This is a genomic window from Streptomyces sp. NPDC045021 (assembly GCF_056432645.1).
Genome location: NZ_JBWKIQ010000020.1, coordinates 52,683 through 107,972, shown reverse-complemented (window position 1 = coordinate 107,972; position 55,290 = coordinate 52,683). Strand labels below are relative to the sequence as shown.

Sequence of the window (55,290 nt, the reverse complement as noted above, 5' to 3'; positions counted from 1 at the left end):
AGGCCATCGACCTGCGCGAACTCACCACCGTCGACAACCGTGAACGACGTCCTGATCTGGCGACTATGTCGCCTCGCCCAACTCCCCGCACACTCCGGCGACGCTGGCCGAAGCCCCCAGACCGGCACCCGCCGCACCCAGAATGCGACCACCGCCCTGACGCCAGGACTACTCCGCTCCCGACCATTCCTCCTGCCGCGCCCGAACCGCGCAACCGCCCTGCGCGTCGTTGATGAGCAGGTTGGCAGCCCCAGACGATCCGCCCGGTCGCCTTGCCGGACTTGAAATCGGAGCAGTGGCTCGGGATCTTCATTTCTGCTGCGCGCCTGATGGCCAGTCAGCAGGTGGGGCCCGACGATGGGCTTCAGACGGGAGATACAGGCGCTGTGAGACGGAGAGCGGATGGCTGACCGGACGACTCATGGGGATGCAGGGATGGAGCCGGGTGCCGATCGGCGGCGCTTCCTTGGACTGGCCGCCGGCGCGTTGGCGGTGGCGGGGTTGGGCAGCGCTGACGTTCCCACGGAAGCCCGGGTCGTTGCAGGTTCCGGGGCAGTGTCCAAAGTGGCCGGGCCGGCGGCAATCGAGTCCAGTGCCGATCCATTGAATACGACGGTCGAGAACAGCAGACGGGGAAACGCGGACTGGGCCATCACCCGAGCCGGGGCCCAGGATGCGGTGGAGGGCTTCGCCGATCGAGTCAGTGTGTTGGCGGGTGAGCGGTTCGGACTGCACGTTTCGACCGTCGCGGCCGGATTCACCGTCTCGGCATACCGGATGGGTTGGTACGGCGGCGCCGGTGCTCGGTTGCTCTGGCGCTCGGCCCTCCTGCCTGGCCATCAACAGTCCGCCGCCACCGTCGACACCGGAAACCGCATGGTGCGCACCGCTTGGGCGCGCACCACCACCGTCGACACCACGGGCTGGCCCGAGGGCAGCTATCTGTTGCGCCTGGATGCGCAGGGCGGGATCGGGCAGCGCTATGTCCCGATCACGCTGCGCTCACGCTCCACCGCCGGAAGGACCGTGCTGGTCAATGCGGTGGCGACCTGGCAGGCGTACAACCTGTGGGGTGGCCATAACCTCTACAACGGCCCGACCGGCGGCCGGGCCACCCGGTCGCTGGAAGTCACGTTCGACCGTCCGTACCAGTACGACGACGGCGCCGGACTGTTCCTGGTGTACGAGGCCCCGCTGATCGCCCTCGCCGAGCGCCTCGGCATCCCGCTGGCCTACGCCACCGGCGTCGATGTTGCCCGTGAACCTCACCTGTTGCGCGGCGCCACCGCCATGGTCTCGCCTGGCCACGACGAATACTGGTCCGACGAGCAGCGCAAGCACGTGACGGCAGCGCGGGACTCGGGGGTGAACCTTGCCATTCTGGGGGCGAACTGCTGTTTCCGCCGCGTCCGGTTCGGCTCGTCCAGCCTGGGCATCGACCGGGTTGTCGCCTGCTACAAGCAGGACTACCCGCTGGACCCCGGGTACCGTGCGGGCGGTTCAGCGACCACCGACTTCCGTGCCGGGCCGGGCGCCGACCCGGAGAGCTCACTGCTCGGCGTGATCTACGACGGCTATCCGGTGGACGCCCCCTACGTCGTGACCAACCCCGGCCATTGGCTCCTCGCCGGCACCGGAGCCAAGCACGGTGACAGCTTCCCCCATCTTGTCGGCGTCGAATTCGACCGGGTGAACACCAGCTGGCCCACGCCTCGCCCCCTGGAGATCCTCGCCCACTCCCCAGTGGTCTGCGAAGGCCGGCCCAGTTTCTCCGATACCGCGTACTACTCCGTGCCCGGCGGCGCTGGGGTCTTCGCGTCCGGCACGATGCGCTGGGTCGAGGCATTGAACGCCGCGGGACCGGGTGGCAAGGGCAACCACGGCCTGAACGCCGCCGCAGGCGCATACACGCGCACCGTCACGCAGAACGTGCTGCGGGCGTTCGCGACCGGCCCGGCGGGCAGGGCCACGCCTGCGCTCGACAACGTCGCCGCCGTCTACAACACCGGCTGACGCCCCAGCGGCCGTGCCCCGTGTGCGGGAGGTTCAGCAGGCGGGCCGGGCCACGGCGCGCCGGACGCTTTCCCGCGCGCCTGGGACAGCGGTCACACGTAGTCCTCCAGCCGGGCGACGGCGAACCCTTGATTGGAGATCTGGCGCAGCATGTTGGCGGTCATGGTGGTCATCGAGGTGCCTTTGAGCTCCTTCGGGCCGCGGAAGTGAGCCAGGATGATGTCGCCGGGGTGCAGTTTGTGGTCGCTGTGCTGGTAGCGCATTCCGTTGATCTGCATGGTCTCGCGCCACAGGATCATGGCCTGGATCCCGCAGGAGGAGGCCGCGGTACGGGTGGGCTCGTCCCAGCTGCCGTAGGGCGGCCGCAACAGGCGCGGCGCGCGGCGGTACCGGGAGGCGAGCCGGACCTGCTGGCCACAGATCTCGTGCCGTTGGGCGGCCAGGGCAAGGGTGGGCAGGTGGGGGTGACTGAGCGTGTGGTTCTCGATCGGATTGCCAAGATCGCGCAGCCTGGCGAAGTACGCGTAGTTGCTGCGGATGATGTCGTCGGTGAGGAACATCGTGAAGGGCACTTTGAGGTCCCTCATCATGGCGACGAACTTCGGATCCTTTTCGGCGCCGTCGTCGAAGGTGACGAAGACGATCTTTTGGGTGGTGGGTACTTCGCTGATCACCGGGATCGGGCTCCCGCCGGCGCGGACCGGTTTGACCGCCGGTGCGGGCGGGGCAGCCGGTAGCGCCGGGATGCCCCAGCGGCGGAAGGCCGCCGGGGTGCTGCCATCGGGGCCGTGGCGCCCGGGTGTGGTGTCCGCGCCTTGATCGGCTGGCGGAGTGGTGGACGGGGCGGCCACCACCGCACGGTCCTTGCCCTCGACCGTTGCGTACAGACCGGCCACCACGCACATGAGCAGGGTGGCTGCTCCAAGGGCTTCGCCGGTCCTTCGGAGTGTGCGATCACCGATTCTCAAGGGCTTCCTCAATTCCTGGGAACAGGGAAGTAGCATCAGCCGAAACACCTGGATAAGGAACTTGATTGATGGCGTGTCGGTTCCTGGTCTTCCTAGCCGCTCCCGAGTCTTAGTGACGCGTGGGCATAGGCGCAGGGATGGCCCGTCGTATTCCTCACCCTGATGGACCTCACCCTGATGGACCAAGTCCTGATGGATATGAGGTAACCGCCACTTCGGGCTGGCTGGTGTGTCGAGACGCCGCGCAGCGGGGGCGCGCGGCATTCTGGGCTGCCTGCCGTCCCTCAGGGCCCGTTCCGTTTCCGTTCGACAAAGGAGGACCGGTCCATGGCATGGGATTCCGACCATTCTTCTGCCCGCGCTGGGCGGCGAGGATTTCTGGCCGGTATCGCTGCGCTCGGCGCGACGGCCGTCGGCGCACTGTGGCCCGTCTCGGCCATCCGGTCTCGTGGGGGTGCCCCAGGCATCGGATCAGCAGCATCGATGGGCGTGGATTTCCCGAAGCGTGAGCTTCGCGGCGTCTGGATCACCTCGGTGAACAACACTGACTGGCCGCCGTCGCGAGGGCTGTCCGCGGACCGCCTGCGCGCGGCTTTCCTCAGCCATCTGGACCGCGCCAGGGCCCTGAACTTGAACGCGGTCTTCGTGCAGGTCCGCCCCGCAGCCGACGCGTTCTGGCCGTCACCCTATGAACCGTGGTCGCAATGGCTGACGGGAACCCAGGGCAAGGATCCGGGCTGGGATCCGCTGGCCTTCATGGTCCGCGCCTCCCACGAGCAGGGCCTGGCCTTCCACGCCTGGTTCAACCCCTACCGGGTGGCAATGCAGCCCGACGTCAGCAAGCTGGCGGCCGGGCACCCGGCCCGAATTCACCCGGACTGGACATTTGCTTACCGGGGATTGCGCTACTACGACCCCGGGATTCCGGCGGTCCGCCAGTTTGTCCAACAAGCCATGATGGACGCCGTAACGCGCTACGACATCGACGGCGTCCACTTCGACGACTATTTCTACCCTTACCCGGACGACGATCAGAAGCTCCCGGATGACGCGACATTTGCCGTATACGGGGCCGGCTTCACCGACCGGGGAACCTGGCGCCGGCACAACATCGATCTACTGATCCAGGAGATGCGCGACTTGGTGCGTGCGGCCCGCCCCGAAGCGGCCTTCGGGGTCAGCCCGTTCGGTGTGTGGCGCAACGTCGGCCGAGATCCGGCCGGGTCCGCCACCAACGCCCTGGCCTCCTACGATGCGCTGTTCATGGACTCCCGCGCTTGGGTCCGCAACGGATGGGTCGACTACATCGCCCCGCAGCTGTACTGGCCCATCGGCTTCGAAATCGCCGACTACCGCACGCTGGCAACGTGGTGGGCCGCCCAGGCCGAAGGCACCTCGACCCAACTATGGATCGGCCAGGCGGTGTCCAGAGCGGGGGCACCGGAACGGCCAGGCCCATGGCAGGACCCCGAGGAGTTGTCCCGACACCTGACACTGAACGCCACGCTCCCGCAGATCGGCGGCAACATCCTCTTCAGCGTCCGGGACCTGAGCGTGGACCGGATCGGCGCCATCGCCCGGATGGCAGCCGAACACTGGAAGCGGCCGGCCCTCGTGCCCCTACTGCCACGACTGGCCACCGCACCAGCCCCCGCCCGCCCGGTCGCCCGCCTGGTCCACGACGCACGGAACGGACCCCGGCTGATCTTCCACGGCCGGGAGGACCATCCAGCGTTCCAGCACGCCGTCTACCGTTACGACACCTACCCCGGACTCGAGCCATACCCCGACCAGGCTCACCTTGTCGCTCTCGTCCCGGGTCCCGAAGGCCATTACCCGGTCCCAGGCGAGGGCACGGCGTTCTACGCGGTGACCGCAGTGGACCGGGTAGGCCGGGAGAGCCCGCCGAGTCACGCGGTTCGGGCCCCCGGCTGATCACCAGGCCGCCGCTCAGAACGCCGACCCCGACACCACCGGCGGGGAGGTGACGGGGACCTCGGGCAGGCCCACATCACCGCGCTCGGTGAACTCATCGAAACCACCTCACAGACCGCGCCCAAGACCTGCTGGAGCACCTGAGCGATGCCCTGGACCGCATCGATGCCACCGCCTCCGGGAGGCTGGCCTTGGCGTGGTGGTGGACCGCGTTCGCCGTCGGCGGGAAGTCGGCCGTCTGCCTCGGCCCGGCGGAGTGGCACGGTGTTCGACGACCAGTTCGCCGGGATGTCGTCGTAGAACGTGTCCCTGGCGCGCTCGCCGCCACACCCGTCACAACAGCACCGGCCCTGGCCAAGGCCCGTGACGCAGTCCTGTCCCAGGGGATGGACGACATCCGGCCGGCGGCGGTCGTGTGGGTTCAGGACGCGTTGGTGAACACGGTGACGGAGTTGCCCGGGACGGTCACGTTGTGACCGCCCGTGAGGTCCGCGGTCAGTGTGCGGACCTTGGTGGGGAAGCCGTTGCCGTCGACGGTCGGTGCCGAAGCGCTGGTGTACACGTACTTGTCCAGCGTCGTGCTGCGCGAGGTGTTGCCGATCTCGGTGCCTCCGCCCGCCAGCTTCTGGAAACCGCTGCCGAACAGAGAACCCGTGAGGGCCGACAGTCACCTTCTGCCATTCTGCAGTGGAATGGCGGTGCGGCCGGCGGGCCGCCCCGACAGGCTCCTTTCGGTCTGGCCGGGCCTGATCAAGATCAGTTCACCCATGGCCGGGCACGACATCTGCGGACGCGATTTTCGCGCGCCTCCTCACCACATGAGATGACTTCTAAGCTGGAAGTGAACCTCGTAGATGGTGACGAAGGTGCACACCCCAGAGACGGGGAGGCGGCGCGGATGCGTGTGGGGATACCTGCGGTGATGCGGGCCTGGGTGGCGGAGGCCGGCCGCCCCGGGAGTGTGCGCTGCGTCGAGCTGCCCGTTCCGGAGCCCGCGCCGGACGAGCTGCTGGTGCGAGTTCACGCGTGCGGGGTGTGCCGCACGGATCTCCATGTCCGCGACGGTGATCTCCCTCCGCACCAGGAGCGGACCGTGCCGGGACACCAGGCCGTCGGCGAGGTGGTCGCGACCGGCGCCGGGGTGATCGCTCCTGCGGCTGGGACGCGTGTGGGGATTCCCTGGCTGCGCCGGACCTGCGGAATGTGCCGGTACTGCGCCCGTGGGCAGGAGAACCTCTGCCCGGACTCCGTCTACACCGGCTGGGACGCACACGGCGGCTATGCCCAGTACGCCACCGTGCCCGCGGCCTACGCCTACGACCTGCCCACCGGGTACTCCGACGAGGAAATCGCGCCGCTGCTGTGCGCCGGGATCATCGGCTACCGGGCCCTGTGCCGCGCCGACCTTCCTCCCGGCGGCCGTCTCGGCATCTATGGCTTCGGCGCGTCCGCCCATCTCACCGCGCAGCTCGCCATCGGCCTGGGTGCCGTCGTCCATGTGCTCACTCGGTCCCCGGCCGCTCAGGCGCTCGCCCTGGACCTCGGAGCCGCGTCGGCCGGCGCCGCCGCCGCCGGCCCGCCCGAGCCGCTGGACGCGGCCATCCTCTTCGCGCCGGCGGGCGACCTGGTCCCCGTGGCGCTGGAGGCACTGGACGCCGGTGGCACCCTCAGCATCGCCGGGATCCACCTCTCCGAGATCCCGCCGCTGCAATACCAGCGCCACCTCTTCCGCGAACGCACCATCCGCAGCGTCACCGCCAACACCCGCCAGGACGGCCGGGAGTTCCTCTCCCTCGCGGCCGACCGGCATCTCCACGCCACCCTGGCCGCGTACGACTTCGCGGACGCGGACCGAGCACTGGACGACCTTGCCGCGGACCGGATCAACGGAGTGGCCGTTCTCCGCATGCCCGACTGACGACGAGGCGTTGCCATCGAAGACGCGACGACCGGGTGGCGCCGCGCCGGTCACTTCCGTGCGGTCCTGGCGAGGCTACGGGCGGCCCGGAAGCCGGCGAATCCGGTTCCGACGGCAACGACACGGGATCGGCTCATGATCGCCTCGGGTGCGCATGGGCACGGCGGACATGTGCGTGGCGAACGGACTCCGCCTGCCCCTGCGGAACCGCGCCGAACTCCGGTGCCGCCTGGCGCGGCACGATCCGGCTGGGTGCGGTCCGGCGCGGCCCGGCGGGATCACCGGGTCGCGCTCATCAGACGCAACTGGACGTCTTTCTCCTGGTCGCCGGCGGCGGTGCTCTGCCGCTGGATGTCGAACTCGGCGGCCAGCGTCTCCAGCATCCGGTCCACCGCCCAGTAGCCGCCCTGCAGACCGGCCTCGACGGCAGCCGAGAGCTGCACGGGACCGACCGGAGCACGTTCGGGTGCCACCTCGAAGGTCGAGGTCCACACGGTGTGCGGGTAGGGGGTGTACTGCGGCGCCTCGTCGTCCGCGCGGTCGCAGTTGTACGACTGCCGCAGCGCTTGGAAGACGGCGTTGGCGTCCTCCTTCGAGCAGTTGGTGAGCGTCACCACGACCGGGGTCGTATGCCGCTGTGCGATGTTCACGGTGATCCTTTCCCTTCGCGGCAGAGGCGGAACGGATGGCCGGCGGGATCGGCGTAGACGCGGAAGCCTCGGAGGCCCCCGTTGTCGTCGAGATCGAGCGGGGTGGCGCCGATGGCGAGCACTCCGGCCTGCGCGGCATCCAGATCCGGGACTGTGAAGTCCAGGTGGAGCTGCTGGGATTTGTCCGCGGCCGGAGGCCGGCGCGGCGGCTTGAGGTCGGGCGCGCCCTGGAAGGTGATCAGGTGGCCGCCGGGGGCGTGGAGGTGACACCGGCCGTCGCCGCCCTGCTCGACCTCACCTCCGAGCACCCCGGCGTAGAACGCGGCGAGGGTGCGCGGGTCCGGGCAGTCCACGACGACGAGACAGTTGGTCGCGAGGCCCATGGCGGGCGGATGCGAGCGTTGGTGCTCGGACGGCGGGGGCGGCAGGGGCGGCTGTTCCCCCGAGCGGGAAACAACCGGGCGCGACCAGACGAGGGCGGAGAGCAGCGCCCACAGCAGCGTCAGGGCCCACGCCACGGCGAGGGCCCAGACGAGCACCGGTGCGGAGGTCCACACCGCCGCCACGAGCAGACCCGTGGAGACTCCCGTCAGGGCGCATCCGACCAGGAGCCGGAGCCGCTTGCGCGGACCCGCCCTGAGCAGGTGCAGGGGCTCGGGATGGGATCGCATCGTCCGGAGTTTGAGATCCAGGGCAGCGTCGTTCTGGCGTGCGACCTGCTCGATCTCGGTCAGGATCCGCCGTTCGTATTCCGAAAGCCCGGCTCCGTCCATGCCCACCGCCTCCTCACGGCTGCACGGCGTCGAATGGACGCACTCCAACGAGTGGCACCATCGCTAGTACCCGCTGATTACGGAGTCAGACAGCAGAATCGCGGCCGGTTCGCAGACGCGGCCGTCCGGGCGGAGGATGACGGTGGGGGAACGGCACGGTGTGCCCGGCGGTCGGTGACCTGGAACGCCCACCGCTGACCTCCGACCTTCGAGCGGGACGCTGGGTGAAATGACCGAGGAAACAGCATCGGCAGCGGTGAAAGGCATGGTCACAGGCGCGGTCACGGCCGTGACGTCGAGCCATGAGGTCGTCGGAGCCCCGTGCTGGATCACCCTGATGGCGCGTGACCTGTCGGACGCGCAAGCCTTCTACGGTGCGGTCCTGGGATGGCGGTTCCGGCCGACCGCCCTGGGAACCGGGTTCAGCCTCGCGCTCTCCGACGGTGTACCGGTGGCCGGTGTCGGCGTACTCGACTCCGACCTGCGGGCCCCGATCGGCTGGACGCCGTACTTCGCGGTGGCCGATGTGGACGAGACCGCGGCGCGCATCCGGGAGCGCAGCGCCACCGTCGCGGTGGGGCCGCTCAGCTTCTCCGTGGGTCGCGGCGCCGTGGCGGCGGACCGTGACGGCGCCGTCTTCGGCATCTGGGAGGGGGATCTCATCCCCGACTGGTTGACCTGGCGCAAGGACGCACCCGCCTGGCTGCGCCTGCGGACCCGCAATGCCTTCGACGCCGCGATCTTCTACGGCGAGGTCCTCGACTGGGCCTCCGAACGCCCGGGCTGCTGCCAGGTCGCCTACGAGGAGGACGACGTCGTACTGCGCCACGCGGGCCATGTCGTCGCCCGCCTCAGCTCAGGCCCGCCGGAGGCCGTGCCGGGGGCAGCGCACGAGACACTGCCGGAATCGATGCTCCAGCCCCGCTGGCACGTTCATTTCCCCGTCGACGACGTGGAATCCACTGTCGCGGTGGCGCTCCGTCACGGCGGCGCGGTGCTGGCGCTGCGCGGCACCACCCGTGACCCGGAGGCGACGCTGCGCGACGCCGAAGGCGCGATGTTCACCGTCAGCACCCGTGAAGACCGCGACTGACGCAACCGAGGCGGGAGAAAGGCTCGCGGCTATGCCTGCCGGGACAGAGAGCCGACGACCTCGTGCACATTCCGGTACGTCTCCTGCGGGGGCAGCTCGCTCACCATCTCGATCAGACGATCAGGGGCGTGCCGGCCGTTCAGGACACGCAGCAGGTCGCCGCGCGCTGCGGGGAAGGCCCTACGGCCCAGATGGCGGGCGAGTTCGAAGCCCAGCTGGTCCTCGGGTGCGAGCGATCCGGGCGAGGCGACCGGGCCCGACGCGAGGGCCGGATCGTCGTCCGCGACGGGTTCGGGGTCGTGCCATTCCTCGACCCGGGTGGGGTGTCCTGAACGGAGCAGGCCCCGCAGTTCGTGCTTCATCTCCTCGTCCTTGTGGACGCTGAGGCGGTCGCTGCCTCGCTGCATGGTTTCCTCCTAGACCTTCGACTAGACCTTCGAAAACGTTCTGGCCCTTGTACAACGCTCTGGCCCTTGTACAACGCTCTGGCCCTTGTACAACGCTCTGGACCTTGTACAACGTGGGGATGTGTGTACCCCGTCTGCCCGCCGTGACACGTGCCCGCGCAGCTCGGCGGGGGACGCGCAGCAGGTGCCGGCTCGGCGCACGATATAGCGTCAAACTAGCCCATTCAGGTAATCTGATCACCAGGAAAGGCGCCCGTAAACTTCATCTCCAGGAAGCTCGTACGACCTCCAGCAGCGTCGAAGGAGCGTCATGTCCGGCCGAGCCAGAACCCGTGATCCTGCTGCCTCGGCCGCGCTCGCCGCCTCGGCCGAGCGCGTCGCGCGCCCGCCGGTACCGTCAGGCCTCCCCGAGATCCCGGACCCACGGTCCCTCCGGACCTCGGACGCGCGAGCCCTCTCCGCGGCCCTGTTCCATCGGCTGTCGTCGCTGGAAGAGGGCACCCCGGAGTATGCGTACGTGCGTAACACCCTGGTCGAACTCAATCTCACGCTGGTGAAGTACGCCGCGTCCCGGTTCGCCCATCGGACGCAGTCGATGGAGGACATCCTCCAGGTGGGCACGATCGGCCTGATCAAGGCCATCAACCGCTTCGACGTCACGCGAGAGGTGGAGTTCTCGTCCTTCGCCCTCCCGACGATCTGCGGCGAGATCAAGCGTTTCTTCCGCGACTCGGGGTGGGCGGTGCGGGTGCCGCGCCGGCTTCAGGAACTGCGGATCGACATCGCCAGGGCGTCCGACGAGCTGGAGCAGCAGTTGGGACGAGCGCCGACGACGGCCGAGCTGGCCGACCACCTGGACGTGGACGAGGCGGAGCTGCTGGAAGGACGGCGGGCGGCGAACGGCTACAGCGCCCGTTCGCTCGACGCGACCTTCGACGACGACCCGGACCCGGACCCTGCCCCGGCGCAGCGGTGCCTGGGCGAGGAGGATCAGGCCTTTTACACGGTGGAGTGCCTGGTGTCGCTGAAGCCGCTGGTCGCGGCTCTTTCCGAACGTGACCGCATGATCCTTTCCCTGCGGTTCGTGGAGGAGCTGACGCAGATCGAGATCGGCGCGCGGCTGGGCGTCTCCCAGATGCATGTGTCGCGTCTGCTGACACGCATCACGACGGCGCTGCGCGAAGCCCTCCTCGCGGACAGCCCGCTCGCTGGTGCGGTGGAACCGGCTACCGCCCGGGTCGCCGCCGACCGCGCGGCAACGCCATCTCCACCCACACCGTCTTCCCGCGCTCCCGAGATACGGACCCCCACCTCCGGGCGAGCCACTTCAGAACGATCAGGCCGTAGCCGCCGGGTTCAGCCGCTCCGGTCGGCCGGGGCCCGGGGTGCACCGGGCTGTCATCTGTGACCTCGATCCGCAGCCGGTCGCCGGTACACGTCAGCACGATCTCCCGAGGTCCGTCAGCATGCAGGCAGGCATTGGTGACGATCTCGGACACCAGGAGCAGAGCATCGTCGACGACGGCCTGCTGCTCCCTGTCCCGGGCGTCCGCGGGGGGAATCCATTGCCAGTCCGCCAGGGCCTCCCGGCAGAAACCGCGGCAGCGGCGCACGACGCCGTCGGTTCCCTGCAGAACGAGCCGACGCGTCTGCCCCTGCGACGGTCGGGCGTCACCCACGACCTCCTCCAGCCCGGTGGACGATCTGCTGTCCTCATCACGATGAGGGGACGGCCCTTCTCGTCGGGGCGCATGCCCGGAATACGACGATTCACGCGTGGTGGGACGGCGTGGGACGGGCCCGCAGGACGAAACCTCCTCACGCGTGGGCGGCTCGCCCGGAATGCTCGCGCAGGAGGCCGCGGGCGCGGGGCTCCCACGTACGGGTCGAGTCAGGTGACGGGCTCCGGGGCAGGGATCGGCCCCGGTACCGGGCCCGGCTTGGGGTGCGGGTTCGGGGAGGGGCGCGGCGGCGGAGGATCCGGCTCGGGCCGGGGCGGAGCCGGCGGCACGGGATCCGGCCCTGGCCCGGGCAGGGGACCAGGCACGGGACCCGGCCGCGGGCCGCCCGGCGGCGGCGCGGGCGTCGGGTTGGGCGGGACCGGATCGTGCGGAGGGTTGCTCACTCGACGAGGTGCTCCGGCCATGACGGGCTCCTTCCGGAGGAGGCTTCCGGAGATGGTTCCACTACTCCAGGAGATCTCTCCTGCCGAGCGCCTGCTCAGGAACGCCGCCCGCAAACGGACAAACGCAAACAGACGGAGTACGCCTTGCCGACGTTCACCTCGTTGATCCAGACGCGGCGGAATGGGCTGTCACTGTGGTGGACGTCCTACATCATGATCGACGGCACGATGATCCGCTCTCCCGCTCTCCCGCTCCCAGCCGTCCAGGCTGCGCCACGCAGTGCGAAGCGCACGTCGGGCCGGTCGGCAGGCGTGTTTGTCAGCCGTGTTCGTCGAAGTCCACCGGCGGCAGGTCGTTGAGCTCCTTCTTGGTCAGCTCGACCCGGATGCCGCCGCCAACGTGCGTCACCGCGCGGATCGGTATGGCGACGACCTTCTTGCCCCAGAGGTGTCCTTCTTCGAGCAGGACGTGTGTCACGCCGTGATCCTGCGGGTCGATGACCAGCCCCTTGACCTTCCCGACATCACCGTCCGGCGCTTCGACCGGTTGCCCGCGGCGGATCTGTACCTCGCCTTTGGGGACCCTGTCGTAGGTCGTGGTGCGGGGCTTGGTGCCGGGCGCGGGGATGAAGCCGGGCGAGCCCATGCCGATCACGCCCATGCCCAGCCCGTAGTAGGGCCAGGCGATCATCTGCTCCGGCGTGTAGCCCAGCTGGTCCTTGTCGGCGGACAGAAACTCGGTCACTTCCGCCGGTTCGAACTCCTGGAAGTCGGCCTCGCCGCAGTGCAGACGGATGTCCTGCCCGTCGCTCGCGGCCTCGGCCAACTCGATCGGCACCAGCCGCTTGGAGTCGTACCCATCCGTGGGTTCGACCACGAGGTGAGTGAGGGTCCGCGCCACCGGATCGATCACCACCCGGTTCAGATGTCCGCACAGCCCCTCGCGGCAGTGGACCTCGGCACCGATGGCGTATTGCGTCGCGTCACTCATGGAAGCTCCCACCGCGCGCTCTGGAGTGGACACAGTGCGCATGCCCCGCTGGATCGATCTGACCCGCCCTGACCGTCTGCTGCTCGCTGCTCCTGCTACTCCGGGTTGCGGCAGTCCCCAGTGGCCTGGGCGCTCACCGTCGCCGTGGTGATCTGGTTCGCCGCCACTTGGCTGCTGATCCCGGCCCTGCTGCTGCGCCACGACGAGCGGCAGCGGCGGAAGTGAATCACCATGGAAACCGGGCTCCACAGTCGTTCAGTTGTTCTGGTACCTAACGGAAAGCCGTACGCCATGAGGTTCACACAGAAGAAGCTGGAGTCCCGTCACGGCCATGCGCCGGTACGCGAGGCCCTGGACCGGATCGAGGAGCAGCAGTACCTCGACGCTCTGACCGGGCCGCTCCAACGCGCCGTCCGCGCTCTCCCGCTGGGCCGGGCCCGCGATCTCCTGCGCGGTTCCTGGCTCGGACACCCCCTGCATCCTGCCCTGGTGCAGGTCCCGATCGGCTCGTGGACGAGCGCGGCCGTGCTCGACCTGATGCCCGGTGAGCAGCGCGCCGCGACAGGTCTGGTCGCCCTTGGCCTGCTGGGGGCCGCCCCGGCGGCGGTGGCGGGGTGGGTCGACTGGGCGGAGCAGCACCCGCGCCAGCTGCGTATCGGTGTGGTGCACGCCGCCGCCAACGCCACCGGCGTCATGCTCTACGCGGCGTCCCTGGTGGCCCGGCTGCGCGGCCGGACATGGGCCGGTCGGACGCTGGGCATGGCGGGCCTGACCGTGGTGAGCGCCGGCGGCCTCCTCGGCGGCCATCTCGCGTACCGGCAGGCGACGGGCGTCAACCGCGCGGAGGTCGCCTGAGCAGATGCAGAGCGTCCTGGTAGGCCGGGGTGGTTCGTCGGCTACGACTTCCTTCGCGCCGTCGCCGGCACCGGCTCTCAGTTCCTGGTCCGGCTGTGCGCACACCTGCGCCCCGCGGTGCTTGCAGTCCTTCCCGACGGCTCCTACCCCACCCGCTTCCGCGGCCTGTGTGTCCGCATCGTCGAAGCCGACATCACTCTCGCCACCAGCAACGGACAGCGCATCACGGGCCGCTACCGGCTCGCGACAACCCTCATGGACCCCCGCCACGACCCCGCCGAGGCCCTGATCCGCGTCTACCACGAACGCTGGGAGATCGCTTCTACTCTCTGCGGCACACTCTGCTGACCGGACGGGCCCTGCGGTCCCAAGATCAACGCGGTGTCGTCGGCCCCGGCGACGGCGAGCCATTCGATGGCGTGGACGAGCAAGGGGCGTTGTCGAACTGGCCGGAGACGAGGGGCCAAGTGGCGAGGGGAAACGCCGGACACCCAGCAGCCTGAGCAGTGATACCCGTGCCGCCCCGATCCACAAAACCTCTCAAGATCGTGGCTTCGTGCGCCTGGTCTCGACCCGGTCGAGCGCACCGTCCGTAAGGGTGTCGAGGATGTCGTTCCGGAGGGCCGCCTTGGGCAAGAACCGGCGAGATCCGCGAATGTGCGCCGCCCGGATGGCAGGGTGCTGTCACGGGACACCGTGCCCTGTGCCATCACGCTGCCCTATCACCTCGTTGTTGTAGGGGAGCGCGCATCCACGTGCGGGAGCGTCTCTTTCGGACAGTCTCCGCGATGGCGGTGACGGAGAAGCGGGAGCCCGGCGTGGCTCGACGGCCGAAGCCACCGAGTTCGCGGGTTGTGGCGCCAGCCGGAGTGCCCGGCTGGTTGCTCCGCGGACCTCGGCAGCTTCATGCGCTTTGATGGAATTGCAAAAAATGGCAATTCATTACATGCTGTGTGTGCTGTGTCTGCAGGTAGCCGCTGACGCAGCGCGAAGCCCAGTCCGGTGGAAGCCGGCGATGAGGAGGGCGTGCCGTGCCGGTTCCGCTGTATCAGGCCAAGGCCGAATTTTTCCGGATGCTCGCGCATCCGGTGCGGATTCGCGTGCTGGAGCTGTTGCAGGACGGCCCGATGCCGGTCCGGAGCTTGCTGACAGCAATCGAAGTGGAGCCGTCGAGTCTGTCGCAGCAGCTTGCTGTGTTGCGGCGCTCGGGGATCGTGACGTCCACCCGGGACGGCTCGACCGTGGTGTACGCGTTGGCCAGCGGAGACGTGGCGGAATTGATGTCCGTGGCCCGCGCCATCCTCGCGCAGGTCCTGACCGGTCAGAACGAGCTCCTTACCGAGCTGCGGCAGAACGAGGTCGTCTCGCGGTGAGTAGGGCGCTGCACAATCTGTGGGCTTCGGTCCGTTCGCTGCTCCCGATACGCGCCGACTTTTCCGGGATGCGGCGGCAGCCGCGCCGGGACCTGCTGGCCGGGCTGACGGTGGCGATCGTGGCGCTGCCACTGGCCCTGGGGTTCGGGGTCTCGTCCGGGCTCGGCGCGGAGGCAGGGCTGGCCACCGCTGTAGTGGCCGGCGCGATCGCGGCTATCTTCGGCGGATCGAATCTGCAGGTGTCCGGGCCGACCGGGGCGATGACCGTAGTGCTGGTCCCGATCGTGGCTCAATACGGCCCGGGCGGCGTGCTCACCGTCGGGCTGATGGCCGGCCTCATCCTGATCGCACTAGCTGTGGCGAAGGCCGGCCGGTACATGAAGTATGTTCCGGCGCCGGTCGTCGAGGGCTTCACGCTGGGCATCGCCTGCGTGATCGGACTGCAGCAGGTACCGGCCGCACTGGGCGTGGCCACGCCGAAGGGCGACAAAGTTGTCGTCGTGGCGTGGCGCGCGGTGGAGGAATTCGCGGCACGTCCCAACTGGACGGCCATCGGCCTGTCGGTCGGCGTCGCCGCACTCATGCTGGCCGGGGCCCGCTGGCGGCCGACCATACCGTTCTCCATCATCGCGGTCATCGCGGCGACCCTTGTAGCGCAGGCGGCGCACCTCGACGTGTCGCGAATCGGGCATCTGCCGGCCGGCCTTCCCGCGCCCTCCCTCGGATTCCTGGACCTGTCCACCGTGTCCTCGCTGTTGGCTCCCGCGATCGCGGTGGCCGCGCTCGCCGCGCTGGAGTCGCTGTTGTCGGCGACCGTGGCCGATGGCATGACGGTGGGGCAGAAACACAATCCGGACCGTGAACTGTTCGGGCAGGGCCTGGCCAACCTGGCCGCTCCGCTGTTCGGTGGAGTTCCCGCGACAGCTGCCATCGCGCGTACCGCGGTCAACGTGCGCTCCGGGGCGGGTTCCCGGCTCGCCGCACTCACTCACGCCCTGGTCCTGGCGGCGATCGTGTTCGCGGCGGCGCCGCTGGTGGCCCGGATCCCGTTGGCCGCGCTGGCGGGGGTGCTGCTGGCCACCGCGATCCGGATGATCGAGGTCGGTTCGCTGCGGGCGATGATCCGCGCCACACGGGGTGACGCGCTGGTCCTGGTCCTTACCGCGCTGGCGACGTTGGCGCTCGACCTCGTGTACGCGGTCGTCTTGGGGTTGGTGGTCGCGGCGGTGGTTGCCCTGCGGGCGGTCGCCCAGCACGCCCGGTTGGACCGGGTCCCGCTGGAGCACGACCCGGCGGGCGATCACAGCGTCGAGGAGCATGAACTGCTGGCCGAGCACATCGTCGCGTACCGGATCGAGGGACCGCTGTTCTTCGCCGCCGCGCACCGCTTCCTGCTGGAGCTGACCGATGTCGCCGATGTGCGGGTGGTGATCCTGCGCCTGTCACGGATCACCGCCCTGGACGCCACGGGGGCACTGGTCCTCAAGGACGCGGTGCACAAGCTGAGCCGCCGCGGGATCACCGTGATGGCATCGGGCATCCAGAGCGGCCAGCAGCAGGCTCTGGACGCGCTTGGTGTGCTGGATCCGTTGTACGCCGACGGCAGAGTCTTCAGCACCACGCCGGAGGCGATCCGGGCCGCCCGAACCCACCTGCAGTGCACCGGCGTTCTGCCGATCCCCGCACAAGCCACCAGAGTCCCTACCGAGGAGCCGGTCGGATGACTTCCACGTCTCGCACCATGACGGAGATGATGGGCCCCGAAGCCCTGTGGCTGCTCAGAGGCGCCGCCGGTGGCCGTCTGGTCTTGGTCCAGCGCGGCCTGACCCAGGTGCGGCCCGGGGTTCATGTCCTGGAACACGGTCGTCTCATCGTGCGTGTTCCGGCTCCCGAAGGTGCCCTCGCGGGACCGGCTGTCGCGACGTACAACTCCGAGGAGATCGATGCTGCACGGGGCAGCGGTTGGTCGGTCAGCATCACTGGACCGGTGGAACTGATCGTTGACGTCGATGAGGCCGCGCACTATCGCCGCACACTCCCCGGCTGGGTCTTCGGTCCGCATGACTCGCTCGCCCATATCCGCCCGCACACCGTCCGCGGATATCGGCTCACCGACGCTGCAGACGCCCGCGCGGGGATTGCCGGTTCAGGAAGGTCGAACAGTTCGTGACCCGGATCGCTGACTTGCATCACCGGCACGTGAAGACCCTTGCCCTGGCACCCGGCGCGGTGGCCCGGGCGCGCGAGACCGCCGAGGATGTCTACCGCGCCTGGGGCATCGACCGGGCCCACCCGGTCATGGGGCCGGCGCTGCTCATCCTGAGCGAACTGGTCACCAACAGTGTCCGGCACGCCGCCACGGCATCCCCGCAGGCCACCGTCACATACGCGGCCGGGGCGGATGTTCTCGCCTTCGCGGTCCACGACCGCCATCCCCATCAGCCGGACCTGGTCGAGTTCGCCGTCGCCGGTGGTGGCCTGGCGATGATCGCCGAGCTGACCGCCGAGTTCGGGGGCACCTGCACGGTGCGGCCCGACGCCGATGGAGGCGGGAAGAACATGTGGATCACCTTGCCGCTGTAGAAGGCCGGCCCGCAGTGGTCACGTCGCAGAAGAAAGCGCGAGAAACAGACATGACGATCCAATGGCACTACACCACCCTCGACGGTCTGGGGCTCCTGTCCGTCTCCGGCTTCCTGGGCGCTGACTCCGTCGCCCGCTTCAGCGGAGCGGTCGGCTGGGTGCAGGCGCGAGGCGCCGGCCCCGTCATTCTCGACCTCGCTCTCCTGCAGGGATGGTCAGCAGCAGGTCAGGAGGCCGTGACCGAAGCGGCCCGCCGCCTGACTGCCGTCGGCCGGCCGCTGGAACTCGCGGCGATCCCCGCGGACGGGCTGGTCGTCCCTGACGAATTGCATCCGCCGGTGACCATCCACTACGACCTGGCTGCGGCTCTGACCGCGCATCAGGTGTCTGCGGAGGACCCGAGCGGCCAGCAGGAGTGGAGGACCACCGGTTGGCCGAACAACGGAGTGTCGGCCACGGCCTGATCCACGGGTCGGCTCGTCAGGGCTGGCTGTATCCATCCGGGAACGTGCCGATGCGGGTCACCGTGTCAGCAAGATCGTCAGCACCCGGCAGCGTGACGAGCCGGAAGTGGTCGGGCTCGGACCAGTTGAAGCCCGTTCCCTGAACCACCAGGATGTGCTGGGCCTTGAGCAGGTCCAAGACCATCAGCGCATCGTCCTTGATCTTGTGAACCTTGTGGTCCAGGCGGGGGAAGGCGTACAGGGCGCCCCGGGGCTTGACGCAGGAGACGCCGGGGATGTCGTTGAGGATGATTTTCCATGCGTTGTCGCGCTGTTCCCGCAGCCGCCCGCCGCGCGGCAGAAGGCCGCCGATCGACTGGTGGCCGCCGAGGGCCGCGGCGATGGCGTGCTGGGCGGGCACATTGGCGCACAACCGCATGTTGGCAAGGATGTTGAGGCCCTCGACATAGTTGGCGGCGTGGGCTTTGGGGCCGCTGATCGCCATCCAGCCGGAGCGGAAGCCGGCCACCCGGTACGGGCCGGTGTTGAGTTTCACGATGGGGTGCCCCGCAGCCTCCAGCCGCATCGCCTCGTCGAGCACCGGTCCGCGAATGTCGTAACTGACATTCGCCGGTTTGGCTGACTGGGTCACCTGCATGCTCATCGCCTTACGGGTAGGGGTCGGGTCGGCCTGAGAGTGTGATCCCTGGGGTCAGACATCGGTGGGGTGCGAGGAGCCGGACACCAAGGCGAGGGTCAGGGCCTGGACCAGTCCGGCTTGCCCGACCGGTGGCAGCAGGCCCCCTGCCGGAGCCCGTGCGGCCAGCGCCCGCACCGCGCTCACCAGCCTGTGCGGGCCCAGGTGACAGCTGCGGGCAGCGACAGTGAGCAGAGCCGGCAGCGCGTGAAAGGGATGTGGCTGCTGGGTGCTCTCGTGCAGGGGCGGTAGCTCCTGCGGGCAGGCGCGCAGGACGGGAGTCCCGTCCCGGGGTGCGGGCCGACCGAACGGATCCACCACCAGATCGGCGGGAAGCGGCTCGGCGGATGAGCCGGACATGTCGATGGTCAGGTCACGGATGCGAGCGGACAACAGCAGACCGGACAGCTCACATCCGGCTTCGGGCCCGGCCAAGACCACCCGCGCCATGTCGAGCGGGATCCCTCTGCGGTCCAGGGCGTTGAGCGTCGCAGCCGCGGTGGCGACGGCATGGGCGCGGCAGAACGCATCGACGTCGGGGGTCGATGAGCCCTCCAACGCCGCCCGGACGGCATGGGCGTACATCGGATGCGTGTGGATCAGACACGCAGCCGCGAAGCCGGGCGCAAGAGCTGTGGCGATCGTGGCGAGGCCCCCGGGGGTGTCTGCAGCCACCGGCAAGGGATGGATGTCCAGGCCGGTGGCGGACCGTCGGTATCGACCGTCACACGCTGCGCACCGGTGTCCGGATGGACGTCCTCGGCAACCAGCGCCGCCCCTGCGGTCATGGCAAGGATCGCCGTCACGGTGGAAGACGCCGGGAACCGGACGGTCACCTCAAGGCCGAACTCAGGCCGGGGCCGGTCAGGGAGCCGGGTCATCGGACATTCCCCCACGGTTGGAGAACGGGGCCGACGCGACGGGTGCTCCCGCCAAGTCAAGGTCGGGTGCTCCGCCGATAGACCGGTGCGGCGCCCGGTGTGTGCCCGTCACCAGGCATCACAGGTGAGCCGGTAGCCCTCGATGCTCTGCGGGTGGATGAGCAGGAAGTGCTCGGCGTGCCCCGTTGCCGTAGCACCCAGCCGCGCCCGGTAGTGCATCAGGCGGGCGCCGGTGAGCTGGTCGGCGAACCCGGTGACGATGACGGTCCATCCGGTGTGGTGTCGCATATCGATCTGGTCGACCTGGTATGTCAGCCGCCGGGGGAAAGCGAACCGTGATGCGGGAGCGGGCCGCTGCGCGCGCAGGATGTGCGGTGTGTGACAGCAGGAGTCCGGGCCTCGACACGACATCAAGATCACCTCTGCACCGCTGCGGCAGGCCGCTCCGGGACCGGCAGTTCGACACCGTGCGCCCGCCCCAGCCGCTGTAGTTCCTCCAGGTCGACCGAGTACACGGCGACCATCCAGACGTCTCCCGCCTCGGCGGCATCGGCCAGCGACTGGCACAGCGCGGCCGCCTGCCGCTGTAGAGCGGCCCCGAATCCCTCGCCCATCAGCAGCTCTCCTTGTTTTCCGCGCAATCCCGGTAGCAGGGACGGATGGACCGGTTACCGCCGCTGGCGCACGCGCCCGGTCGGTGAGGTGGCCGCTCCGGATGTCAGGGCCTCGGAGCGGCCATTAGCTGATGACCTTAGCACTTGCTAAGATTGGCAACTATGAACAATGGAATGAAGAGGCGGATGAGGATCACACCCATTCGCGGCGACGAAGCGCCAGTCCTGCTCTGCCCCGCCTGCACCCTGCGCTGCCGGCCGGCCGCCCTCGACGGGACCAGCCGCTGTCCGCGGTGCGGGAACGCACGGAGGGTGCACCCGTTCTCCGCCACCGCATCCCGCGCGAGCCGGACCGCTCACGCGATGCCGCCCCGCGAGAGCGACGAAGCCGGTGGCGACGGCCATGAGCACCACCCCGGGCCGGGATGGCCCCCGTCGCCATGGCCGGGTCGGTTTCACAGCGGGCACCGGGCAGTGGGGCGACCGGGGAGCGATGCTGCTCCCGCGGGTGTGGTCCCCGGTCAAGGGCGGGGGCGGAAGTAGCCATGGAGTGGTACTTCGAAGACTGCTACGGCACCGGTGTGCTGCATCTGTCCGGTCACCTGGGCCGACGGGTCGCCGACCGGTTCGCCGGAGCGGTGGACTGGGCCCGGGCGCGAACGACCGGAAATCTGGTACTGGACATGTCCGGGCTGATGGGCTGGAGCCCGGACGGGGAAGCCGCAATCCTCGACGCCGCACACGCCCCTTTGGCACTGTGCGGGCTCCGCGGCCGCCCTGCGCCGCTACTGACCGGGAACTCCCCGGCCGGCATCCGTATCTTTCCCGACCTGAACGCCGCCTTGGCGGCTCTTCCCCCGGCGCGGGTACCCGCGGGCACCGGTCGACAGCAGTAGGCGGGCCCCTCCCACGCCGCCGGAGCGAGGAGAACCGCACAGAATTGCTAAAGTCGGCAAGAGATCAGTTCCCGCTTCGCCCGGGTCGAGGCAGGGTACTCGCGTGCGGTTGCTGCCCGGAATCCACCGACCATGTGCCGGGACCCGGCCCCGGAACCCTGGAGGCGGCCCACGTGAGCGCCCCGCTGTATCAACTCAAGGCCGACTTCTTCAAAACCCTCGGCCACCCCGTCCGCATCCGCGTGCTGGAACTGCTCAGTCAGCGGGAACACGCCGTGGCGGAAATGCTGCCCGAGGTCGGGATCGAAGCCGCCCACCTCTCCCAGCAACTCGCCGTGCTGCGCCGCGCGAATCTGGTGACCACCCGCAAGGAGGGCTCCACCGTCTACTACCGGCTCACCAGCCCTCAGGTAGCCGAGCTCCTCGCGGTCGCCCGCACCATCCTCGGCAGCCTCCTGGCCGGCCAGGCCGAGCTCCTGCAAGACCTTCGCGCCACCAATCCCACCCTGACGACCGCGCCGCCCGGACCTTCCTGACCGGCCTCCGGGCCCGACCCCTTCGGAGCCGACCATGACCGCTGCCGCCCATCCCACCGTCGCCGACGCCATGGCGCCCCCCGAACTGCACGTCAGTGACCACACGACCATCGACAAGGCCCTCGCCGTGCTCCACGGGGCCCATACCGACCACGTCCTCATCCGCGACGACGAGGGACACTGCGCCGGCATCGTCACGCGCGATCAGCTCACCGCCCACTGCGCCCAGCCCTGGTACGCCCAGGCCACCCGCGTGCGCGACATCCCCCACGACTGCAGCCCCTTCGCCCGCCCCGACATGCCCCTCGGTGAGGCCGAAGCCACGATGCGCGAGCGGTCACTGGCCGTGTGGCCCGTCGTGGACGACGACGGCATCGCTCTCGGCGTCCTCACCCTCGGGCCCGAACCCCAGGACGGCGGCGTGACGGGCACCGGCGCAGCAGCCGGAAGCGCCCCCGCCGACGCATCCTCCACCCGTCACACGGTGGCCAACCCGTGGACCGGGCGGACCGTTTGGCCCTACCGCCCGTAACAGCCACAGGAGCCTCCGCCCCCTACGGGCCCACCACGGACTCACTTTGCGTGTCACCACCCTTGACAGGCCCGACAGTTGCCAACATTGGCAATTAGCGAGCCCTATCTGTTCGGGTGACGGAATGGAGGGGTGAGCACGTCCCGCATACGAACAACGGCCCTGTGCTCGCGTCCACGCTCCGGTGTCCAGCCGCCTCCTGCTGTCACAGCAAGGAAGTCTCCCCCCGCGCCCGTCAACATGTGGGGCTGGCAACCTCCGTCCTCACCGATGTCGACAAGGTCTTTCCCGGTACCAAGGCCCGCTGGAACGGAAAAGCACTGCTGTCCGCCTGGCACAAGAACCCGTACGCGCTCGGCGCGTACTCCTGCTGGTCGGTCGGCTACCTCCACCGCTACGCCGGCTACGAAGGCACCCGGCAGGGGAACATCCACATCGGTGGTGAACACTGCTCCTACGACTTCCAGGGCTACATGAACGGCGGCGCTGTGGAAGGCGAGCGGGCGGCTGATGAGGTTCTGGGGGACCTCATCACCTGATCCCGGCGCACTACTCCTCGGAGCGTTTGTGCTCAGCGGTGAGGTGGTCGTACTCACCGCTGAGCACCGTGATGCGCAAACAGCCCGAGATACCCAGCCGGTCAGCCGGTCAGCCGGTTCGGCGGGATCGGGACAGCCAGCCGAGGGTAACGGCGATCAGGCCTACCAGCATGGCAACGTAGGCGCCGCCCAGCCCGTTGCCGGTGCCGAGACCGCCGTCGGCGGTGGCCGCGACGAGTGTGCCCACGACGACGGCGAGCGAGCCCGCCACGAGGGCCGTGACGACCCCGTTCCTCCTGACCCAGGTGCCGATGTGACCGTTACCGGTGCGACGGGCCAGGGCCAGCCCGCCGTTGACCGCGCCGAGGAGGCCCACCAGTGCGGCCGTACTGGCTGCGATGCGCCCGGCGCTCAGGGTGTAGATGCTTGCGGCGACCGGATGGACCGAGGGGTCCGCGGCGGCCGGTTCGGCGAGCGCGAGCCCACCGATCAGGGTGGCTCCAAGCACGGCAAGCACAGTGCGCACTGGCATGGTGTGCTCCTTTTCCTCGCTGTAACGGGACCACCCGAGCATGTCCGCCGGAGCCGCCTCGGGTCGTCCGTCGGACGCGGACTCTTCGCGCTGCCGCAGACACGGCAGGCGCTGGGGAAGTACTGCGCCCGTCGTAGTCGGCCGCTCGTCCGCGAGCGGGATCCGGCCGCGGCAGCGACCGGCTAGGGTGCGCGCATGAGCACAGGTTGGTCCGGTGTCCCAGCCGCGGCGAGGGACTGGGCGATCGCCGTCGGAGTGGCGGCGACGCTGCTGGTCACCGGCCTGTCCGAGCGGCACTCCGCCATGAGCTTCGAAGCCGAGCACACCCGGGAGGAGACCGCGCGGCACCGCGCCGACGAGGAGAGGCTGCACATCGCGCGGGAGCTGCACGATTCGCTCATCGTCGAGTCGGCCCAGGTCCGCTGGCGCGCAGTCACCGGAGCCCACCACGTCGCGCTCGTCCGTGCGGGTGTGTGGTTTGAGAACGGCGTCCTGGTCGAGCGGGAGGAGGCCGCTGCCTGACGTCACGCGACCTTCGACAGTCGGCGGTCCATCCCACGACAAGAACGTGATCATGAGGCAGGCTGTCGGAATGAGATCGCGAACCGGTGGCATGTGGTGGGGAACGACGATCGAGGCGCCGGACCCCAGCGGCTTGGCCAAGTTCTACGCCGAACTCCTGGATTGGCACATCGGGCGCGAGGAGCCGGGAACGGCCATCGTCGCCGCCTCACCGCAAGGACCGTTCTTCGTGTTCCAGCGGGCGGACGGCTATCGGGCTCCGGTCTGGCCTCCGACCGCCGGGGAACAGCGCCCGATGATGCACTTCGACTTCCAAGTCGGCGATCTGGACTCGGCGGTCGCTGAGGCAGTCGCCCTGGGCGCCACTCTGGCGGAGCACCAGCCACAGAAGAACGTCCGGGTGCTTTTCGACCCGGCCGGCCACCCCTTTTGCCTGTGCTTCGACGAAACATGACTGGGGATCAAGGGGTCGCAGGTTCAAATCCTGTCGTCCCGACGGTGCGACCAGCGGGTTTGTCGGTAACGGCAGGCTCGCTGGATGCGTTGGCGGTACACGTGATGGCCCGGTGACGGCGACCCGGCATCAAAGATCATTCCGCGCGACGGCACCTCTACTCAGAGATACGCCACGACGAGACGTCCGGTGAGGCCTCGGACGGCCCGCTCTTTCGATGGACCGTCGGGTGAACCGTCAGAGGATTTGGCGTGGGTGCGGTCGGCCCGTTCGAGCTCGGTGCCGATGGCGGTCACCGCGGCTCGTGCGGCGTGCGGCAGTAGGTGCCCGTAGAGGTTGACCGTGATCGACATCGTTGAGTGTGCGGTGCAGGACGGCGAGGTGGTCCATCGGCACCGTCAGTCGCCGGGCGGCATCGAACGGGGGTGTGCCGTCGGCGGGATGGATGCGCAGCACCGTGTCGAGGACCGGCCCGTGGTCCCGGAAGGTGTGCGTGGCGGTCATCTGCAGGAAGCGGGCCCGCACCAGCACACCATCGCGGCGTGACCACCGGCAGCCGACGGAACCGAACCCGGCTGCCTCACCCGGAAGGCTGTCCACGAGCCACTGGCACTCCTCGCTCGGCTCGGTCACCGGCGCCCGGTCCGCGGGGGCGGCGCGGTCCCGTTCGGCCACGGAGCTGTAGCGCGCCGCGACGGCCGGGTCCAGGCGCCGCAGATCGATCACGCCGCCGGTTCTGTTGGGCGATCACGGTTTCGACGCTCGGCCGCCTCATGCGATAACGGGCAGCAAATACCCGCTACCAGACCCTTGCCACGCCCCGGATTCCTGTCCAATACTGCGCACTACGACCTCCAAATGGTCTATACCGCGCAAGATCGAGCAGTGAATCGCGCACAACCCCGCACCGCACCGTGCCGAACCGTCCCTCCGACAGACCGGACACCCGATGCGACCCCTCAGATCTCTGGTCGCGGCCGCCCTCGCCGCGAGCCTCGTCCCCATCTACCTGCTCGCCACGGCGCCGGCGACCCAAGCCGCCACCGGCACCCCGACGACAGTCCCGTCCCTGCGCTCCTGGACCGCCGGGACCGGCTCGTTCAGCTTCACCTCCGCCGGCCGCGTCGTCGTCGACCCCGCCTATGCCGCACAACTCACCGCAGACGCCAACACCTTCGCCGCCGACCTGTCAGCCCTCGAAGGCCGAACCGTCGCCGTCGTGCAGGGTGCCGCGGACGTCGGCGACATCGCCCTCACGCTCGGCGGCAACGGTCTTCCCGCCGAGGGCTACATCATGACCGTCGGCAGCAGCATCAGCATCCAGGGCGGCACCACGACCGGCGAGTTCTGGGGCACCCGGACCGTGCTGCAGATGCTGCACCAGGGCTCGACGATCACCGCCGGCACGGCGACCGACTCGCCGACCAAAGCCGAGCGCGGCCTGATGATCGACACGGGGCGCCGGTTCTTCGACGTGCCGTTCGTCGAGAACCAGATCCGCGACATGGCCTACCTGAAGATGAACTACTTCCATTTGCACCTGTCGGACACGTTCGGGTTCCGGCTGGAGAGCAGTACACACCCCGAGGTCACCTCGACCCAGCACTATTCCAAGCAGGACATCGCCGACATCATCGCGGTCGGCAACAAGTACCACGTCACGATCGTCCCGGAGATCGACATGCCGGGGCACATGGACGCGATCCTCACCGGCGAGCTCAACATCGGGCACGACTACCGGCTCAAGGACAGCTCGGGAGGCGTCAGTAGCGCCTTCATCGACCTGTCCATCCCCGGCGCGCGGAGCCTGATCAGTGACCTGATCAACGAGTACCTGCCGTTGTTCACCTCCTCGCGTTACTGGCACATCGGCGCGGACGAGTATGTGACCAACTACAGCGCCTACCCACAGCTGCTCACCTACGCGCGGGCCAACTACGGCGCCAGCGCCACGGCCAAGGACACTTACTACGGCTTCATCAACTGGGCCGACAGCCTGGTCAAGGCCGGAGCGAAGACCACCCGCATGTGGAACGACGGCATCAAGGCCGGCGACGGCACCATCTCCCCGAACGCCGACATCATCGTCGAGTACTGGTACAACAACGGCCTCACGCCGCAGCAGCTGATCAACGCCGGGCACACCGTCGCCAACGAGTCCTGGGACCCGACCTACTACGTCTACGGCGGCTCGAAGCCGAACACGACGTGGATGTACGAGACCTGGAATCCGGACCTGTTCCAGGGCGGCAACACCATCAACAGCGCTTCGAAGAACCTGGGTTCCCTGATCCACGTCTGGTGCGACAACCCCGGCGCCGAGACGCAAGACCAGACCGCGGCCGGGATCAAGTACCCGATGCGCGATCTGGCACAGATGACCTGGGGCACCCCCAAACTCGCCGCCACCTACGCCGCCTTCATCCCGATCATGGACGCCGTCGGCCGCAACCCCCTCTGGCCCGGCACCGGCACCGGCAACCTCAACGGCGTGCACACGCTCACCACCGGCGGCAAGGCGCTCGACGACCCGGGTGGCTCGACCGCCACCGGCACCCAGCTCATCACCTGGGCCCTGCACGGCGGCACGAACCAGCAGTGGACGTTCACGCAACAGTCCGACGGCTCCTACACGCTCGTCAACGGCACCTCAGGACTCTGCGCCGACGTGAACGGTGGCTCGACGGCCGCCGGCGCCAAGATCATCCAGTGGACCTGCTCCGGCACCACGAACCAGGAGTGGACCGCGACCCCACTGGCGGGCGGCGGCTACACCGTCAAGTCAGTCAAGAGCGGACTGCTGCTGACCACGGCCTCCACAGCCGACGGCGCACTGGTGACACAGCAAGCTGACACCAACTCCGCGCTCCAGCACTGGACCATCGGGTAGCCCGCCGGCACCAGGGCTCCGAGCACACGATCGACCAGGCATCCATCAGGCACGAGGGGGACCGCCGCAGCGTACGGCGGTCCCCCTCGGAACAACCGGCGTTCGGCTCCTGACGCGCCTCACGCTCGACGGCACCTGCACCCTGGGATGTGAACAACGACACAAAATGGGGCGTCTACGGCGCCGCGACAACGCCGTCGCGAACGAGGATCGGGGCGATCTCCCCGGGCGCCGGCGTTCAGCCTCGTTTGAAGACCGCCTCGGCCTTGTTGTGGCCGCAGGGAAGCAGCTGGATCGCCGTGCCGCCATTCACCGCGCCCACGCACAGACGCGGCCTCGATCGCACGTACCCCGAACCCGGTCCGCCCGACCGGGTTCGCCGAGAAAGGGAGAGCATAATGACGATCAGGCAGCGGGGTTCACCACGCGCGGCCCTCCGGAGCGGCCAGCCGGACGAAGCCGCCGTCGTGGTGGATCAGCGGGCGGCCGTCGGCGATGTGACGGGCGGAGACCACCTGGCCGATGACGAGGGCGTGATCTCCGACCGGTAGCCGGCTGACGGGTGCGAGCACCAGCCAGCCGAGGACGTCGTCGAGCACCGGCAGGCCGAAGGCGCCGCGGTGCCAGCGCGTGCCCGGTCCGAACTTCGCCGGGCCAGATCCGCCGAATCTGCGGGCGATGTCCTCCTGGCCGTCCGCGAGCAGGTGGACCATGACGTGCGGCGCGTTCTCGACGGTGGCCCACGACGACGTGTGCAGGCCGACGGTGAACGACAGGAGAGGCGGGTTGAGCGACAGGGATGTGAGGGAGGTCGCGCAGAAACCGGCGGGGGTCTCGGCGCCGGCGGTGATGACGGCAACGCCCTTGGCGTGGTGGCGCAGCACCCGTCTCATCAGGTCCGGCCCCACCCCGGCAGGAGTGTCGGTCTCCCGCCGGGGTGCGCCTTTAAGGAGGGTGGTGCCGTGCGCGCCGCGATCGCTCGGACGCGCGGCAGGGGGCGCCTCCGTCACACCACTCCCTCCTGCGTCTGGTCCCTGTTGATCAGGTCGCCGGCCTGCAGCTCGATCTCCTTGAGGTATGGGGAGGTCTCGCCGGGGCCGTAGGCCGCGAGGTGGGCGCGCCAGTCGGAGAGCGCGCCGGCCGTGTCGTTCGTCGACTGGCGGCTGACGCCGCGCCGGTAGAGCAGCTCGGGATCCTGGTCGCCGAAGGCAGCGATGGCGCGATCGAGATCCTCCACGGCGCGGTCGTGGTGACCGAGCTCCTGCAGCGCGATGGCGCGGTTGGCCCGTAGAGCGGGGTCGTCCGTGAGCCGGATGGCTTCGTCGAGGTCGGCGACCGCTTGCGCAGGCCGGTCCGTGGAGTAGGCCAGTACGGCACGGTTGGCCCAGGCTGCGACGAAGGCCGGGTCCTCCGCCAGCGCGGCGGTGTACTTCGCGTACGCGCCCTCCGTGTCACCGCAGTCCGCGAGCAGCGAGCCCTGGGCGGCCAGCAGGTTCACGTTGCGCGGGTCCAAAGCGAGCCCGCGTTCGATGTCGGCGCGGGCGCGTTCCATCTCGCCGCAGGCCAGTAGCAGATCGGCGCGGTTGACGATCGAGTCCACATGATCGGGCTCGACGTCGAGCGCGTAGTCCAGATCCCGCAACGCGGCCTCGTCGTCGCCGAGTTCGCGCAGCAGGTCCGCGCGGTTGAAGTGCGCCTCGTGGAACGGCGGGCTCAGCCGGATCGCGGCGGCGTAGTCATCGAGGGCCTGGGCGTACTGGCCGGCGGCGCGGTGCTGCGCGGCCCGCTCGAAGTAGTAGTCGCCGTAGTCCGGATCGCGGCGGATCACCTCGTCGTAGTCGAGCAGTGAGGCGGCGTGGTCTTTGCGGCCGCCCTGGACCTGCGCCCGGTTGTACAGCAGTACCGAACGGTGCAGGAGTTGCTCGTCGGGTCCGAAGTCGGCGTCGGTGATGGCCATCGCCTCGTTGACGAGTGCCAGCGAGCCGTCGAGGTTGCCGCGGTGCAGTTCTACGAGGGCTCGTGCGTTGCGCATGAAGGCCCTGACGAGGATGCGCCGGTGCGGGTCCGGGTGGATGTCGGCGATCGCGATCGCGGTGTTCACCCACGCCAGCGCCACGTCCTCGTCGTGCGCGTCCTTCGGAAGGAAGCGGGTGTGGAGCATCGCCATCAGGTAGCTGGTGCCCATGTGGATGTCGGGCTCGGTCGAGCCCTGCCGCATCTCCTCGAGGTAGCCGATGGCTTCGTCGCCGCGCCCCAGGTAGGAGAGGCAGGCGCCGATCTTGTGGGTGAAGTTCCAGTACGCCTTCGGCCGTTCGGCGCCCGGGACGATCTGGCGTCCGCGCAGGGAGAGTTCCACCACCGCCTCGTAGAAGCCCAGGGCGAAGCAGGCATTGACGGCCTGGGCGATGGCCTCCACACCGGCACCGGCCGGGTCGGATCCGTGTTCCAGGTGGTAGGGGATGGCCCCGATCAGCAGCGTCGGCTCGCCGAGGGCAGCCAGCTTCTCGGCGCGGGCGGTGTGGCGGCGGGCCCGTTCCAGCGGTGGCAGGTCGGAGTAGGCGCGAAGGAGGGCCGGTTCGCGGCTGGTGCCGTCGGAATCGATGAACAGCTGGGCGAGGTCGGCGTCGGGTGGGAACTGCGGTTCGGGGCGAGGCCGGCGCCCGACGCGCAGAGCGCGGGCGGTCAGGTCCTGTCCCAAGGCGTCGTCGGCGGTGCCGGGGTTCTCGACGATCACGGTCAGCAGAGCGGGGTTGCAGCGGCGCAGCAGAATGGCCACCAGGTCACGGTCGGTGGGGTCGGCTTCGTCAAGGTCATGGAACGCGATGACGACTCCGCCGGGATGCTTGATGCGGGCCCAGTCCATCAGCAGTTCGGCCACGCCGTGGCCGAGGCGGATCGCGCGGGTCGCGGGGTAGAACCGGGTGCGTTCCTTGGAGTCGGCGAGGTTGGTGAGGGTCTGGGGCGGCTGCGGGACGATGGGGGTGAGTTCCGGGGCGAGCGCGACGACTTCGGTCGCTCGCGCCGCCACCGCTTCGGAGTTCGCCTCCATCAGCTCGGGCACGACACGGCGCAGCAGGGAGCCGCCACCGGTGTACGGTCCGCGGAGCCGGCGGTGGCACCAGACATCGAGAACCGCTTCAGGTGGCAGCGGAAGGCCGCCGTCCGCAGAGTCATCCGCGGTCGCGTCGATCCAACAGTGCCGGGGCAGGGAGGAAGTCACGTCAGTGCTCCTTGGAGTGAGTTCTTCCGGGTCCGGGCGCGCCGGTCCCGCACGGTGACGTAGAGCAGCAGACCGACTTCGAACGACGTCAGCACGACGAAGATCACCGCATCGAGGAGGTCGGAAGCGGGAGTCCGCGTGCTGGTGAACCGGCCGAAGGCCGTCGACCAGAGGTGTACGGCGGTCGGAATGGCGGCCCACACCAGGCTGCCGAGGGAGAAGCCGTAACCGGCCACGAGGATGGGCGCGTACCAGCGCGCCATCGCGCGGTCACGGTCCGACCACTCGGTGTCCGGCTGCGGGGGCTCGCGGCGCAGCAGCCGACGGAAGCGCGTGCGCAGGTAGAAGCGGCTGGCATTTTGCAGATCTGTGCAGCGCAGAGCGTTGGACAGGACGAAGTAGAGATCGGTCTCCAGATAGAACATGAACTGCCAGATGAGGCGGATCACGCAGCTGAAGGCGACGGCCAGGCAGAGTTTGTGGATCCACGGGGCGATGCCGTGCCCGTCCAGGGCCACTGACAGGAGCGTCAGCACGGAGATCATGACGGCGTCGGCCAGCATTCCCGCGAGGAACGGCAGATACCGTCGTCGCCTTTCCACGCTGAGCAGGGAGTCCAACCGGGTCTCCGCGACGAGGTAATAGAGCCGGCGTCCGATTCCGAGCCGCGAGGGAAGACCGAGCCGGCGGCCGGCCAGTGCGTGGAAACTCTCGTGCACCAGGATGCAGGGGATCGCGGCACCGAACAGAGCCACCGGTATCAGTGAGAGATAGCTGGTAAAGAACACCTGGTGGTAAGAGGGGCGCAGTTGTGGTTCTTTCACCATCGCGGCGACCGTTACAGCCATCAGCGCGATGTAGCACACCCAGGCTGGCCGCGAGAATGCCCACCGGCCCAGCCGCTGCCATCGCACCGGTGAATCCGCAGGCGCGAACGCATCCTCGTCCTCGTTCTCGGCCCGAAGGAATTGGAGATCCTCAAGCGCCGCGAGGAAGTCGTCCATGTCCAGGGACTCGCCGCACGTCCGCTCGTACCACGCGGCCACGTCGGGGACCGGGGTTCCGGAGCCGAGCATCCGCAGGGCCTGTGCGCCCTCCTCGGGGAACACCGCGTACGAGCCGATGTCCGGTCTGCCGACCATGACGCCGTCGTCCTCGGCCACCATCGTGAGCTTGTGGAGGCGGACAGTGGAGCCGCCCGGTACGGTCACGCTCATACGGCGCGCCTCTCTGCGTCAAGCGGGATCGGAGCTGGGCTCCCGACGGGGCCCAGCTCCGAAAGGGGCGTGTCAGGCCTGGGAGCAGCTGTAGTAGCACGCAGTCGTCAGCCGGATCGGTCCCGCCTTGCGGATCGACATCTTCGTCATGAGTTCCCTCCTCCCGATGGATCGTGTCGAGTGGGGTACGTGCACTGGCCGCGCCGGAGAACAGGGTCGGATACGGAGCCCGTCAGGTGAGCCCTGAACCGACAGTGGGCATGCTCTGCCGTCGCCCGGAAGGAGGAATCCCGCCTGTACCGGAACGGCCAGGTCATTTGCAGGGGTGCGCCATTTCCGCACTGAATCCGGACGTGCTGGACTCAGGATCTGCCCGGCCAGTGTTTTCCATGCCTTCCCCCCTCCTCCAGTGATGCCAGAGCGACCACACGAGGTCGCAAAGGGATCGCAGGAGGTAATAGGCCTGGACGCCAACAAATTACTGCGAACCGTCAATTGAGTGGATCAATCCAGCGTTGATCCATTCAAGGATTCGACGGTCCGGCGTCGAGTCCATGCACAGCATCGGGTCCGTTATCTTCTCTGTCAACCAAGGAATGGCAGCATCCGGATACCCGTTCATCTGAGCTATTGGTGTATCGAGCCGAATTTATTGACCGGTCATCCGCATCAGGGGGCATCACTGGTAACAGCTGTCACGGGTAGAGACCCGAAAGTTCCGTTTACAGATCAAGGCAAATCGTCGGCGGGGTTATTGTAAAGCAGCTTTTGATCTCTTGATGGACGCAGGTCGGGGGAGGGGCGCTGCAGGAAGGTGACCGGGGATCTTCAGGTCAGATGTCGCCGCTGCATGGGTTGGTGCGGATATGAGGCAGGCGCGGATACCAGCCATCGTGCGGGTTCCGGTATCCATGAGCTCACTGGCTGAAAGACCGTTCCTGGCGTTCCGAATTCTGACCTCGTAGCCGAGGCGCTTGACTAATCCCCCACCTCGTCGCCTCGTAAGCTCTGACCCCCAGTGCAACCGCTGACCGGCGCGGGGTCGGGTCAGCGGATCACTTGGCCGGCACTTCACCGGGTCAGCGGGGCGAACTCGTGGCGCTTCCCGTTCCTCACCTCGGCTCAGTCGAGCAGTACGCCGGGGTTGAGGATGCCGTGGGGGTCGAGGGCGTGCTTGGCGGCTCGAAGGGCCAGTGCAAAGGGTTCGGGGCGTTGGCGGTCGTAACCAGGGCGGTGGTCGCGGCCGACGGCGTGATGATGGGTGATGGTGGCGCGGTGGCGGTGCAGGACGTCACCTGCGACGGTCTTGAGGTGGTCCCAGGTGGCGACTTCGTCGCCGGGGCGGCCCGCGGCGAGAACCGTGAAGTAAGGGGCGGCGCCGTCGGGGTAGACGTGCGTGAGGCGGCAGTTGATGGTTGCGGGGTGGCCGGTGATGTCGCGTGCGACGGCCCCGACCTCGGTGCGGATGGCATCGATCAGTGCGGGCAGCCGGTTCCAGGTGGTAGCCGTCTCGAAGGTCTCGACGACGGCTCCCATCCTGGCCAGGCCGTCGCGCAGGTAGGGCATGCGCAGGAAGGTGGAGCGCCAGGCACCGACGGCCGCGTCGGCCGGGGCACCGGCGGCGGCGGACTCACCGCCACGTCCGCCGTGTGCGCGGGCGAGGTCGAGGGCCTGGGCGAGGTGAGCGTGGACGGGGGCGGCGGCGGACTCGAAGCCGAGGACGAGTACCGCGGAGCCGTCTCGGGAGGCGCCGGCGAGTGCTGCCTCGCCGGGGTCGAGCAGGCGGCAGTTGGCGGGCGCGAGGTCGGACTGGGCGATTGCGCGTACCCCGTTCAGCGCGGCGTGGAAGTCGGTGAAGGCGACTGAGGCGGAGGCTTTGTGGCGGGGGCGTTCCTGCAGACGTACCCATGCCTCGGTGATGACGCCGAGGGCGCCTTCGGAGCCGAGAAAGAGCCGGTCGGGGGAAGGCCCGGCGCCCGAGGCGGGCAGCCGCCAGGACTCGCCAGTACCGGCGGGGGTGACCACGCGCAGGGACTGGGTGAAGTCGTCGATGTGGGTGCGACCGGTGGCGTAGTGGCCGCCTGCCCGGGTGGCGAGCCAGCCACCGAGGGTGGAGAACTCGAAGCTCTGCGGGAAGTGGCGCAGGGTCATGCCATGGGGGCGCAGTTGGTCCTCCAGCGCGGGGCCGAAGGTACCGGCCTGGATGCGAGCGGCGCGGCTGTCGGTGTCGATCTCCAGGACCCGGTCCATGGCGGTCAGGTCGAGGGACATGACGGCGTGGTGGGTGTCTCCGCGGTACTCCACACCTCCGGTGACGGAGGAGCCGCCGCCGAAGGGGACCACGGCGACGTTGTGTTGGCCGGCCCACTCCAGCAGGTCGGCCACGTCCTGGTCGCGGGCCGGGTGGGCGACCAGGTCGGGGATCCGGCCGGGCTGCCCGCGCAGGGCACGGATGACGTCGCGATACGCCTTGCCCATGGCATGGGCGGCGCGCGGTTCGGGGTCGGCGGTGACCAGGTGGGCGAGGCTCTGCGGGGGCTCGGCGCCGGGGCGGCCGATGTTCTGATCGGCGATCCGGGGGACCGGCAGCGGGCGCGGGAGGGTGCCGGGCAGCAGGGCGCCCATGGCGGTGCACTCGGCGTCGTCGGGTTGAGCGTCGGCCCAGCCCCATCCCCACCAGGAGCGGACGCGGGAGGTACGGGGAGCGGTCGTGGCGTCGGGCATGGGTCCGGTACTCCATGGTGACTGAGGGTAATGTACCTGCTGGTAAATTACGGTAGGGTAATATCGAGTTCATGACCACCCCCGAAGGCAGGGCCGGCACCAAGGGCGTCCCACGGGCTCGCCGTGAGCAGCAGATCCTGGGCGCCGCCACCGAGGAGTTCGGGCGCCACGGATACGGCGCCGCATCGCTGGCCGCCATCGCCGCCCGCGTCGGCGTCACCAAGACGCTGCTGCACCAGTACTTCGGCGCCAAGCAGGACCTCTTCCTCGCCTGCCTGACCCCGGTCGGCGACCAGTTGCTGGACGCCATGCGCGATGCGATGGCGCAGGGCGACGCCACCGCATCGCGCACGCCGCTGCTGGTGCTGCGCGGCATCTTCACCGCCCTGGACGGCCGGCGTGAGGCGTGGTTCGTGCTCTACGACGCCTCGCTGCCCGCCGACAGCGAGCCCGCCCGCACTGCCGCGCGCTACCGGACCGCCATCGACCAGCTCGCCGCAACCGGCACCGCCGACCTGCTGCGCGCGACCGGGACCCCCGACCCACTCGACGCGGACGCACTCAAGTACGCCTGGCGGGGCCTGGTCACCGCCCTGGTTCGCTGGTGGATCAACCATCCCGACCAATCCCCGGACGCCATGGCGGAACGCTGCGCCCGCCTCTTCGCCGCCACCGGCAGAGCCTTTGACTGAAGCGCCGCCTCCGAGGGCATCTGATCGACATTCAGGCCGAGTTCACCGATTCACCCGTTTCGGCGAGGTCTTCACACTCTGGGCATCCACCACGGCTGCCGACGGTTCCGCGGCGCGACCGTGCTCACCAGTTGCTCCTGGTGCCTGCCGACCCGAAGCGGCGCCGGCCCTCCTGGAGTGCCCGGTGCCGCGGCGGTTCGGTGATCCAGTCCGCGTCCATTCCGCGCGCCACCAGCCCCCGCACCACGGCGTAGCCGATCTCGCGCGAGCCTCCTGGCGATTGCATTCCGCCGCTCCGCCCCCATGACGTCAGGAGTAGGTGATGCTGTGTCATAGCTCCAGCGACAGCAGGAACCCGGGGGACGCCATGACCTACGAGGGAATCGCTGCGGCACCGCGGCTCCACCCCTGCCCGAGCTGCGGCCTCACCGACCGGCTCTCAGGGGTCCCGGCGGTGTACGTGACCGGGCGGAACCAGGTGAACGTGGTCGTCCCCAGGACGGACGACCCGATGGAGCACACCGAGACCCGCCTGGTGACCACGGCCCTGTCGGACGCCCTGGCACCGGCGCCCACGGCGCCTACTGGTGTCTGGACGGGATGCCTTGGCGTTCCCCTGCTGGTGGTGGCGATCGGCACGTTCATCGGGGGCGCGACGAGCGGGCACTGGTTCGGCGGCTACCCGGTGCCGCCGCCCGGTGCCCGGTTCCCGGCCGAGGCCCACCCTTCCTACGCCTACCTCGGCGTCATCTCGCTGCTCGCGCTGGTGGCCGCGGCGAGCCTGATCGTCCCGGCCGTGCTCCGCGCGATCGCCTTCCGGCGCCTGGTGGAGGCCGGCCGTCCGGCCGCTGAGCGACTGTGGTCCCGGGCCTGGTACTGCGGGCGCTGCGGCACGGTGCACTTCCCGCCGCGGCCGGGGGATCCGGCCGGGGCGCTCACCTTCGGGGACTTCAGAGCGGTGGTCTGGGCAGCGGGGGGCTACGGGCATCTGGCCCGTCAGCACCGCAACTTTTGAATTGGGTACCGATAGCTGACAGGTGACTGCATCACAACCCGCATCGCCCGCAGGGGTGTCGAGTCCTCCCAGCGACTGGGCCCGCCACAGCTGGACCGTGGAAAGAGCGGTGACGTGGCTGACAGGGTGCCGCCGCCTGCACCGCCGTTACGAGCGCAAGGCCGAACGCTTCCTTGCCTTCGCCGGGATAGCGGCTGCCCCGATCTGCTACCACCGACTCCCCTGGTGAGGTGGTCCTCAGGTATTGGTACCGAGGCACCCACGGGGGGCCCTCGGGAAGTTTGGGGAGTGTCAGGGGGTGTGGGCGCGAGTATCAGTGAAACGCGCCGCACACTCCGAACCGCTAATACGTGCAGGTCAAAGGACCATTCCTCGACATCCTCGCCGCTCGGATCACCCACCGAGCCACGAGGGGGACTACGCGGAGGGTGACGTGTCCGGCGTGTCCACTGATCACGGAACTTGTCGAGGAGGCAGAAGAGCAGAGCGATCGGCTGAATGTCGTCGCCGGCTGCTCGTTCGATCTCAGTGGCCCACCCCAGCCTGCTCGACCGCCCGAGGCGGGTTCCAGCGACCGCGGTGCCGGCCGATGCGATCACGGGTACCGATAGCGCGGAAGCCGGCGCACTGGTGGAGCGTGAGGCTGGCGATGTTCTCGGGGAAGATCCCGGACCGGATGGTCCAGATACCCGCTGCTTCACACGCTCACCCCGCACTTGCGGAACGATCTGTCGTTGCCTCCTGGTGACTTCTCCCGCACCGCACGTCCCTGCATCGCTCTGACCAGCCATGGGGAGGTTCCAACAGCGCCCAGAGCGCCATAGCGCGTCCGGCCATGGTTATTACTACTGCGATTCTCGTTCGAATGCGGGATCCGGTCGGGCCTCCTGTCGTCTTTGATCAGGTGGAGAGGAAGCTCCCGGCGACGCCAGCGAGGACCGACATGGCCAACCGTCTCCACCCCGATTCCCGTCTGATCACCGAGCGCCCGGCATGCAGCGCACCGGTTCCGGCGCGCGACCACGAAACGGCCCCCGCTCGTGCTGGCAGCGGCCCCGATGCCGGTGCGCATCTCAGTGCCTCTTCAGCTGATCACCTTCGCATTCGTGTACTGGGCCTCCTGTCATCCCATGACGCCGCGCTGTCCTGCCCAGTCCCGAGAGCAGGCCCGCGGCTGAGCCGATTCACGGTCGAGGGAACGAAGATCCGGACCCAGCACCACAGCCGGGGGTCCGCCCGGGCTCCTGCCGGCTAAGGGAGTCCCATGCCCACCGAGCGTGTGATCGTCTTCCGGTTCGACCGCGAGCCGTTGGTGTGCCGCGCCCACATCGACCTACTGCGCCGGTTGAATCCGCAGATCGCCGTGCACGGGATCTTCGGCGGCGCGACTGGCTACCGTGGCGCTGCGTTCCGGCTGGCCGGCAGGCGGCTGTTGCGGCTCGACACCATGTACGTCTCACACCGCACCGGTTACTGGAACTGGAAAAACGGCGACCTCGCGCTCCTGGACTGGTTCCGCGAGGTCGGCCACCTCCTGTCCTTCGATGTCGTCCACCTCATCGAGTGGGACCTACTGCTGACAGAGCCGCTCCACCGGCTCTACAGCCAGGTGCCACCCGACACCGTGGGGCTGACCGCTCACACGCCGATCTCCGTCATAGGTGACAGCTGGCGCTGGGTCGCCGAACCGGATGAGGCACGCGAGTGGCGCGACCTCCTCACGTTCGCTCGGCGCCGCCTCGGATACCGCGGGACGCCGCACGCCTGCCTCGGCGCCGGACCTTGCCTGCCGAGATCATTCCTCCAGGAGTACTCGGCGCTGGACCCACCAGACCTCGGCAACGACGAATTGCGCCTCCCGCTGTTCGCCCAGGCGCTGGGCTACCCGGTGGTCGACACCCGGTTCCGGCACGGTTGGCACGCCCCGCAGGAGGACCAGTTCTTCGGAGCCTCGGCCCGGACCATCCAGCCGGACACCATCACCTCCGAACTGGCGAAACCCGACGGCCGCCGCGCCTTCCATCCCGTACGGATCCCCATGCACGAACTGGCCGCCGATCTCCATCCGACGATGCGTGGAGGCTGACCCCATGCCACCCAGCTCGCGGCGCAACTGGCTCGGGAGCGTCCGTGACCGGATCGGCCAGCTCAAACCCAGGTCAGCGGGCACCCCTGAGGAGGTTTGGCGCGCATGGCCGGGCCTTGACGAGCTGCCGGTGCTCGACCCGCTCGCCCCCACGGTGCCGCACCACGGCGAGGGGCCCCGGGTGCTGGTCGTCGGCGCACATCCGGACGACGAGGTGCTCGGCTTCGGCGGCACCATGGCACTGCTGGCCGCAGCAGGGGTGCGCCTGCGGCTCGTCTCCGTCACCGACGGCGAGGCGTCCCACCCCCGCAGCCGGACCCCTGTCGCCCGGAACCTGGCAGCCGTCCGGGCCCGGGAACTGCACAGCGCGCTTGCCCGTCTCGGCGTCACCGATGTGCAGAGCGTGCGGCTCGGCGTCCCCGACACCCGGGTCGCCCGGCACGAAGGGGAAGTGAGCGACCAGTTGTCCGCGATGCTCGGTGACTGCAGTCTGTGTGTCGCGCCGTTCAGCGGCGATCGCCACCCGGACCACGACGCGGCCGGACAAGCCGCCCTGACCGCAGGCGCGCTGCGGGGGGTGCCGGTGTGGGAGTACCCCGTGTGGGCCTGGCACTGGGCGGCACCCGGGGACGCGCAACTGCCGTGGCACCGAGCCACCCGCATCCCCCTCCCGCCCTCCGTCGCAGCCCGCAAGCGCGCTGCCCTGGAATGCTTCACCAGCCAGATCCAACCCCTGGGCGACCAAATCGGTGACAAGCCCATCCTGCCGCCCGGAATCCTGGCCTACTTCCAAAGAGACTTCGAAGTGGTCCTGCGTTGACCACCCTGACCACGGGCCTGCGAGACCACCCTCCACTCGCCGCCTGCTCAGGCCGTCGTGGGCGGCAGATCGCCGAGCGCGTCCCGCAGTGCTGCTCGTGAGCTGATGCCGAGCTTGGGGAACAGGTGGTACAGATGGGAGCTCACCGTGCGCGGGGAGAGGTAGAGCCGTTCGCCGATCTGTTTGTTCGTGAGGCCTGCGGCGCCGAGCGCGGCGATCTCGCGCTCTTGCGGGGTCAGCGGGGCGGTCGGGCCAGGGGCCGGATGGGTCGTGGGCATGCCGCTCGCGCGGAGTTCGGCGCGTGCCCGTGCCGCCCATGGGGCCGCGCCGAGGCGTTCGAAGGTGTCGAGGGCGTTGGTCAGCTGTCCCGGGCCTCGGGGGTGGACGTTGCTCGGCGTAGGCGCTCGGCGTAGGCGAGCTGGATCCGTGCCTGCGCGAACGGCCAGCGGTTTGCTCCCGGGGTCGCGAGGGCGGTGTCGAACGCCTCGCGGTACGAGGTGGCCGGGGCGGTCATCCCCGTCGCGCCGGCCGCGACCATGGCGAGCCGGGGCGCGAGGTCGGCGACGCCTGATCGATGGATGTCGGCGACGTGCGCGCTGGCCTCCGTGGTCCTTCCGGCCCGGACGGCCGCCTCGACGAGGTCGAGCAGAACCCACAGCGTGGCAGGTTTGTTGGCGGGTACCGTTCCCGGTGAGCAGATCTCGACCGCGTGACGGTAGGCGGTCTCGAACTCCCCGTTGCTCAGTGCATCGACGGCCTTCGCGTGCGCGGCGAGCTGGAGGACGAAGCTGATGCGGTTCGGCGCGCCCCAGGCCACCAGGTCGTCGGCGAGATGCCGGACGGTTCCGCGATCGCCGCGGGCGGCGGCGACCATCGCGCGGTCGTACTTCAGGAAGCCGCCGAGCAGCCGGTAGTGATGCCGGGTCGTGAAGGCGAGTCGCACGGGGGCATTGGCGGACCTGTTCCCGTCGACGTTCCCGTCCGGCCAGGTCAGCGACCTTGCCGGGGTTATCGAGGAGGCTCCGCTCCTGCCCCAATTTCCGGAGTGTTCCGAACAGTTCCGCCGCTGGCACAACGCCCCGGACCGACCGCCTGGACCTCGTCATCGTCGGGCACAACGGCGGGTCGGGCGCTGAGGTCCGCGTACCGGCCGGAGGTCGGCCCGCCGGGAGGTTGGCGACGATGCCGAGGGTCAGTAGGGCTGCGCAGATGGCGGCCACCCCGGTGCAGACGCGGAGTTCTCGGGGGCGGAGGTGCGATGGCAGGGCTCAACCGGCTATCGCGAGGGCAATGCCTGTGAGCCAGAGGGCGCTGCGTTGCGTCGTTCAGGGCCGAGGAGCAGTCGTCCGGGACACAGCAAAGATCGTGGGCGTGCACAGTCCGCGGGTGCCGTGGCTGGCGGTCGGTCTGGGAGTGCTCGTCATTGCGGCGGCGGGCGGCCTCTACGTGCCGCACCGTCGTCCTGGTGAGAGCAGCAGCGTCATCGAGGAACGGCACTACATCGGGTCCCGGGAATCCCACGACCATGAGAACCGCCGTTGAGATCCGGTCGCCGGGGCGGCCTCCGAGGCGCCACGTTGCCGGGATACCCGACGCGACGGGGCGCCAGGGGCATGACGCGTCCCCCCCCGAACGCATGCATCTCCCACACCGCCCTCGTGCGCGGGTATTCGGCCGTGGCACCGGATGACCCCGGGGCCCGGATCGATTCCCCTCTCCACCCGCATGCTCCCGTCGGGCCGAGAGTGTGCCGGGCCCGACGGGAGCGGTGGCTACTGCTGGTGCCACCGGTCGTACTGGTCGGCGGGATCGCAGGCCGTCGCTTGCACGAGGGTGCCGTTACGTACGCTGGGCGTCGTCATGCAGAGCCCGCTCGATACGTTCTGCCAGACGTCGTACCAGCCCGCGGACGGCACGGTGGGGTTGTCCGCGAAGAGGACGCGCCACTGCTGGTTGGCGGCCGCGTCGCAGAACTGCATAGTGATCGTCCCCTCTCCCCAGGCCGGCGCGGTGATGCACCGTCGTGTGCGCGCGTTGGTGAAGGTGAACGCCCCGGTCTGGGAGTTGAAAGCCACGAGCCACTTCTCGTCGGAGCCGCTGTCGCACGACCACATCTGGAGTCTCGCGGCGTTGTCGGTGGCGTTGTCGAGACAGTGGCTGGAGTTCCAGACGTTGATCGGACTGAATCCTTCGGCCTGCGCAGGTCCTGCAGCCATAGCGATGGTCAACATCGCCAACACCGCGGTGATGAGCGCGAACAGTCTGGTTCGTTTGGGCATGGGTCCCCCTGGTCTCTCGCTGGCCATTCACCGAACCGTGCCTGGGTGGCCGGGTGGTGTGGTGTTCGAGCTGGGGTCGACGGTAGGACGGGGCCGGGCGCTGTTCCAGTACAGGATCTGTACCGGGGCTGCCGCAGATGGGGTCGCCGCCCTGGCGATGCCTGCATGGGGGGCCGGCAGGAGTGAGCACTTCAACGAGAGTCGACCGGTCGTCCAGTGCCCGCTATGCCAGGGGTTCGGGCTGTTTCAGGGGCAGCGTGAACCATACGGTCTTGCCGTCCTCCGTGGGGCGGGTGCCCCAGTCGGTGGCCAGGGTGTCGACGAGGAGAAGTCCCCGGCCCGACTCGTCGCCCGATTCTGCGTGCCGGAGCTGGGGGATGTGGGTGCTGCTGTCGGTGACTTCGACGGTCATCTCCCGTGCGGTGTGGTGCAGTCGCAGGTCCAGAGTTCCTCGGGCGTGGCTGTGGCTGATCGCATTGGTGAGGACCTCGGATGTCAGCAAGCAGGCTGATTCCGTGGCTTCCTCGCAACCCCAGCCGCGCAGTGTGGTCATCACGAAGCGGCGCGCGGCGGCAACGGAGGCAGGGTCCGCGGGTACCTCCATCGAGGCCGCGGCGACCGGTGCCGCCGGGATCCGGGCCAGGAGCAGCGTGACATCGTCTGCATGCCCGTCCGCGTCCGGTCTGAGCGCTGCCAGCACCCTGTCCGAAACCTCTTCCAGGCACACCCCGGACAGGAACGCGCTCTGGAGCTCTACTGCGAGGAGTTTGAGTTGGACGTCGATGTCGGAGCGAGGCGTCTCTACGAGTCCATCGGTGTAGAGCACCAGGGTGGAGCCGGCCACGACAGGAATGCAGGCCTGCTGGTAGGGGATGCCGCCGACGCCGAGTGGCACGCAGACCGGTGCAGGAAGGTGGTCGACCGAGGTGTCGGGCTGTACCAGCAGGACGGGCAGATGTCCGGCTGAACAGATCGTCACCTCGCCGGCGTCCGGATCCACCACCAGATAGCAGCAGGTGACGAGTTGATCGGGCAGGTCGGCGACGAACGCGTCCAGGGCTTTCATCAGTTGCCGCGGCGTGATGCCGGTCTTGGCCAGCGCGCGAGCGGCCGAGCGCAATTGCCCCATGACGGCGGCGGCGTCCAGGCCGCGTCCCATGACATCACCGATGAGCACGCCGACCTGGCCGCCGCCGAGCGGAATGATGTCGAACCAGTCGCCGCCGACTCCCGCACCTTGCGTCGCTGGGAAATAGCGGCTGGCCACCTGCATTTCGGGAAGCGCGGGGGGAGAGCCCATCAGACTGTGCTGGAGGGTCAACGCGATATGACGCTGCTGCCGGTAGAGCTCGGTGAGTTCTTTCTCGGCGCGTTTGCGGTCGGCGATATCACGCACGATCGAGCAGGAGCCGACGATCGCGCCGTCGCGTCCCTTGATCGGCCAGAGGGTGATGTCGACATCGAGCAGGCGTCCGGACTGGGTGACCCGGAACGTCTCGAAGTGTTCGACGCGCTCTCCCCGGCCCAGCCTTTCCAGGAGGCTTGCGATCTCATCCTTGCAGTCGGCAGGGGCGAGCATCGCAATGGACTGCCCGATCGCGTCCTCCGCCGCATACCCGTAGAGGCGATGGGCGGCGGCGTTCCAGTAGGTGATCGTGCCGTCGAGGGTCTTGGCGAGGATCGCGTCCTGCGATGACTCGACGAGTACCGCGAGTTCGTTGATGCGCTCTTCGGCGGCCTTGCGTTCGCTGACATCGCGGACTGCTGCCGATACGAGCAGTCCGTCAGAGGTCTGGAGTGGGCTGAGGCTGATCTCCACGGGGAATTCGCGGCCGTCCTTGCGTCGTCCGTAGAGTTCGAGCCCAGCGCCCATGGGGCGTACCTGTTGGTTCGCGGCATAGCCGTGGCGGTGCGTGGGGTGATTGCCGTGGAATCTCCCGGGGACCAGGATCTCGACCGGGTGCCCGAGGAGCTCGTTCCGGGAGTAGCCGAACATGGACTCGGTCTGGGCATTGACGAGTTTGATGATTCCGCCGTCATCGATGATGACCATGGCGTCGGGTGCGGATTCCAGCAAGGCCCGGAACATCACTTCCGCCGGACTCCCGCCATGGACAGACGTCGGCATCGCAGTCCCTCCTGTTGCCCGAACCAGTTGGTACGGGATTTGTCGGACGATAGCCGTCTTCCTCCAGGGCCATCGGAAGGGACTGAATCTGGCCTTGATCGGTCAGAATTGTTCATTTGCCGGGGGACTATGCCGCGATATGTCGTCGGACGGGTATGCCCATCGGATCAGTGGTGGTTGCTGACAACGGTCAGTTCGGCTGCGATGTTCCGTCCCCAGGCGCAGACCTGTTCGCGGTCGCGGAAGTCGCCTCCCTTGCCCTGCTTCCGGAGCTGACGGGCGATGAATCCGCGCGCCCCATGGGTGAGCCGACCGCCGAAGGTGATGTGGCCCCCGCGTCGACGCCGTCGCATTGATCAACCATCCGATGCAGGCCGCACCGGCGAAGATCTGAGCGCTTTCCTTGCCGCCCGGCTCCCGGAACCACGGTTCGCGGGGCGCGGGCCTGAGGGCGGAGCCAGACTGGTTCCATGGGTACTGGGTACGCCATCGAGTTGAGCCGGCTGACCAAGCGGGACGGGGCCGTGGTCGGCATCGAGGGATTGAACCTCGAGGTACGGGCTGGAGAAGTGTTCGGGCTCCTCGGGCCGAACGGGGCCGGCAAGACCACCACGCTGCGGTGCCTGACCGGGTTGCTGCGGCCGACGGCGGTTGGGCTCGAGTGCTGGGGCTGGACCCCATCGCTGATCATCGACGCGTGGCGCCGGAGGTCGGGTATCTGCCTGGTGAGCTGCGGCTGTATCCGGAGCTCGCCGGCGAGCAGACCCTGGATCTGCTCTCCGCCCTGCAGGGTGTGCCGTCTCGGCGCCGTGGGGAGCTGTGTGAGCGGCTGGGGCTCACCTCGGCGATCTTGCGGCGGACGGTGGGCGAGTACTCCCGGGGCATGAAGCAGAAGATCGGCCTGGTCCAGGCACTGCAACACGATCCGCGGCTCGTGGTGTTGGACGAGCCGACCGAGGGGTTGGATCCCTTGGTGCAGGAGACGTTCTTCGAGCTGATGGGGGAGGCTGCGGCCGGCGGTAGGACCGTGTTGCTGTCCAGCCACGTGCTGCCCGAGGTGCAGCGGGCCTGCGGGCGGGTCGCGATCGTGCGGGACGGGCGGTTGGTGACCGTGGAGAGCGTGGCGGCGCTCCGTGAGGCCCGGGCCCGACGGATCCGGCTCACCTTCGGCGACGGGGCGGGCCCTCGGACCCTGGGGCGGGCCGACGCGTGGTCGCCGCGGTGGGCAGGTGACCGGGTGGAGTTGCTGGTACCGCCGAGCGAGGTGGTGGCTGCGCTCAGGGGTCTGCTGGCATTGGCAGTGGCCGACGTGACCGTGGAGGAGGTGGGCCTGGACGAAGCGTTCTTGGAACCTGTACCGGAACGGGGATGCGGGGGAGGAGCCGTGAAGTCCCGGTGGCCGCTGTTGTGGCTGGCGCTGCACCGGCGTCGGCGGATGCTGGTCGCTCTCGTCATCGGGATGGTGCTCTTCGAGGCGCTGATCGTCGTGGTGGCGAACACCATCCCGCCTGGCCAGCTGTTCTCCGGGAGCGGAAAGGGGCCACCGTCGGCATACCGGGCGTTCAACGGGTCGAGCGGGGATGTGTCGCTCGCGAGCTACCCGGGACTGCTGGGGGCCGGCCTGTTGCATCCGTTCTGGATCGCCATGCAGCTCACGGCGATGGGTTCCCTCGCGGCGGCGGCCGTGGCCGCAGACGTGGAGTCGGGGACGAATGGGGGCGTCGCCGGCCGATGGTGCCGGTCGTCGCCGCGTTCAAGGACAGCGACGTCATGCGGACCCTGGGCGTGTGTTTGCCTCAGTCGCAGGGTGCGGGCATGCACGTCGAGTTTCCCGGCGCTCCCCGGCCGGGATGCGACCTCGTCCGGGTAGGAGGCGAAGCGTCTTGCTCGGGCAGGGCACTCGGGGGGAGTGGTGCGGTGGCAACAGCAGAACCTCGCCCTGGACTTGCCCGATCACACGGAACCCGGCGGCTGGACGCGGTGCGCCGAGGTCGGCAGCGTCTGCCGGCGGACTGTGTCATGGCCCGGTTCGAGGACGTTGCTGTGACGCGCCCGCATCAAGCGGCCTGGTTGGGCCGGACGGATGCGGCGGGCTCACGGCTGCAGGGATCCGGCGGTGGATGTCCTCCAGCAGGTTCCGCATGGCCATGCGGAAGATCTCGGCCTGCTGGTCGCCGAGGAACGAGGTGTGCCCGAACACCTCCAGGACGACGAGACCATGCAGATGTCCCCACGCACTCAGCAGCAGAGCGGTCGCGGGGGGCGGCAAATATCCCAGACCATAATGCGGCAGCTGTTCCAGGTACGCCCGCAGTGAGGGCGAGAGCGCGGGGGCGTCGGCCGCGGCCAGTTGCGCCGTGGTGAACCCGTCGAACAGCTGGCGCTCGAAGATCGAGCTCATCCGGCGCGTCGCCTGGGTGGTCGGGCCATCGGCGGGTGCTGCGTAGTCCCGCAGCGGCGTTCCGTACAGGAGCTGAAAGCGCTCGGGGTGGGCGATGGCCCAACGACGGTAGCCCTCGGCCGCGACCACCAGACGCGGCAGGATCGGGTCGTGAGCCTCGGTGTCGACGGCGGCCTGCACGGCATCGGCCAGCTCGTCGTATGCCTTGGTGACGAGCACCGTGACGAGAGCGTCCCGGCTCGGAAAGTAGTGGTAGAGCGCCTGCACCGTCATGCCGAGGCTGCGGGCGACCGCTCGCAGGGACAGGGCCGCCGGCCCGTGTTCGACGATGTGGCGCTCGGCGGCGTCCAGGATCTCCTGCGTGGCGGCGGCCCGGCGTCGCTCGCGCAGGGAGGGCGGGGCCATGGCGTGTTCCTCTACGAGCATGCGGCGACCGTACGACGGTCGCCCCGGTGGACCACCCGGAATTGGCAGGGTGTGAAGAAAATCTAACACTGCCAAATCTTCTGCCGCCTCACTAACGTCGCTCACGGCGACGAAGAGTGCGCGACGCACCGCTGCCGACGGGGTGAACCGACTCCGCGGAGCACCGCGCCGGCCCCCCGTTGGTCAACTCCGGCTGTTTCGCGTCGTTTTCACCATTTGGACACCAAAGGAGCTCGCGCGTGTTTGAACACATAGCCGAACTGGCGATTCGCCGGTCCCGGCTGATCCTCATCGTCGCCGTCGTGGCGTTGACCCTCATGGGTGTCCTGGGCGCCGGCGCGTTCGGCAAATTGTTGGGAGGCGGCTACGACGACCCGGCCTCCCAGTCCACCCGGGCCGGAAAGGTCATCGACGAGAAGTTCGGCGGGCAGACGAACCTGGTCCTGCTGGTCCGTGCCTCCGCAAGCCGCATCGACGACCCGGCCGCCCAGCGCAGTGGCCGGGCCTTGGTGGCCGACCTCAAGAAGGAACAGAACCTGGAGAACGTGATCTCGTACTGGGACACGTCCAGCCCCGACCTCCGCTCCAAGGACGGCCGCGAAGCCATCGTGCTCGCCCATGTGAAGGGCAACGACACCGAACGGGGCGAGAACGCCAAGAGCGTCATCGACGCCTACACCGGACCGTACGCGGGCGCCCTCACCGTCCAGGCCGGCGGCGGCGCCGCCGTGATCAGCGAGATGGGCACCCAGTCGGGCGAAGACCTCCTCCTGGCCGAGGCCATCGCCGTGCCGCTCACCCTCCTGCTGCTCCTGCTCGTCTTCGGCAGCATGGTCGCAGCCCTGCTGCCGCTGGTGATCGGCACCATCGCCATCGCGGGCACCTTCGCGGAGCTCTTCGTCCTCGGCAGCGTGCCGATGTCTCCGTCTTCGCGATCAACCTGACCACCGCCCTGGGCCTCGGCCTCGGCATCGACTACGCCCTGCTCATGGTCAGCCGCTTCCGGGAGCAGCTCACGACAGGGGCGAGCGTGGACGACGCCGTCCGGCGGACGGTGAGCACCGCGGGCCGTACGGTCGCGTTCTCCGCCGCGACGGTGGCGGCCGCACTCGGGGCACTCCTGGTGTTCCCGCAGTATTTCCTGCGCTCGTTCGGCTACGCCGGAATCGGTGTCGTGGCCATCGCGGCCATCAGCGCCCTGTTCGTCATGCCGGCCCTCTTCGTCGCCCTGGGGGACCGGGTCAACAGCGGCCGCCTGCCGTGGGCGAAACCTGTGCGCCCCGCCACCCGGGCACCTTTCTGGGGACGGCTTGCCGGCACCGTCATGCGGCGCCCCGCGCTCACCGCGCTGCCCGTGCTCGCGGTCCTGCTGCTGGCGGCCGGCCCGCTCCTGGGCATCACGTTCGGCACCCCGGACGAACGCGTACTGCCCGAGGACGCCGCCAGCCGCCAGGTCTCGTCGGTGCTGCAGGAGAAGTTTCACGGCAACGACGACGCGGCCCTCCACATCGTCATCGATCAACCCGTGAGCCAGGCCCCCCTGGAGTCGTACGCGGTCGCACTGTCCGGGCTCAAGGGCGTCGTCCGCGTCGAGACCAGCACGGGAACCTACGCCGGCGGACGATCCACGGCGACTGACCCCGGAAACACCGCCCTCGGCCGCCCCGACGCGCAGCAGATCAACGTCGTGAGCACCTTGTCACCGAAGTCGAACGAGGCTCAGGGCCTGGTCGATTCGGTCAGGGCGGTCGCCGCGCCCGCCGGGTCACACCCCCTGGTGGGCGGAGTCGACGCCGCACTGGTCGACTCCAAGGACTCCATCGCCGGCCGGCTCCCCATCGCCGTGGCCCTGGTCGCCCTCACCACCTTCCTCCTGCTCTTCCTGTTCACCGGCAGCATCGTGCAGCCGCTGCGAGCGCTGCTCCTCAACATGATCAGCCTGGCAGCGACCCTCGGCGTCATGACCTGGATCTTCCAGGACGGAAACCTCTCCTCCCTGCTCGGCTTCACCGCGCAGCCCATGGAGGTGTCCATTACCGTGCTGATGTTCTGCATCGCCTTCGGCCTCTCGATGGACTACGAGGTGTTCGTCACCAGCCGCATCAAGGAACTCCACGACCAGGGCGAGGACAACGAGTCCGCCGTGACCAACGGCCTGGGGCACACCGGACGCATCGTCACCGCGGCCGCCTGCCTGCTGGCGGTGAGCTTCTTCGCGTTCGGGACGGCCGAACTCAGTTTCATGCAGATGTTCGGCCTGGGCAGCGGACTGGCCGTCCTCATCGACGCCGTCGCTGTACGCGGCATCCTCGTTCCCGCCGCGATGCGCCTGCTCGGCCGCTCGGCCTGGTACGCGCCCGGCTTCCTGCGCAGGCTCCACGGCCGGTTCGGCCTCAGTGAAGGCAGCCCCGCGCCCACGCCCGCAACTGCGCCCGAGCCCGCAACTGCGCCCGGGCTCGTCTCGGAGTCCCCGTACGGGAAGAACTCGGCGCAAGTCTGACCCCGCGCGACCACGCCCCACGCAGTGCCCGCTTCCACCACACCGGAGGCGGGCACGGTCGCGCGCCGGGGGACGCGCCTGAAGGCGATCGCGACCACCCACTACGCCAACCCCAACCACACCGACCCCGGCCAGATCAACCGCCTCTTCGGCGGCCGCGGCGCGTACTTCGCCGACCCGGACAGCCACAACATGGAGATCATGACCCGGCCCTACGCCGGGCGTTAGAACCTCCTGGATGCCTCCGCCAGGGGCATCTCAACCGAACGGCTCCGGCCTCCTCGGATGGCGCGCCAGCGCATGCGAGGAGGCGTCGGAGCCGCAGCAGTGAAGCGACGGACTCTCAGGAATTGGGCAGGCATTCCCGGTCGGGGCACTGCGCTGTCTCATGAAGTTGGTCCCACGCCCGCGTTCACGCGTTGACTGTGAGGTCGGGCTTGCCCGTGGGAGCCGGACCATCGCAGGGCGGGCTGTTCAACGAGAGTCGGGGACGCGCTTGCCGCCCGTCACAGCGGTACGGGTTGGCGATGACGCCGGCCACGCAACGTCGTCGATGGCGAGCCACGGCGCGGCGGCCACGGCCGTGGGTGTGAGCCCGGTGAACGCCTTGACTTCGTGATGGAGGTGGGACTGGTCGACGTAGCCGCTTTCGATGGCAACGCCGGCGGGCGCGAGACCCGCCGCAAGGAGGTGGGCGGCATGGTCGAACCGCACCAGCCGGGCAGCGCGCTTGGGTGTGATGCCGAGCTGGGACCGGAAGCGGGCCGACAGGCGCTTGCGGCTCCAGCCGGCCTCGTCCGCCAGGCCGTCGATGCGCACGCGCCCGCGGCTGGTGAGCGTCCGCCGCCAGGTGTAGGCGACCTCCGCATCGACCGGTGGGCTCTCGCCCATCCGTCGGCCGAGGATTTCCCCCGCGATCGCGAAGCGCTCGTCCCACGACACGGCGGCGCGCAGCCTGTCCTCGGCTCGCCCGGCGTCGTGGCGGCCCCAGACATCCTCTAGGGATTCCACCGTCCCGTTGAAGGCTGTCGATGAGCCGAGCACCGCAGCCGCCGCGACCGGCTCCAACCGGATCTGGAGGCACTCGCTCACCCGGCCCGATGCCCGAAGATCTCCGGGGAGGAGCCCGACGATGACGCTGCCGCGCCCGTGCCGACCATGGGTGCCGTAGACGAGGCCTTCATCCTCGCTGAGGTCGACGAGCAGGGTGACGGACGGGTGCGCGACCATGGCGATGTCCACGAAGCCGGGGACACGTTGGCGGAACCCGGCCATGCTGATCCCTGGCAGCCGATCGGACGGACGCGGCACGGCGACGTCCACGCTCGCCCAGTCGAGTGGAGCTGCGGTCGACAACACGTGACCAGCCTAGTCCGTTGAGGGGATCGCGGGCGGGGTGTCAGCGCCCCTCGCCGCGAAGGCCAGCAGCAGTTCGCTGGTCGTCTCGGGCGCCTCCCACAGTGGTACGTGGCCGACGCCCGGCAGCAACTCGACCCGCGCGCCCGGCACCGCGTCGTACTGGTGCGCCGACGACGGCTCCCAACGGGGATCGGCAGCGCCGAAGATCACCAGCACAGGGACCTCCAGGGCGGCGAGACGCTCGGGCACGCTCCGCTCGCTGACGTACGCGACGTTCCCGCGTGCCACCGTCCTGAACGCCCGGTACGTGATGCCTCGTATGTCGGCGACCACGTCGTCCGGGATGTCCACCGGGCGAGCGACCATCGCGCTGATCCCTCTGCGAATCATCGCGTCCGAACGCCGCGACCACAGCAACGGACCGAAAGGCGGGGCCAACATCACCCGCAGGATGACCGGCTGCGGAAGAAACGCCCCCAGACTTGGGCCGGTGCTGATCAGCGCGAGCGATCCCACCAGGTCGGGGCGCTGCTCCGCGAGCGCGGTGGCGACGTAACCGCCGCTTGAGTGACCGACTACGCTGACGCGACGAAGCCCGAGGTCGTCGAGCAGCGCTGCGATCCGGCCCGCCTGTACGGGCACGTCGTACGACACCGTGGGCGGGGACTGTCCGCACCCCGGCAGGTCCACCCGGATGACGTGATGGTGGCCGGTCAGTGCCGGGACCAACGGACTCCAACAGGCGCCCGAGACCCCTGATCCGTGGATGAGCAACAGCGGCGGCGCCTGCCGCGGGCCGTCGTGGACCACATGCATCCCGTGCGCGTTGTATTCAACGTCGTCCTCACTCATGCAGGGGATGATGCACGGGCTGCCGACGACGGGTCTTGTACAAATGTCGTCGCGAAGCTGACGACCGACCGCACGCGGCGCTCGACAACCGTTTCCGCCCGGCCTGCATCGGTCCCTCGGTGCAGACGAGCTGCTGCCGTGGAAGGTGAGCGCCGGCTGCGGTCAGAGGGTGAGTAGTCGGACGAGCACAACCACCAACGTGCCCGCGGTGAGCACCGACCCCAACACGGTGGACAGCAGGTCGACCGCCGTTACGTCCCAGCCCTGGATCTCAAACCGATGGGGATTCTCCGGATCGTATTGGAGCGTGACAGAGGTCCCGACGCCGAAGGTGCCTCCGACGTTGCCGCGGCCGAACCTGGATGCGAACTCGCACTCGCGGCCGTCCCGGGTCGTCCAGGCTGCGACCGGGTGGTGAAACCTGACGCCTTCGCCGTCTCGCCTGACATCGTGGCGGACGATCCGACCCTTTGCGATGACGCCTGTGCGACGGAGCGCGCTGGAGCGGCGGAGTCCATACACGCCGAAGCTGAGGAAGACCGCACCAATCGTCAACGGGATGAGTGAGAAGAGCCATTCGCGTTCCATAGGTTGTGCGACGCCTTCGTGGGGTTGCCGGTTGCGAGTGGGGCGGCTGTGGCTTCGGCGGAGTCGCTCCGGCTCCACGGGACTCTGGGAAGATCGGCGGCAATCTGCGACGGCCCCCACGCTGCAACCGGAGACTTCAGCGCGTCTTCCACACCTCGGAGTGCTGGTGGGTGACCCAGCGGGCGACCGCGTCGGCAGCGGGTCGTCCTCACCGTACAACGCGACGATGTCCTCGAACAGTTCCGGGCGGACGGCGGCCACTGCTCGTGCGGCGTACGGGCGTTCACCGCGGTCCGAGGTCCTTCGAACCGCCGGTGAACTTGGCCTGTGGTGCGCGCCGAAGTGCCGCGGGAATGGGGCGGGAGTACCGTCGAAATAGGGGTGCGGAGGGTGAACGACGGGGGTGCTTGCAGACAGAAGGGCTGAGCACGATGCCTGAATCAGCAGGGTGCCAGGAACTGCGCGACAAGCTGCAGGATACCGCCGCGCAGCTGCGCAACGTGCAGAACAGGCTGGACACGGAACAGCTCGGTGAGCACCGGCTGGCCCTCCAGGCGTATGCGGTCTCGCTGGAGCGCCGTATGGAGGACTGCCGAGCCCAGATGAAAAGGGCCGGCTGTACGGGTTCCGTAGACATCGATGTGCCTCCGATTGTCGTCCCTCCTCCGGCATTGGAGAAGTTCGGGTACGCGAGCCTTCTGGTTTCCGGACGAAAGGCAGTGGGGACGCGCCCGCTCCTGGTCGTTCTCATGGAATGGGACGACGACGCGGAGGGTGGTTTCCCAAGAATTTCCTCCCTGCACCCCATCAACTATTATGAGCAGCTGGCCTTCGGTCATCCAGTTCCACCGTTCACCACGGATCCGGTCAATCCGGCGAGCTTGACCGAGTACTTCCAGGAATGCTCGAACGGACGGTTCTGGTTCACGCCCTCGGCGGTCCGCGGGCCCATACCCATGGGTCCGTTCGGCAACCCCAGCGAGGCGACGCACATTCAGAAGGTGGCGCAGCGGATCGCTGAGCTCTACCCCTATTTCCTCTACGGCCTGGACATAGACGCCAGCTCGGTAGTGACAGCTGACGAGCTCGTTGTCCTGGTCGTGGAGAATCACCGCTACCGCTGGCCCGCCAACCGCAGCACCCAGCTGGTCGATTTCACCGTGGGCCCGTTCCCTGGCACCCCGCCGGTCTCCATTACGAAGAGCATGCAGGTGGACCTGGCATTCGCGGGAACCCTCACGCCCTTCTACCAGATCGGGCACGAGGTGAGCCATTCTCTGGGAACCATTGACATGTATAACCCCGGCGGAATGAACGACCACCTCACACTGATGGGCGCGTACTCCTTCACCAGCAACGACCAAGTCCCTGTTCATCTGGATGCCTGGCACAAGCTTGCCCTCGGCTGGTGTGAACCACCGCGCATACAGCTGTCCGAGCCCGGCAGTGCCACGGTCGTCGAGATATCTTCGGCCCGCCCAGATGGCGCCGTCATCCTCTGGCATCCCAGCCACGGCACCTCGGAGTACTTCCTCGTCGAACGGCGCACCCCCCACGGCGGCCGCAAGTACGACTCCGGATTCCCCGGCGACGGCGTGCTCATCTGGCACATCGACAACTCGCGCCCGCCCATGCACCGGGGCGCGCCGGACCTTACCCTCGGCGGGAGCGGGGTGTGGGAGGCAGGCACCAAGACGCCGCCGCTGACCTGGACCGATAGCACCGTGGCCGTCGAGAGCCTGGTAATCGAAAGCGGCCCCGAACCCGGATCGATGACCCTCACCTGGTGATCAGTTCCGGTGCGGGAACCGGCCTCGCCGCAAGCGGCTACTCGCGGAACTTGCCGTCCACGAGTAGGTATCCAGCAGCATTTATCGCCCTGCAAGAGCATCGGATCCTCGCACCGATCGTTGCCGCCACTGCTGGACCCTCGCGCGACGCCGTGAGCTTCGATGCGCCGCTCCCCGGCGATCCTGGCTTCAAGCGTCACGACTCCACCGCTCGAACAGTCCGTGGAAGTGTCGTGCCCGGATTGTCCTACCGACGGATTAGGATCGCCGGCATGGCACTGCGACCTGTGATGGTGAACATCAAGGCTCTTGATCACTCGGCGGTCGGCCGGTTCTGGGCGGACGCGCTCGGCTGGAGTGCCTACAGCCCCGGCGTGACCACCTACGTCGGACCCGCCGGCGGCCTCGTATGGCCGGACCCGGTCGCCGTCGGCATCGACTTCGTTCCCGTCCCGGAACCCAAGACAACAACAAAGAACCGTGTGCACCTCGATCTCGCCACCACCTCTGCTGCCCATCAGGCGGAGTTGGTCGCGCGCCTCAAGGCTCTCGGTGCGACGCCCGCCGACGTGGGCCAGGGCGACGTCCCGTGGACGGTCCTCGCCGACCCGGAAGGCAACGAGTTCTGCGTGCTGGAGCCTCGGGAGATCTACCAGGACACCGGGCCGATCGCCGCGGTGGTGGTCGACTGCGCGGATCCGCGGGCCATGGCCCGGTTCTGGGACGAGGCGACGGACTGGACCTTGCACGAGGTGACCGACGACCACGCGGAGTTGCGCTCCGCCAAAGGTGTCGGCCCGTATCTCGAGTTCCTCCGCACACCCGACGTGAAGACCGTGCCGGACCGCGTCCATCTCGACCTCTGCCCGTACCCCGGCGACGACAAAACAGCGGAGGTGGCCCGACTGCGGGCCCTCGGCGCCACCGACCTCGACCTTGGCCAGGGCGACGTGCCGTGGACGGTTCTGGCCGACCCGGAGAGCCACGAGTTCTGCGTCCTCACCCCGTCCTGATGCGGAGCCCTAACGAGACCCCGACACATGAGCCTTGTGTGCTCATGCGCCATGACCCCGCGTGGGTTGGGCTGCGGCGTCCCGGTCGATTCGGGCGGCGAGAGCCTGCGTGTCGGGGACGAGATCAGCTCACTCGCCGACCACAACAGTCAACTCGCCAACTGAAGCGCCTATGTCACACAGGCGGTCGCCGCACAGTGTGGGTGCGGCGTGTCACGTTGGGCTCCGGGCAAGATCTCGCTCGTGGTGCGGCGTGTGGTCGTGCCGGGGGAGCAGGAAGGGGGTGATCAGCATGAGAAGACCGGCGACGGCGATTGCGGTGCGGGGGCCGGTGATGCCGGCCAGCAGGCCCCACAGCCCGGTCATGGCCGCGACAGTTGCCTTGCTGGTGACCGACCACGCTGACAGGGTGCGGGCGATCCGGTCCGTCGGGACTTGCTCGAGCCGGTAGGTGGCGAACACGGGGTTGAACACGCCCATGCAGGTGATCAGTCCGAGCTCGACCGCGATGACGAGCACGAGCCCGGCCACGCCGGGCCGGATGAAGGCCGGCCCGAGCGACCAGCACGCCCGCAGTGCCCCGGCGGTGAGCATGACCTTGTGCCGTCCGAACCGTGTGACGAGTCGGCGGGCCAGCCGTGAGCCGATGATGCCGCCGACGCAGGGCAGGCCGAACGCGAGGCCGTACTGCCAAGGCGCGAACCCGAGGTCGCCGAGCATGAGGACGGCGAGCAGCGGCGAGGTTGCCAGGATCAGGCCGTTGACCAGGATCGTGTTGAAGAACAGGGGGCGCAGGGTCGGGTGGGTCAGGATGTACCGCCACCCTTCGAGCAGGTCGCCGGGCCGGAGCCGCGGGCCGGGGGCCGCCCCGGGGGCCGGGGGCGGGGGCCAGCCGCCCCACCCCCCGCGGCCCGCCGCCGGGGGCGGGTATCGTAGCCCCGAAGGGCCACCCCGGCGCGA

Annotated in this window: 52 protein-coding genes and 10 pseudogenes; 32 read left to right on the top strand and 30 right to left on the bottom strand. The window is 68.9% G+C overall.

Annotation, left to right across the window (positions count from 1 at the left end):
- Positions 1 to 402 precede the first annotated feature (402 nt).
- Positions 403 to 2,013 carry a N,N-dimethylformamidase beta subunit family domain-containing protein gene (locus tag AC07DC_RS38535; RefSeq protein WP_478919422.1) on the top strand — a complete coding sequence of 537 codons (1,611 nt, stop codon included), beginning with the start codon at positions 403 to 405 and terminating at the stop codon, positions 2,011 to 2,013.
- Between the two features lie 92 nt (positions 2,014 to 2,105).
- Here the strand turns inward: AC07DC_RS38535 and AC07DC_RS38530 are convergent, their stop codons facing one another.
- Entirely contained in the window at positions 2,106 to 2,981 is an 876-nt protein-coding gene (locus tag AC07DC_RS38530; RefSeq protein WP_478919421.1) for a polysaccharide deacetylase family protein, read from the bottom strand.
- Positions 2,982 to 3,308: 327 nt separating this feature from the next.
- Here AC07DC_RS38530 and AC07DC_RS38525 point away from each other — a divergent pair.
- A pseudogene (locus AC07DC_RS38525) lies at positions 3,309 to 4,601 on the top strand (glycoside hydrolase family 10-like protein); the annotation flags it as partial.
- A gap of 736 nt (positions 4,602 to 5,337) precedes the next feature.
- Here AC07DC_RS38525 and AC07DC_RS38520 read toward each other — a convergent pair.
- Positions 5,338 to 5,478 carry a hypothetical protein gene (locus AC07DC_RS38520; RefSeq protein ID WP_478919420.1) on the bottom strand — a complete coding sequence of 47 codons (141 nt, stop codon included), beginning with the start codon at positions 5,476 to 5,478 and terminating at the stop codon, positions 5,338 to 5,340.
- A gap of 360 nt (positions 5,479 to 5,838) precedes the next feature.
- Here AC07DC_RS38520 and AC07DC_RS38515 point away from each other — a divergent pair, with 360 nt between their 5' ends.
- On the top strand, positions 5,839 to 6,834 hold the full coding sequence (locus AC07DC_RS38515) for a zinc-binding alcohol dehydrogenase family protein (protein ID WP_478919457.1): 996 nt from the start codon (positions 5,839 to 5,841) through the stop codon (positions 6,832 to 6,834).
- Between the two features lie 278 nt (positions 6,835 to 7,112).
- Here the strand turns inward: AC07DC_RS38515 and AC07DC_RS38510 are convergent, their stop codons facing one another.
- The 3 genes and pseudogenes from AC07DC_RS38510 to AC07DC_RS38500 all read right to left on the bottom strand — a co-directional run.
- Positions 7,113 to 7,484: a hypothetical protein gene (locus AC07DC_RS38510; protein WP_478919419.1), complete on the bottom strand. Its 372-nt coding sequence runs from the start codon at positions 7,482 to 7,484 to the stop codon at positions 7,113 to 7,115.
- Entirely contained in the window at positions 7,481 to 7,867 is a 387-nt protein-coding gene (locus tag AC07DC_RS38505) for a VOC family protein (protein ID WP_478919455.1), read from the bottom strand. Before AC07DC_RS38505 ends, AC07DC_RS38510 begins: the two co-directional genes overlap by 4 nt.
- 129 nt (positions 7,868 to 7,996) lie before the next feature.
- A pseudogene (locus AC07DC_RS38500) lies at positions 7,997 to 8,257 on the bottom strand (DUF3040 domain-containing protein); the annotation flags it as partial.
- 229 nt (positions 8,258 to 8,486) lie between these two features.
- Here AC07DC_RS38500 and AC07DC_RS38495 point away from each other — a divergent pair.
- The gene (locus AC07DC_RS38495; RefSeq protein ID WP_478919418.1) at positions 8,487 to 9,350 is read left to right on the top strand and encodes a VOC family protein; all 864 of its coding nucleotides are present in this window, start codon (positions 8,487 to 8,489) and stop codon (positions 9,348 to 9,350) included.
- Positions 9,351 to 9,379: 29 nt separating this feature from the next.
- Here AC07DC_RS38495 and AC07DC_RS38490 read toward each other — a convergent pair whose 3' ends face one another.
- Positions 9,380 to 9,757, bottom strand: a complete 378-nt coding sequence (locus tag AC07DC_RS38490; protein WP_478919416.1) for a DUF2795 domain-containing protein — start codon at positions 9,755 to 9,757, stop codon at positions 9,380 to 9,382.
- Between the two features lie 310 nt (positions 9,758 to 10,067).
- Here AC07DC_RS38490 and AC07DC_RS38485 point away from each other — a divergent pair.
- Positions 10,068 to 10,956, top strand: a pseudogene (locus AC07DC_RS38485) (SigB/SigF/SigG family RNA polymerase sigma factor); the annotation flags it as partial.
- Positions 10,957 to 10,983: 27 nt separating this feature from the next.
- Here AC07DC_RS38485 and AC07DC_RS38480 read toward each other — a convergent pair.
- On the bottom strand, positions 10,984 to 11,256 hold the full coding sequence (locus AC07DC_RS38480) for an ATP-binding protein (RefSeq protein ID WP_478919454.1): 273 nt from the start codon (positions 11,254 to 11,256) through the stop codon (positions 10,984 to 10,986).
- Positions 11,257 to 12,201: 945 nt separating this feature from the next.
- Entirely contained in the window at positions 12,202 to 12,873 is a 672-nt protein-coding gene (locus AC07DC_RS38475) for a PRC-barrel domain-containing protein (protein ID WP_478919415.1), read from the bottom strand.
- Between the two features lie 291 nt (positions 12,874 to 13,164).
- On the opposite strand from AC07DC_RS38475, the gene AC07DC_RS38470 reads away from it, so the two are divergent.
- The 7 genes from AC07DC_RS38470 to AC07DC_RS38440 all read left to right on the top strand — a co-directional run bounded on the left by AC07DC_RS38470 (position 13,165) and on the right by AC07DC_RS38440 (position 18,148).
- Positions 13,165 to 13,728, top strand: a complete 564-nt coding sequence (locus tag AC07DC_RS38470; RefSeq protein ID WP_478919413.1) for a DUF2231 domain-containing protein — start codon at positions 13,165 to 13,167, stop codon at positions 13,726 to 13,728.
- Between the two features lie 117 nt (positions 13,729 to 13,845).
- The gene (locus tag AC07DC_RS38465; RefSeq protein ID WP_478919411.1) at positions 13,846 to 14,076 is read left to right on the top strand and encodes a hypothetical protein; all 231 of its coding nucleotides are present in this window, start codon (positions 13,846 to 13,848) and stop codon (positions 14,074 to 14,076) included.
- A gap of 683 nt (positions 14,077 to 14,759) precedes the next feature.
- A complete protein-coding gene (locus tag AC07DC_RS38460; RefSeq protein ID WP_478919410.1) occupies positions 14,760 to 15,101 on the top strand; it encodes an ArsR/SmtB family transcription factor in 342 nt (113 codons plus the stop codon).
- 68 nt (positions 15,102 to 15,169) lie between these two features.
- Entirely contained in the window at positions 15,170 to 16,825 is a 1,656-nt protein-coding gene (locus tag AC07DC_RS38455; RefSeq protein WP_478919453.1) for a SulP family inorganic anion transporter, read from the top strand.
- Positions 16,826 to 16,842: 17 nt separating this feature from the next.
- A complete protein-coding gene (locus AC07DC_RS38450) occupies positions 16,843 to 17,271 on the top strand; it encodes a pyridoxamine 5'-phosphate oxidase family protein (protein ID WP_478919408.1) in 429 nt (142 codons plus the stop codon).
- 29 nt (positions 17,272 to 17,300) lie between these two features.
- A complete protein-coding gene (locus tag AC07DC_RS38445) occupies positions 17,301 to 17,684 on the top strand; it encodes an ATP-binding protein (protein WP_478919407.1) in 384 nt (127 codons plus the stop codon).
- Between the two features lie 50 nt (positions 17,685 to 17,734).
- Positions 17,735 to 18,148 carry an STAS domain-containing protein gene (locus AC07DC_RS38440; protein WP_478919406.1) on the top strand — a complete coding sequence of 138 codons (414 nt, stop codon included), beginning with the start codon at positions 17,735 to 17,737 and terminating at the stop codon, positions 18,146 to 18,148.
- Between the two features lie 16 nt (positions 18,149 to 18,164).
- On the opposite strand, the pseudogene AC07DC_RS38435 reads toward AC07DC_RS38440, so the two are convergent.
- From AC07DC_RS38435 to AC07DC_RS38420, 4 genes and pseudogenes are all read right to left on the bottom strand, one after another.
- Positions 18,165 to 18,662 (bottom strand): annotated as a pseudogene (locus AC07DC_RS38435) (aminotransferase class I/II-fold pyridoxal phosphate-dependent enzyme); the annotation flags it as partial.
- A 177-nt stretch (positions 18,663 to 18,839) separates the two neighbouring features.
- On the bottom strand, positions 18,840 to 19,499 hold the full coding sequence (locus tag AC07DC_RS38430) for a hypothetical protein (protein ID WP_478919404.1): 660 nt from the start codon (positions 19,497 to 19,499) through the stop codon (positions 18,840 to 18,842).
- Positions 19,500 to 19,813: 314 nt separating this feature from the next.
- A complete protein-coding gene (locus AC07DC_RS38425; protein WP_478919403.1) occupies positions 19,814 to 19,993 on the bottom strand; it encodes a hypothetical protein in 180 nt (59 codons plus the stop codon).
- Positions 19,994 to 20,121: 128 nt separating this feature from the next.
- Complete coding sequence (locus tag AC07DC_RS38420) at positions 20,122 to 20,319, bottom strand: hypothetical protein (RefSeq protein ID WP_478919402.1); 198 nt, start codon at positions 20,317 to 20,319, stop codon at positions 20,122 to 20,124.
- Positions 20,320 to 20,864: 545 nt separating this feature from the next.
- Here AC07DC_RS38420 and AC07DC_RS38415 point away from each other — a divergent pair.
- The 4 genes from AC07DC_RS38415 (at position 20,865) to AC07DC_RS38400 (ending at position 22,822) form a co-directional block, all read left to right on the top strand.
- Positions 20,865 to 21,215 (top strand): STAS domain-containing protein, encoded by a 351-nt coding sequence (locus tag AC07DC_RS38415; RefSeq protein ID WP_478919400.1) that lies wholly within the window; start codon positions 20,865 to 20,867, stop codon positions 21,213 to 21,215.
- Between the two features lie 173 nt (positions 21,216 to 21,388).
- Positions 21,389 to 21,751 (top strand): ArsR/SmtB family transcription factor, encoded by a 363-nt coding sequence (locus AC07DC_RS38410; protein ID WP_478919398.1) that lies wholly within the window; start codon positions 21,389 to 21,391, stop codon positions 21,749 to 21,751.
- 34 nt (positions 21,752 to 21,785) lie between these two features.
- Positions 21,786 to 22,283: a CBS domain-containing protein gene (locus AC07DC_RS38405; RefSeq protein ID WP_478919397.1), complete on the top strand. Its 498-nt coding sequence runs from the start codon at positions 21,786 to 21,788 to the stop codon at positions 22,281 to 22,283.
- A 242-nt stretch (positions 22,284 to 22,525) separates the two neighbouring features.
- Positions 22,526 to 22,822: an FAD-dependent oxidoreductase gene (locus tag AC07DC_RS38400; protein ID WP_478919395.1), complete on the top strand. Its 297-nt coding sequence runs from the start codon at positions 22,526 to 22,528 to the stop codon at positions 22,820 to 22,822.
- Between the two features lie 109 nt (positions 22,823 to 22,931).
- On the opposite strand, the gene AC07DC_RS38395 is transcribed toward AC07DC_RS38400, so the two are convergent.
- Positions 22,932 to 23,354 (bottom strand): DUF6223 family protein, encoded by a 423-nt coding sequence (locus tag AC07DC_RS38395; protein WP_478919394.1) that lies wholly within the window; start codon positions 23,352 to 23,354, stop codon positions 22,932 to 22,934.
- Positions 23,355 to 23,549: 195 nt separating this feature from the next.
- Between AC07DC_RS38395 and AC07DC_RS38390 the strand changes: the two genes are divergently transcribed.
- Positions 23,550 to 23,876 (top strand): hypothetical protein, encoded by a 327-nt coding sequence (locus AC07DC_RS38390; RefSeq protein WP_478919460.1) that lies wholly within the window; start codon positions 23,550 to 23,552, stop codon positions 23,874 to 23,876.
- 70 nt (positions 23,877 to 23,946) lie between these two features.
- Positions 23,947 to 24,330, top strand: coding sequence for a VOC family protein (locus AC07DC_RS38385; protein ID WP_478919393.1), 384 nt, complete (start codon positions 23,947 to 23,949; stop codon positions 24,328 to 24,330).
- Between the two features lie 237 nt (positions 24,331 to 24,567).
- Here the strand turns inward: AC07DC_RS38385 and AC07DC_RS38380 are convergent, their stop codons facing one another.
- Positions 24,568 to 25,056 (bottom strand): hypothetical protein, encoded by a 489-nt coding sequence (locus AC07DC_RS38380; RefSeq protein WP_478919392.1) that lies wholly within the window; start codon positions 25,054 to 25,056, stop codon positions 24,568 to 24,570.
- A 223-nt stretch (positions 25,057 to 25,279) separates the two neighbouring features.
- On the opposite strand from AC07DC_RS38380, the gene AC07DC_RS38375 reads away from it, so the two are divergent.
- Positions 25,280 to 27,220: an RICIN domain-containing protein gene (locus AC07DC_RS38375; RefSeq protein WP_478919391.1), complete on the top strand. Its 1,941-nt coding sequence runs from the start codon at positions 25,280 to 25,282 to the stop codon at positions 27,218 to 27,220.
- Between the two features lie 419 nt (positions 27,221 to 27,639).
- On the opposite strand, the gene AC07DC_RS38370 is transcribed toward AC07DC_RS38375, so the two are convergent.
- The 4 genes from AC07DC_RS38370 to AC07DC_RS38355 form a co-directional block, all read right to left on the bottom strand.
- Positions 27,640 to 28,230 carry a flavin reductase family protein gene (locus AC07DC_RS38370; protein WP_478919389.1) on the bottom strand — a complete coding sequence of 197 codons (591 nt, stop codon included), beginning with the start codon at positions 28,228 to 28,230 and terminating at the stop codon, positions 27,640 to 27,642.
- Positions 28,227 to 30,440, bottom strand: coding sequence for a tetratricopeptide repeat protein (locus tag AC07DC_RS38365; protein ID WP_478919388.1), 2,214 nt, complete (start codon positions 30,438 to 30,440; stop codon positions 28,227 to 28,229). The genes AC07DC_RS38370 and AC07DC_RS38365 overlap by 4 nt, the downstream gene beginning before the upstream one ends.
- Positions 30,437 to 31,657 (bottom strand): hypothetical protein, encoded by a 1,221-nt coding sequence (locus tag AC07DC_RS38360; RefSeq protein ID WP_478919387.1) that lies wholly within the window; start codon positions 31,655 to 31,657, stop codon positions 30,437 to 30,439. Before AC07DC_RS38360 ends, AC07DC_RS38365 begins: the two co-directional genes overlap by 4 nt.
- A 1,122-nt stretch (positions 31,658 to 32,779) precedes the next feature.
- The gene (locus AC07DC_RS38355) at positions 32,780 to 34,381 is read right to left on the bottom strand and encodes an FAD-binding oxidoreductase (RefSeq protein ID WP_478919385.1); all 1,602 of its coding nucleotides are present in this window, start codon (positions 34,379 to 34,381) and stop codon (positions 32,780 to 32,782) included.
- 71 nt (positions 34,382 to 34,452) lie between these two features.
- Here AC07DC_RS38355 and AC07DC_RS38350 point away from each other — a divergent pair, with 71 nt between their 5' ends.
- On the top strand, positions 34,453 to 35,073 hold the full coding sequence (locus tag AC07DC_RS38350) for a TetR/AcrR family transcriptional regulator (protein WP_478919384.1): 621 nt from the start codon (positions 34,453 to 34,455) through the stop codon (positions 35,071 to 35,073).
- A 124-nt stretch (positions 35,074 to 35,197) separates the two neighbouring features.
- On the opposite strand, the gene AC07DC_RS38345 is transcribed toward AC07DC_RS38350, so the two are convergent.
- Positions 35,198 to 35,359 carry a hypothetical protein gene (locus AC07DC_RS38345; RefSeq protein ID WP_478919382.1) on the bottom strand — a complete coding sequence of 54 codons (162 nt, stop codon included), beginning with the start codon at positions 35,357 to 35,359 and terminating at the stop codon, positions 35,198 to 35,200.
- 81 nt (positions 35,360 to 35,440) lie between these two features.
- Here AC07DC_RS38345 and AC07DC_RS38340 point away from each other — a divergent pair, with 81 nt between their 5' ends.
- A complete protein-coding gene (locus AC07DC_RS38340; protein ID WP_478919381.1) occupies positions 35,441 to 36,088 on the top strand; it encodes a hypothetical protein in 648 nt (215 codons plus the stop codon).
- Between the two features lie 30 nt (positions 36,089 to 36,118).
- Positions 36,119 to 36,317, top strand: a pseudogene (locus AC07DC_RS38335) (IS5/IS1182 family transposase); the annotation flags it as partial.
- Between the two features lie 296 nt (positions 36,318 to 36,613).
- Here AC07DC_RS38335 and AC07DC_RS38330 read toward each other — a convergent pair.
- Positions 36,614 to 36,787, bottom strand: a pseudogene (locus tag AC07DC_RS38330) (N-acetyltransferase family protein); the annotation flags it as partial.
- A 565-nt stretch (positions 36,788 to 37,352) separates the two neighbouring features.
- Here AC07DC_RS38330 and AC07DC_RS38325 point away from each other — a divergent pair.
- Positions 37,353 to 38,174 (top strand): hypothetical protein, encoded by an 822-nt coding sequence (locus AC07DC_RS38325; protein ID WP_478919380.1) that lies wholly within the window; start codon positions 37,353 to 37,355, stop codon positions 38,172 to 38,174.
- 4 nt (positions 38,175 to 38,178) lie between these two features.
- Positions 38,179 to 38,994 (top strand): PIG-L deacetylase family protein, encoded by an 816-nt coding sequence (locus AC07DC_RS38320; protein ID WP_478919379.1) that lies wholly within the window; start codon positions 38,179 to 38,181, stop codon positions 38,992 to 38,994.
- 47 nt (positions 38,995 to 39,041) lie between these two features.
- Here the strand turns inward: AC07DC_RS38320 and AC07DC_RS38315 are convergent, their stop codons facing one another.
- Complete coding sequence (locus AC07DC_RS38315) at positions 39,042 to 39,272, bottom strand: helix-turn-helix domain-containing protein (RefSeq protein WP_478919378.1); 231 nt, start codon at positions 39,270 to 39,272, stop codon at positions 39,042 to 39,044.
- An 80-nt stretch (positions 39,273 to 39,352) separates the two neighbouring features.
- Positions 39,353 to 39,937 (bottom strand): hypothetical protein, encoded by a 585-nt coding sequence (locus AC07DC_RS38310; protein ID WP_478919377.1) that lies wholly within the window; start codon positions 39,935 to 39,937, stop codon positions 39,353 to 39,355.
- A gap of 428 nt (positions 39,938 to 40,365) precedes the next feature.
- Here AC07DC_RS38310 and AC07DC_RS38305 point away from each other — a divergent pair, with 428 nt between their 5' ends.
- A complete protein-coding gene (locus AC07DC_RS38305) occupies positions 40,366 to 40,536 on the top strand; it encodes a hypothetical protein (RefSeq protein ID WP_478919376.1) in 171 nt (56 codons plus the stop codon).
- Positions 40,537 to 40,766: 230 nt separating this feature from the next.
- On the opposite strand, the gene AC07DC_RS38300 is transcribed toward AC07DC_RS38305, so the two are convergent.
- The 3 genes from AC07DC_RS38300 to AC07DC_RS38290 all read right to left on the bottom strand — a co-directional run bounded on the left by AC07DC_RS38300 (position 40,767) and on the right by AC07DC_RS38290 (position 43,754).
- Positions 40,767 to 41,273: an RICIN domain-containing protein gene (locus AC07DC_RS38300; RefSeq protein WP_478919375.1), complete on the bottom strand. Its 507-nt coding sequence runs from the start codon at positions 41,271 to 41,273 to the stop codon at positions 40,767 to 40,769.
- A gap of 223 nt (positions 41,274 to 41,496) precedes the next feature.
- Entirely contained in the window at positions 41,497 to 43,401 is a 1,905-nt protein-coding gene (locus AC07DC_RS38295) for a PAS domain S-box protein (RefSeq protein WP_478919374.1), read from the bottom strand.
- A gap of 167 nt (positions 43,402 to 43,568) precedes the next feature.
- A complete protein-coding gene (locus AC07DC_RS38290; RefSeq protein WP_478919373.1) occupies positions 43,569 to 43,754 on the bottom strand; it encodes a hypothetical protein in 186 nt (61 codons plus the stop codon).
- A gap of 117 nt (positions 43,755 to 43,871) precedes the next feature.
- Here AC07DC_RS38290 and AC07DC_RS38285 point away from each other — a divergent pair.
- Both AC07DC_RS38285 and AC07DC_RS38280 read left to right on the top strand, forming a co-directional pair.
- Positions 43,872 to 44,039 (top strand): annotated as a pseudogene (locus tag AC07DC_RS38285) (ATP-binding cassette domain-containing protein); the annotation flags it as partial.
- A 59-nt stretch (positions 44,040 to 44,098) separates the two neighbouring features.
- Positions 44,099 to 45,271, top strand: a complete 1,173-nt coding sequence (locus tag AC07DC_RS38280) for an AAA family ATPase (protein WP_478919372.1) — start codon at positions 44,099 to 44,101, stop codon at positions 45,269 to 45,271.
- 147 nt (positions 45,272 to 45,418) lie between these two features.
- Here the strand turns inward: AC07DC_RS38280 and AC07DC_RS38275 are convergent, their stop codons facing one another.
- Positions 45,419 to 46,228, bottom strand: coding sequence for a TetR/AcrR family transcriptional regulator (locus tag AC07DC_RS38275; RefSeq protein WP_478919371.1), 810 nt, complete (start codon positions 46,226 to 46,228; stop codon positions 45,419 to 45,421).
- Positions 46,229 to 46,467: 239 nt separating this feature from the next.
- Here AC07DC_RS38275 and AC07DC_RS38270 point away from each other — a divergent pair.
- Both AC07DC_RS38270 and AC07DC_RS38265 read left to right on the top strand, forming a co-directional pair.
- Positions 46,468 to 48,728, top strand: a pseudogene (locus AC07DC_RS38270) (MMPL family transporter).
- A gap of 75 nt (positions 48,729 to 48,803) precedes the next feature.
- A pseudogene (locus tag AC07DC_RS38265) lies at positions 48,804 to 48,956 on the top strand (VOC family protein); the annotation flags it as partial.
- 246 nt (positions 48,957 to 49,202) lie between these two features.
- On the opposite strand, the gene AC07DC_RS38260 reads toward AC07DC_RS38265, so the two are convergent.
- The 3 genes from AC07DC_RS38260 to AC07DC_RS38250 form a co-directional block, all read right to left on the bottom strand.
- On the bottom strand, positions 49,203 to 50,051 hold the full coding sequence (locus AC07DC_RS38260) for an AraC family transcriptional regulator (RefSeq protein ID WP_478919370.1): 849 nt from the start codon (positions 50,049 to 50,051) through the stop codon (positions 49,203 to 49,205).
- Positions 50,052 to 50,096: 45 nt separating this feature from the next.
- Positions 50,097 to 50,939, bottom strand: a complete 843-nt coding sequence (locus AC07DC_RS38255; protein ID WP_478919369.1) for an alpha/beta fold hydrolase — start codon at positions 50,937 to 50,939, stop codon at positions 50,097 to 50,099.
- Positions 50,940 to 51,101: 162 nt separating this feature from the next.
- Positions 51,102 to 51,527 carry a DUF3592 domain-containing protein gene (locus AC07DC_RS38250; protein WP_478919368.1) on the bottom strand — a complete coding sequence of 142 codons (426 nt, stop codon included), beginning with the start codon at positions 51,525 to 51,527 and terminating at the stop codon, positions 51,102 to 51,104.
- A gap of 53 nt (positions 51,528 to 51,580) precedes the next feature.
- Here AC07DC_RS38250 and AC07DC_RS38245 point away from each other — a divergent pair.
- The 3 genes and pseudogenes from AC07DC_RS38245 to AC07DC_RS38235 all read left to right on the top strand — a co-directional run.
- Positions 51,581 to 51,685: pseudogene (locus AC07DC_RS38245) on the top strand (IS110 family transposase); the annotation flags it as partial.
- A 273-nt stretch (positions 51,686 to 51,958) separates the two neighbouring features.
- A complete protein-coding gene (locus tag AC07DC_RS38240; protein ID WP_478919459.1) occupies positions 51,959 to 53,317 on the top strand; it encodes a metallopeptidase domain-containing protein in 1,359 nt (452 codons plus the stop codon).
- A gap of 272 nt (positions 53,318 to 53,589) precedes the next feature.
- Positions 53,590 to 54,330: a VOC family protein gene (locus AC07DC_RS38235; protein WP_478919366.1), complete on the top strand. Its 741-nt coding sequence runs from the start codon at positions 53,590 to 53,592 to the stop codon at positions 54,328 to 54,330.
- A gap of 213 nt (positions 54,331 to 54,543) precedes the next feature.
- On the opposite strand, the gene AC07DC_RS38230 is transcribed toward AC07DC_RS38235, so the two are convergent.
- A partial coding sequence (locus AC07DC_RS38230; RefSeq protein ID WP_478919365.1) for an MFS transporter occupies positions 54,544 to 55,290 on the bottom strand: 747 nt, incomplete at its 5' end.

Coding starts and splice junctions, on each gene's coding strand:
- AC07DC_RS38405 (WP_478919397.1), top strand. CDS start 21,786: ATGACCGCTGCCGCCCATCCCACCGTCGCCGACGCCATGGCGCCCCCC.
- AC07DC_RS38505 (WP_478919455.1), bottom strand. CDS start 7,867: ATGGGCCTCGCGACCAACTGTCTCGTCGTCGTGGACTGCCCGGACCCG.
- AC07DC_RS38350 (WP_478919384.1), top strand. CDS start 34,453: ATGACCACCCCCGAAGGCAGGGCCGGCACCAAGGGCGTCCCACGGGCT.
- AC07DC_RS38425 (WP_478919403.1), bottom strand. CDS start 19,993: ATGCGACACCACACCGGATGGACCGTCATCGTCACCGGGTTCGCCGAC.
- AC07DC_RS38235 (WP_478919366.1), top strand. CDS start 53,590: ATGGCACTGCGACCTGTGATGGTGAACATCAAGGCTCTTGATCACTCG.
- AC07DC_RS38470 (WP_478919413.1), top strand. CDS start 13,165: ATGAGGTTCACACAGAAGAAGCTGGAGTCCCGTCACGGCCATGCGCCG.
- AC07DC_RS38250 (WP_478919368.1), bottom strand. CDS start 51,527: ATGGAACGCGAATGGCTCTTCTCACTCATCCCGTTGACGATTGGTGCG.
- AC07DC_RS38515 (WP_478919457.1), top strand. CDS start 5,839: ATGCGGGCCTGGGTGGCGGAGGCCGGCCGCCCCGGGAGTGTGCGCTGC.
- AC07DC_RS38385 (WP_478919393.1), top strand. CDS start 23,947: ATGAGATCGCGAACCGGTGGCATGTGGTGGGGAACGACGATCGAGGCG.
- AC07DC_RS38240 (WP_478919459.1), top strand. CDS start 51,959: ATGCCTGAATCAGCAGGGTGCCAGGAACTGCGCGACAAGCTGCAGGAT.
- AC07DC_RS38295 (WP_478919374.1), bottom strand. CDS start 43,401: ATGCCGACGTCTGTCCATGGCGGGAGTCCGGCGGAAGTGATGTTCCGG.
- AC07DC_RS38495 (WP_478919418.1), top strand. CDS start 8,487: ATGACCGAGGAAACAGCATCGGCAGCGGTGAAAGGCATGGTCACAGGC.
- AC07DC_RS38355 (WP_478919385.1), bottom strand. CDS start 34,381: ATGCCCGACGCCACGACCGCTCCCCGTACCTCCCGCGTCCGCTCCTGG.
- AC07DC_RS38490 (WP_478919416.1), bottom strand. CDS start 9,757: ATGCAGCGAGGCAGCGACCGCCTCAGCGTCCACAAGGACGAGGAGATG.
- AC07DC_RS38440 (WP_478919406.1), top strand. CDS start 17,735: ATGACGATCCAATGGCACTACACCACCCTCGACGGTCTGGGGCTCCTG.
- AC07DC_RS38290 (WP_478919373.1), bottom strand. CDS start 43,754: ATGCGACGGCGTCGACGCGGGGGCCACATCACCTTCGGCGGTCGGCTC.
- AC07DC_RS38320 (WP_478919379.1), top strand. CDS start 38,179: ATGCCACCCAGCTCGCGGCGCAACTGGCTCGGGAGCGTCCGTGACCGG.
- AC07DC_RS38420 (WP_478919402.1), bottom strand. CDS start 20,319: ATGGGCGAGGGATTCGGGGCCGCTCTACAGCGGCAGGCGGCCGCGCTG.
- AC07DC_RS38375 (WP_478919391.1), top strand. CDS start 25,280: ATGCGACCCCTCAGATCTCTGGTCGCGGCCGCCCTCGCCGCGAGCCTC.
- AC07DC_RS38300 (WP_478919375.1), bottom strand. CDS start 41,273: ATGCCCAAACGAACCAGACTGTTCGCGCTCATCACCGCGGTGTTGGCG.
- AC07DC_RS38315 (WP_478919378.1), bottom strand. CDS start 39,272: ATGCCCACGACCCATCCGGCCCCTGGCCCGACCGCCCCGCTGACCCCG.
- AC07DC_RS38345 (WP_478919382.1), bottom strand. CDS start 35,359: ATGCAATCGCCAGGAGGCTCGCGCGAGATCGGCTACGCCGTGGTGCGG.
- AC07DC_RS38340 (WP_478919381.1), top strand. CDS start 35,441: ATGACCTACGAGGGAATCGCTGCGGCACCGCGGCTCCACCCCTGCCCG.
- AC07DC_RS38455 (WP_478919453.1), top strand. CDS start 15,170: ATGCGGCGGCAGCCGCGCCGGGACCTGCTGGCCGGGCTGACGGTGGCG.
- AC07DC_RS38415 (WP_478919400.1), top strand. CDS start 20,865: ATGGAGTGGTACTTCGAAGACTGCTACGGCACCGGTGTGCTGCATCTG.
- AC07DC_RS38255 (WP_478919369.1), bottom strand. CDS start 50,939: ATGAGTGAGGACGACGTTGAATACAACGCGCACGGGATGCATGTGGTC.
- AC07DC_RS38325 (WP_478919380.1), top strand. CDS start 37,353: ATGCCCACCGAGCGTGTGATCGTCTTCCGGTTCGACCGCGAGCCGTTG.
- AC07DC_RS38360 (WP_478919387.1), bottom strand. CDS start 31,657: ATGAGCGTGACCGTACCGGGCGGCTCCACTGTCCGCCTCCACAAGCTC.
- AC07DC_RS38535 (WP_478919422.1), top strand. CDS start 403: ATGGCTGACCGGACGACTCATGGGGATGCAGGGATGGAGCCGGGTGCC.
- AC07DC_RS38450 (WP_478919408.1), top strand. CDS start 16,843: ATGACGGAGATGATGGGCCCCGAAGCCCTGTGGCTGCTCAGAGGCGCC.
- AC07DC_RS38275 (WP_478919371.1), bottom strand. CDS start 46,228: ATGCTCGTAGAGGAACACGCCATGGCCCCGCCCTCCCTGCGCGAGCGA.
- AC07DC_RS38395 (WP_478919394.1), bottom strand. CDS start 23,354: ATGCCAGTGCGCACTGTGCTTGCCGTGCTTGGAGCCACCCTGATCGGT.
- AC07DC_RS38475 (WP_478919415.1), bottom strand. CDS start 12,873: ATGAGTGACGCGACGCAATACGCCATCGGTGCCGAGGTCCACTGCCGC.
- AC07DC_RS38390 (WP_478919460.1), top strand. CDS start 23,550: ATGAGCACAGGTTGGTCCGGTGTCCCAGCCGCGGCGAGGGACTGGGCG.